Here is a 55,813-nt window from a genome sequence, read left to right as displayed (position 1 = left end):
TCTATCCGCCGAGCAAGGATTACCCGACCGGCTACGCGCTCAACATCACCGACGGGATCATCCGCTGCCGCTACCGCAACTCCTTCGAAAAGCCGGAGCCGATCGTCAAGGGCGAGGTGTTCAAGGTAACGATCGAGCCGTTTGCGACCGCCAACTTGTTTGCCAGGAGTCATCGCATTCGGGTGGACATTTCCTCGTCCAACTTCCCGAAGTACGACATCAATCCAAATAGCTATGCGCCGGAAGGCCGCGGACGCACAAGCCAAGTGGCCCGCAACACCGTTTTCTGCGATGATATGCGTGCATCCGCCATCCGCCTGCCGATCGTCGGTAGAGTGGCAATGGCGGCGCTGAAGCCCATCGCGAAATGAACGAGGCCATGCTGACCGTCGCCGTTACCGGCCAAATCCTGATCCACGGCCCCCTCGACCTCCATGGCGAGGGACAGGCCGAGGTCCAGGATTTCCTCGAGGCGGATGTGGTCTTCGGCAATCTCGAGGCGACGGTGGAGACTGCCGGTGCATGGCCGACCAAGACGAAGACGCTGCATCTGGCTTCCCCGGATGCGCTGGTTTCCATCCGGGAACTCGGTTTTCACGCGGTAACGCATGCCAACAACCACGCCTTCGACCTCGGCCCGCCGGGCATCGCCTCGACCCGCGCCGCGGTGGAAGCGGCCGGGTTGAAGCTTGCCGGCAGCGGGCGGGATATCGAGCAGGCTGCCGCGCCGGTCATCGTGCCGGGACCTGAGCAATCGCTTGCCATCTTCTCCGTCGATCTCGGGCCGCAGCCGGACATCAACTATGCCTCGACGGAGCGCGGCGGCATTGCCCCGTTGCGGATGAAGCGGACGGTGAGCGTGCCGGCAGAAGAATTCGAGACGCTGAAGAGGATCGTCGGGACCCTTGGCGACGACAAACGGGGCGCGGCACGTGCTGCCGTGGGTTATGATGCGGGCGAGCGCCCGGAACTGGAGGTCTTTGGCACACCCGTCGCTGCCGGCGACGCCATCGGCGCACGCTGGGCGGCGGACGAGACGGACATGCAGCGGCTCGTCGACGGCATCGATGCCGCAAAGGCGATAGGGGATCTGGTGGCGGTGGCGCTCCACGGCCACCACTGGGATTCGAACTGGAAAACGACGCCCGACTGGCTGCTCGATCTCTGTCGCGGCCTGATCGATTGCGGCGCCGACCTGGTGCTTGGTACCGGCGCGCCGGTCATGCAGCCGCTCATCCTTTATCGCGGGCGGGTGATCATCGCCGGCCTCGGCAACTTTGTCTTCCACACCGGGCGGCCGGCGACCTATGACGAAAAGCACGTCGATGTCTGGCGCAGCGCCGCGATCCGGTTGACGCTTGCCGATGATGGTACGTGCAAAAGACTTGAATTGCTGCCGATTTCGGTCGGCAGGCCCGTGGACCACGACCTGCCTTTGGGGCCGGTTCCGCTGCAGGGCTCCGATGCGGACGATATCAGGGAAAGAGCTTTTGCCGGGCTTTCCGCAGCGGACAGGCAGGTCGTTTTTTGATCAGCCGAGCTTGCCGGTGAAAATGTAACCGACGCCGCGAACGGCCTTGATGAGCTGGGGATGTTTGGCATCCGCCTCGATCTTGCGGCGCAGCCGGACGATCTGGGCATCGATCGTGCGGTCGAAGGCATCGAGCTGCCGCCCCCTCGTCGCGTCCATCAGGAAATCGCGTGTCAGCACCCGGCCCGCATGCTGCACGAAGGCCGCCAGCATGTCGAATTCGCCCGTCGTCAGCTCAACTTCGCCATCTTCGTTGGACAGCAGCTGGCGCCTGGAAAGGTTGAGCGTCCATCCTTCGAAACGGACGATCTTCTCCTCGTTTTCCTCCTGCTTCGGCTGAGCCGGCTGGCGCCGCCTGAGGATCGATTTCAGCCGCGCATGCACTTCGCGCAGGTGAAACGGCTTGGCTATATAGTCATCTGCACCGATCTCGATCCCGATAATCCGGTCGACCACGTCGTCGCGGCCGGTCAGCATCATGATCGGAACGTCCGATTGCATCCGGATTTCCCGGGCAAGGTCAAAACCGTCCTGGCCGCCGGGCAACGACAGGTCGAGGAGGATGATGTCGACCTCCTGCCGTTTCAGCTGAGCGCGCATTTCCTGCCCGTCGGATACCGCGCTGACGGCATATCCCTCGCCCTCGAAATACCGCGTCAGCATCTGACGAATTCGAGGATCATCGTCGACGACGAGAATGTTGGCTGAGCTTGCGGGGGATGACATCAACAGGGAACCGGCGTGTTACAGATTGTTACCAATTAGAACCGTCTTTCACACGACTAGCATTCGCGCGTTACCGGGATTCGGTCAACTGCCTTAACCAAACGGATAGGGGCAGTTTCATGTTTGTCACGGATTATGCGAAGACCTTCAACACGGCAGCAGCAAGACCGCTCGACGAACCGGATTGTCTCCATTCGCTGTTCGCCAAGCAGCCTGTGGAATATCTGTCGGCCGGCCAGGCCCTGTTTTTCGAGGGCGACGAGGCCAGGCATATCTTCGAGGTCATGGAGGGGACGCTGCGCGTTTTCCGGATCATTTCGGACGGACGCCGGGTCATTACAGGGTTTCTGCATGCCGGCGATATGATCGGCGTGTCGTTCCGAGATAATTATATCTACACTGCGGAAGCCATCACCACGGCGAAGGTCCGTCGGCTGGCGCGTCGGCAATTCGAGGCAGCCGTCATCAATTCCGAGAGCCTGAGGCCGAAGGTCTTTGCCCGCGTCTGCGACGAAATGGCCGCAGCCCAGGACCAGATGGTGCTCCTGTCGAGCAAAAGCGCGGAAGAGCGGCTCTGCACCTTCCTTCTGAGATACCTGAAACGCGCGATGGCCGAACGCAATGCGCAGCCGGTCGTCGATCTCTCCATGAGCCGGCAGGACATGGCCGACTATCTCGGACTGACGATCGAGACCGTTTCGCGTACTATCACCAGGCTTATCGGCAAAGGCGTGTTGAATGTTCTGGACCCGGCTGCCCGTCATTCCATAAGAATCGAGCGACCGGGGATGCTTGCGCAACTCGCCGGAGACGACGATGACTGTGGAGACATGCGGCGCGACCTGATTGCTCTCGGTGAGCGACGGCGCCATTAGACGGGAAAGATATGAACGGCAATACAGGATCCGAAGCCACGACGGAAAGCCAACTCGATGCCGTCACCTTTCTTCTCGACCATGCCAACCTTATCGTCCATGGCGTTGACGGCGTCATCCGCCGCTGGACGACAGGTTGCGAGCAGCTTTACGGCTGGCGGCGGGAGGAGGCTCTCGGCAAGGTCGTTCACGATCTTCTGGCGACACAGTTTCCCGAAACGCTCGACGAGATTCGTCGCCATGTCCAGACCTATCATGCCTGGCAAGGCGAGGTCGTCCATCATCACAAGCATGGGCACCCGGTCTTCGTGGCGACCCGCTGGGTGGCCGTCAATCCATCGAGCGACGGTCCTTCGGTCATCATTCAAACGAACAACGATATCACCGAGATGAAAAGGGTGCAGAACGATCTTGCCGAACGCGAAGCGCATCTGCGCTCCATTCTGGACACGGTTCCGGAATCGATGATCGTCATCGACGAGGTCGGCTGCATTTCCTCGTTCAGCGCCGCCGCCGAGCAGCTGTTCGGCTACTCGTCCGACGAAGTCTGCGGGCAGAATGTGAAGATGCTGATGCCGTCGCCCGATCGCGATGCCCATGACGGATATATCTCGCGCTACCTCACCACCGGCGAACGCCGGATCATCGGCTACGGCCGCGTCGTGACCGGGCAGCGCAAGGACAAGAGCACATTTCCGATGGAGCTTTCGGTCGGCGAGGCTGTCACCAACGGAAAACGCATTTTCACCGGCTTCGTCCGCGACCTCACCAGCCGTCACAAGATCGAAGAAGAACTTCGCCAGGCCCAGAAAATGGAAGCGATCGGCCAGCTGACCGGCGGCCTGGCGCACGATTTCAACAATCTTCTCACCGTCATCAGCGGCAATCTGGAGATGATCGAGAACAAGGTCGCAGATGCAGGCCTGCTGGAACTGCTGCATGAAGCCCAGGGTGCTGCGGAAGACGGCGCCAAACTGACAGGCCAGCTTCTGGCCTTCGGACGGCGCCAGCCGCTCAACCCGAAGCTCGCAGATGTCGGCAATCTCGTCTCCGGCTTCTCGGAGCTTCTGCGGCGAACACTCGGCGAAACGATCGAGCTTCGCACCACCGTGACCGGCGTTTCCAACGAAGCGCTGGTCGATGCATCGCAGCTCCAGAACGCGCTTCTCAACCTGACGCTCAATGCCCGGGACGCGATGCCGCGTGGCGGCAAGCTGACGATCGAGATCTCCCGCGTCAGGCTGGACGTCGACTATGCGCAGATGTATCCCGATGTCCGCACCGGCGATTTCGTGCTGATCTCCGTCACCGATACGGGTGTCGGCATGCCTTCCGACGTCAAGGACAAGGCTTTCGAGCCATTCTTCACCACCAAGGGCCTGGGCGCGGGAACAGGTCTCGGCCTCAGCATGGTCTACGGTTTCGCCAAACAGTCCGGCGGGCATATCCAGCTCTATAGCGAGCCCGGACAGGGCACGAGCGTCAGAATTTTCCTGCCGGTGGCGCGCAAGACGGAGGCGGCGGGTCCGCTTGCCGTCGAGGCCGGCTCGAAGCAGGCCACCATTCCGGGCGGCACCGAAAAGATCCTCGTCGTCGAGGACGATCCTCGCGTCAGGCGCATCGCCGTGTCCCGGCTGACGCAGCTCGGTTACGGTGTCATCGAAGCCTCGAACGGCCAGGAGGCGCTGGACCAGCTCGGCCAGCACGACGGCATCCATCTTCTTTTCACCGATATCGTGATGCCAGGCGGAATGACGGGCGACGAACTGGCGGCCGAAGTGCGCGCCAGACGCCCCGGCATGAAGGTATTGTTCACCTCCGGCTATGCGGAACCTGCCATTGCCGGACGCGAGCTCGCCCAATCCGGTAGCTGGCTAAAGAAGCCGTATACCGCAAGGGAGCTCGCGGTGCGGCTTCGCGAACTGCTGGACTGAGCAGGGTTTCGAAGGGGCTGCATCTGCGGCCCTTTTTTTGACAATCGCCCAAGAAATGCCTGAGCGGCTGGCGGCACCCCCATCGGGGCCTGCGCTTGTCCAAGATTCCTGGTTCATTCCGGCGGGTCGTCCCGAAGCACGCGCCAGGAGGCGCCTTCGAGATCGTCGTACTGGCCGCTCTTCAGCGACCACAGAAAGGCGAAGAGGCCGAGACCGCCGAGGAAAAGTGCGATCGGGATGAGATAGATCAGCATGTTCATGCGACGCGGGCCTCACCGGGAGGGGTTTTTGCTCGGCCGTGGCTCTCCGCCGCCGCTTCGGCCTCGGCGGCGCTTCGCGATCCGCTGAGCCGCAGCGCGTTGGCGACGACGATGATCGACGACGTGGACATGGCAACGGCGGCAATCAGCGGCGTCGCATAACCGGCAAGCGCGATCGGCACGGCGATGACATTGTAGCCGATGGCGAGCGCAAAATTCTCGCGGATCAACCGGCCGGCGCGCCGCGAGATATCGATCGCCAGCGGCACCGCTTCGAGGCTGTCGCGCATGAATACGAAGTCGGCGGCCTGACGGCCGACGTCCGCCGCTGTCGCCGGCGCGATCGAAACATGCGCTGCGGCGAGCGCCGGGGCATCGTTGATGCCGTCACCGACCATCAGCACCTTGCGGCCACTTGCTTCGAGCGAGGTGCAGAACTCCGCCTTCTGTCTCGGCGAAAGCTCCGCCTGCCAATGTTCGAGGCCGAGGCGGATGGCGAGATCGGCAACCACCCGGCGCCGGTCACCCGATAGTATGCCCGTCTCGAAACCGCTGGCTGCGAGGGATGCCGTGGCGGTCAGGGCGCCGGGGCGGAGCGAATCATCGAACCGGAAGGTGGCGATCTCCCTGGCGTCGAGCGAGAGAACCGTTTCCGTCACGCTATTGCCCGGGCTTCCGTCGTCCGGCACTGACAGAGCGAAGCGGCGGTTGCCGAGACGGTAGACGCCGGCGGGTGTCACCGCTTCGAGGCCTAGGCCCGGGATTTCGGTGACGGTCTCGAAGACCGCGACCGGGCCGGATACCACCATCGCCAGCGCCTGGGAGAGAGGGTGGCGCGAATGGGCGGCGAGGCCGGCGGCCAAGGCGAGCTGCTTCCTGTCGAACCGCTCGACATCCAGCAGCCGCGGCCGGCCGAGGGTCAGCGTGCCGGTCTTGTCAAACAGCACCGTGTCGATTTCGGCAAGCCGTTCCATGGCCGAACCGTCCTTGACCATGATGCCGTTCCGGAACAGCCGGCCGGCCGCGACCACCTGCACCACGGGCACGGCGAGGCCGAGCGCACAGGGGCAGGTGATGATCAGCACGGCGATTGCCACCAGCATCGCGTGTTTCCAGTCGCCGCCGATGAAACCCCAGGCAAGAAAGGCGGCGAGCGCCAGAAAATGGACGGCCGGAGAATAATATTGCGCTGCACGATCGGCGATCCGGCGATAGCGCGCCCGTCCACCTTCGGCCGCCTCCATTAGCGAAATGACTTCGGACAGGAAGGAATCCCTCGCCGCGGCCGTCGCTCTCAGCACCAGCGAGCCGGTGAGGTTGAGCGTTCCTGCCTGTATCATATCTCCGGCACGGACCGGCCTCGGCGCGCTTTCGCCGTTGACGATCGAGAGGTCGATATCGCTTGCGCCGCTCTCGACGAGCCCATCGACCGGCACCCGCTCACCGGCCGCAATCGCCACCCGGTCGCCCGGCCGTATTTCGTCCACCGGGCGATAGTCGCGCGAGCCGTCCGCACCGATAATCGTGGCGCCGCGGGGCGACAGGCGTGCAAGGCCGCTGATCGCAGCCCGCGCCCGGTCGCGCATGACATGGTCGAGCGTGCGGCCGATCAGCAGGAAGAACAACAGCGACACCGTCGCATCGAACCAGGCATGTTGGCCGTGATGCATGGTTTCCCAGAGCGACACCGCATAGGAAAGCGTTATGGCGAGCGCGATCGGCACGTCCATGTTGGTGCGGCGGCGACGCAGCGCGGTCCAGGCCGACTGATAGAAGAAACGGCCGCCATAGATCAGCGCCGGCGCGGCGATCAGAGCCGATATCCAATGGAACATGTCGCGTGTCGAGGCGTCGGCGCCCGACCATACCGAAACCGACAGCAGCATGATGTTTGCCGCCGCAAAACCGCAGAGCGCGACGGCGCGGATAAGGTCGCGCTGCAGCTTTTCGCCGACCTCCTCGGCATTCGAGAAAAGATGCGCATCGTAGCCGGTGGCGCCGACGATCGCCTTGACCAGCTCGACCGGATCCGTGTCGACATCATCTCCGGCCTTTTCCCGCCAGACGATCGAGACGCGTTTGGTGGAGAGATTGACCCGTGCCCGCTCTACCGACGGCAGCGCGTTGAGTGCCTTTTCGATCGTCGCGATGCAGGTGCCGCAATGGACCTGCGGAACGCTGAGATCGGTCTGGCGCAGGCCAGGAGAAATCGACCGGCTGGACAGCGTCAGCTCCTCGGAGGACGGAAGCGGATGGTCCGAATAGCCTTCGGCTCCGGGCGCGCAGCAGCTCATTCCGCCCCCCTCAAAACCGAGATGCGTTCGGCCTGATGCAGGATGCGCTTGCCGTTCCGGATGGCGCTCGCATCAACGATCCATTGGCCGGGCAGGATTTCATGGGTGGCCACGAATATCCCCTGGCCGACGGGAACGAGGTCGAGTTTGAAATCCTGATGTTCGCCGACCGGACGCTTGAACTTCAGCGTCAGCGCATCAGCCGCGATCGGCCCGTTCTTCGGGTGGAAGACCTCATAACGGATATTGGAGCCGTTGACGGTGATGCGGCCGGTGACGCCGGTCGCCGTCAACGTCCTCGCCTCGGCCGCCTTGCCGTTGAACTGCTGGCTGGCGACATAGGTGTTTTCCGCCACCAGCCCGCTCCAGCTGGTGACCGCGTTATAGGCCATGTAGAAATTGACCGAGATGATGGTGCCGAAAAAGAGCACCAGCACGCCGACCATGTGCCAGCCGGTGAAGACGAAGGGTTTTGCAGGGATCGCGTTCATTTTCGTCGGGCTCATTTCCTGGCTCCCGGTGTGTTGAAGACGGCTGAATAGCTGTCCTTTTCGTGGCTCGACCGGTCCTCGGCGATGAAGTGGAAATCGACGGCCTCGGAGGAAACGGCATCCTTGGGCAGGGTCACGAAAACCTTCAAGGCAAGCGTCTTGTCGGGCTCCACCTGCACCGCGAAGAGGCGGCCCGGTACGTCCGTGACGCCGGATATCTTCATCGTCGCTTCGGGCAGGCCCTCCATCGAGACCATGATCGTGCGCGGCTCCGGGATCATGTTGAGCAGCCGGATCGTGTAGCCGTTGCGGATGGAACCGTCCGATTCCAGCACGAATTGCGGGTTGCGATCATGGAGCACGTTGACCTCCAGCCGGTCGCGCGCGAGAAGCGCGAAGACGAGGCCGAGACCGACGGCCGACCAGACGCCGAAATAGATCAGCGTGCGGAGCCTGAAGATCACCCTCCAGTCGAAGTGGCGGACCTTGTCGATGAAGGAACCGTCCGGATTGCGCACCCGTGCCGGTTCGATCGCGGTCGTGCTGCCGTTTGTCGCAAGCGCCATGTTCGTCTCGTATTCGTCGAGTGTCGCATAAGCGATCAGGCCGCGCGGCTTGCCGATCTTGTCCATCACGCCGTCGCAGGCATCGATACAGAGGGCGCAGGTGATGCAAGCCATCTGCTGGCCTTCGCGGATGTCGATGCCCATTGGACAGACCGCCACGCAGGCGTTGCAATCGACGCAATCGCCGACCGGCTGGCCGGCTGCTGCCGCCTTCTTGGCATGGCGGCTGCGCGGCTCGCCGCGCCAGTCGTTATAAGTGACGACCAGCGAGCTCTCGTCCAGCATGGCGGCCTGGATGCGCGGCCAGGGGCACATGTAGATGCAGACCTGTTCGCGCAGCAGTCCGCCGAGCACGTAGGTCGTGGCCGTCAGGGTGGCGACGGTCGAATAGGCGATGAGTGCCGCCTGGCCGGTGACGAAATCGAAGGCGAGCGAGGGCGCGTCGGCGAAATAGAAGATCCAGGCGCCGCCGGTCGCGACCGCGATCGTCAGCCAGGTGGCGTGTTTGGCCACGCGCTTCCAGAGCTTGTCGAGGCTCCAGGGCGCGGCGTCGAGCTTGATGCGGGCATTGCGGTCGCCTTCGATGAAGCGCTCGACGACCAGAAAAAGATCAACCCAGACCGTCTGCGGACAGGCATAACCGCACCAGGCGCGACCGACGGCCGAGGTCACCAGGAAAAGGCCGAAACCGGCCATGACCAGAAGCCCGGCGACGTAGAAGAATTCCTGCGGCCAGATCTCGATGAAGAAGAAATAAAAACGGCGGCTGGCAAGATCGACGAGCACCGCCTGATCGGGCGCGAAGGGACCGCGGTCCCAGCGGATCCAGGGAGTGAGGTAATAGATGCCGAGGGTTATCAGCATCACCAGCCATTTGAAGCGACGGAAGCGCCCTTCGGCCCTTTTGGGAAATATCTTCTTGCGCTTCTCGTAAAGCGGCTTGCCCGGCGAATGCACGGGCTGGACATCGATGCGCTCAACGGAAGAACCGTTCTGCTGCAGATGGGAGGCGGTGTAGAGATTCATTGGCCGATCCTTTGTGGCCGTAGTCTCGCACCGGGGCGAGCAATCTCCCTTGACTAAAGTCAACGGGCGAAGGCAGCAGACCGCGACATTCTGGCGGGGACGTGCAAAATGCACTATTCTTCACCGCAACCGGGAGAAGACCATGGGCCTGCATAAGCTGGAAATCGAGGTGGATGACGAGATGCTGTCGCGGATTGATGCCGCCGCCGCTCGTATCAATCGTTCACGTGCAGAGGTCGTCGTCGATAAGCTGAAGGATCTTCCCCCAGCCGTCGTCGACGCGCCGGATCGGCCGGAGATAGAGAGACGGCGGGCTTTCCTCCGTGAAATGTCTGCGCGGATCGATGCGCTGGGACGTCCTGGCCGATCCGCGGAAGAGATCGATCGCCAAATCCGCGAATTCCGCGAAGATCGTCAATATGACCGGTAAGGTCTATGTCGACAGCAATGTCCTGATCTACTACGTCGATGGTTTGCCCGCGTTCAAATCCCTGGCTGAAAACGCCGTGATGGCCTTCATCGGAAGTGAATGGAGGTTATTTTCCAGCGAGATCACGTTCGGTGAATGCCTACGCGGGGTACCTCGCGATGCTCCGGATGTTTCGGCTGTTTTCCTCGCCATTTTGAGCAACGCTGAGTTTATCTCACTCGAACCCGTCAGTCTTGCTCTCATCAAACGCGCCGCCGCCCTCGGCGCCGAACTCAACATGAAGCTCATTGATGCCATCCACGTCGCCACCGCCGAAGCTCTCGGATGCGACGTCTTCCTGACGAACGACCGGGGCATTCGCGCCCCGGCCGGTATCGAGCTGCGGTATCTGTCGGCGGAAGCCTGATCATTCCCCGCCGCCGAGCGAGTGAATGTAGACGGCGAGCTGCTTGACGGCGACGTCTCCGAGGCGGGCTCCCCAGGCCGGCATCACGCCGTGTTTCGGGGCCTGGATCTGCCTGGCAATCTCCGCCTCGCCGCGGGCCTTCAGCCAGATCGCGTCGGCAAGGCTCGGCCCGCCAAGGTCGCGGTTGCCCTCGGCCTTCTCACCATGACACGAGACACAGTTGTCGATGAAGAGCTGTTTTCCGGGCTCGACCATCGCTGAATCGCGCGGGGTTCCGGTGAGGCTCACCACGTAGGCGGCGACCTGGCGCACCTCGTCCGGCTTCAGCATATCCGTAAAGGCCGGCATTTCCGAAATGCGGGTCTCGCCGTCGGCGGGATCGCGGATGCCATGGGCGATCGTCTGATAAAGAGCGTTGACATCGCCGCCCCACAGCCAATCGTTGTCGTTGAGATTGGGGTAGCCCTGCCCGCCGGCGGCACCCGTGCCGTGGCACGGGGTGCAGTTGACGCGGAAGGCGGCCGCGCCGCCTGCGGTTGCGAACTGGCTAAGCTGGGGGTCGGCGACAATCTCTTCCAGCGACGAACTGGAGATTTTCTCCAGGATCCCGCCTTGGGCGATCTTGGCACCATCGAGATCTGCCGCAAGCTCGGCACGGCTCGAATATCCGAGCAGGCCTTTCGTCGCGTCGGTCAGGAGCGGAATGGAAGGGTAGGCGATCGCATAACCGACCGACCACAGGATGCAGGCATAGAAGGTCCAGAGCCACCAGCGCGGCAGCGGATTGTTGAGCTCGCGAATGCCGTCCCACTCGTGGCCGGTGGTCTCAACACCGCTCAATTGGTCGATATGTTTTTCCGCCATATGTTTTTCTGGCATGTTCAATCCTCCTTCAGAGGGATCCGGGCGGCCTCGTCTGCAGAGGCTTTCGCGCCGGGGCGCAAGGTGAAGACGAGAACGCCGAGGAAGAACAGGGTCATGGCAAGCAGACCCCAGCTATCGGCGAAGTGGCGCATGGCCGTGTAGAATTCCATGAGCTTGCTCCTTCAGCGGTAGCCGGCAGCGTCGTCATAAGTCGAGAAATCGACCAGCGTGCCGAGCATCTGCAGATAGGCGACCAGCGCATCCATCTCCGTGAGGCTCTGGGCATTGCCGTCGAAATCGCCGACCTTGGCCTTGGGATAGCGGGCGAGCAGGCCGGACGTGTCGGCGTTCGGATCGGCCTGGGCCGAAAGATCCGCCTTGGCGCTCGCTATCATTTCGTCCGAATAGGGGACGCCGACCGCGCGGTTCGCCTTCAGCTCCATGGAGACGTCGGTGATCTTGAGCGGTGTCTCCTTGAGGAAGGCGTAGCTCGGCATCACCGATTCCGGCACGACGTCGCGCGGTTCGATCAGGTGCTGGACGTGCCATTCGTTCGAATAGCGGTCGCCGACGCGGGCGAGATCGGGGCCTGTGCGCTTCGATCCCCACTGGAACGGATGGTCGTACATGGATTCAGCCGCCAGGCTGTAGTGACCGTAGCGCTCCACCTCGTCGCGGAAGGGGCGGATCATCTGGCTATGGCAGACATAACAGCCTTCGCGAAGGTAGATGTCGCGCCCGGCCAACTCGAGCGGCGAATAGGGCCGCATGCCTTCCACCTTCTCGATGGTGTTTTCGAGATAGAAGAGCGGTGCGATTTCCACGATGCCGCCGATCGAGACGACGAGCAGCGAGCCGACCAGGAGCAGGGTCGCGTTGCGTTCGATGTAGTGATGTTTGTCGAGAATGGACATGAATGGTTCCCTCCTTATTCGGCCGGCTGGAGAGCGGCGGGGGAAGCACCACCCCGAACCCGCTCCTGCCGTTGGTAACCGAGGATGGTCATGGTGACGTTGAAGGCCATGATGAGCCCGCCTGCGAGGTACATGGCACCGCCCACCGCACGCAGCAGGTAGTAGGGGAACATGGCCGCGACCGTTTCGGCGAAGGAATAGACCAGGAAGCCCTGGCTGTCGTATTCGCGCCACATCAGGCCCTGCTGGACGCCGGCGACCCACATGACGGCTGCGTAGACGACGATGCCGAGGGTGGCGAGCCAGAAGTGCCAGTTGACGAGGTCGAGACTGTAGAGGCGCTCGCGGTTCCAGAGCTTGGGCGTCATGTAATAGACTGCGCCGAAGGTGATCATGCCGACCCAGCCGAGTGCACCGGAATGCACATGGCCGATCGTCCAGTCCGTATAGTGACTGAGCGAGTTGACCGCCTTGATCGACATCATCGGACCTTCGAAGGTCGACATGCCGTAGAAGGCAATGGCGATGATCATCATGCGGACGATCGGATCGGTGCGGATCTTGTCCCAGGCGCCCGAGAGCGTCATCAGGCCGTTGATCATGCCGCCCCAGGAAGGCATCCAGAGCATGATCGAGAAGACCATGCCAAGCGTCTGGGCCCAATCGGGCAGCGCCGTATAGTGCAGGTGATGCGGGCCGGCCCAGATATAGAGGAAGATCAGCGCCCAGAAGTGGATGATCGACAGCCGGTAGGAATAGACCGGGCGATTGACCTGCTTCGGCACGAAATAATACATCATGCCGAGGAAGCCGGCGGTCAGGAAGAAACCGACCGCGTTATGTCCGTACCACCACTGGGTCAGCGCATCCTGGACGCCCGAAAAGGCCGAGTAGCTCTTCACGCCGAGGAAGGAGACCGGGACCGCCAGGTTGTTCACCACGTGCAGCATGGCGATGGTTACGATGAAGGCGAGATAGAACCAGTTCGCCACATAGATATGCGGCTCCTTGCGCTTCAGGATCGTACCGAGGAACACGGCGAGATAGGCGACCCAGACGACCGTCAGGAAGAGGTCCACATACCATTCCGGCTCGGCATATTCGCGCGACTGCGTGATGCCGAGCAGATAGCCAGTCGCTGCCATGACGATGAAAAGCTGATAACCCCAGAACACGTACCAAGCGAGATTGCCGCCGAAAAGGCGGGCGCGACAGGTGCGCTGAACCACATAAAACGACGTGGTGATCAGTGCATTGCCGCCGAAGGCAAAGACGACGCCCGATGTGTGCAGCGGTCGCAGGCGGCCGAAATTGAACCAGGGTTCGATGTTCAGGTCCGGAAAGGCAAGCTGGAGTGCGATGACGACACCGACCAGGAAACCGACGACACCCCAGAAAACCGTGGCGATGGTGCCGTATTTCACCACCTCGTCGAAATATTCGGATTTTGACGACAGGCTTATCGCGGGCGGCTGCGGCGCGAAGGAGATCCTGCGCATCAAGACGGTCGTGCTGATCAGCAGCACGAAGAACAGGACCCACATATGGGCCGCAAACAGGCTGTCATGGGTGTAGGCGGCCGCGAGCAACGCCAGGAAGGTGCCGATCGACAGCCAGAGTGTTTCTGAGACGTAATTCATGGTCTTTGGCCTCACAGCGCAAATACGCTGCCGGTTGAAGGATTGTGACCATGATGTGCTGACATACGGGCCGCTTCGGGGGTTTGACCTGCGTCAACGCCCCCGGCAAACGGCCCGTTCGTGTTCTATTTCGGGTTCAGTTTTCCGGATCGAGGATGCAGCACTGCTCCGGCAGCGGCGTGAGCACCGCCGGGGCACCGGCATCCAACGGGTCGGAAAGCGGGCCGTTGGCGGTGATTTCGCCCGCGGCCGTTTCGCATTTGTATTGATAGGCGCGACCGAGATAGGTGCGCGTCCCGAGGACTGCCGGGATGCCTTCGCCCTCGCGGCGGACCGCAAGCCCGTCGGCGCGGCAGGCCAGAATGAAATCGTCCTTGATCGGGCCAAACAGATCCTGGGAAAGGTGAAGCCGCGTGCCGCCGGTCGCCTCGGCGGTGATGATTGCCGCTTGGCGATCGACGACCTTCATGCGGATCAGGTTCTCGAAGCCGACGAAGCGGGCGACGAAGGCGTTGGCCGGCTTCTGGTAGAGCACTTCCGGCGTATCGAGCTGCAGGATACGGCCGGCATTCATGATAGCGACGCGGTCGGAGATCGAAAACGCCTCTTCCTGATCGTGGGTGACGTAGAGCGAGGTCGTGCCGTTGGCGCGCTGCAGCTGGCGGATTTCGACGCGCATGTCGATCCTGAGCTTGGCATCGAGGTTGGAGAGCGGCTCGTCGAACATCAGGAGCGGCGGCTCGATGACGAGAGCTCGGGCAAGCGCGACGCGCTGTTTCTGGCCGCCGGACAGCGCTGCCGGCAGGCGGTCGGCGAGCGGGGCAAGGCCGACGCGTTCCAGCATCGCCATCGCCCGCCTGGTCCGGTCCGGCTTGGCGAGGCCACGCTGCTTCAGGCCGAAGGCGACATTGTCGAGCACGGTCAGGTGCGGGAAAAGCGCATAGTTCTGGAAGACGAGACCGATATTGCGGGTATGGGCCGGCAGCGTCGTCAGATCGCGGTCGCCAAGCCTGATCCGGCCGCTGGTCGGCTGCAGGAAGCCCGCCACCAGGCGCAGCGTCGTCGTCTTGCCGCAGCCGCTGGAGCCGAGCAGCGACACCAGTTCGCCGGCCGCAACGGAGATCGACAGGTCTTTCAGAACCTGCGTGGTTCCGTAGTGGGCGGAGAGGTTTTCGATGGTCAGGGATACGGTCACGGTAACCTACTTGGTGAGGAATGTGAGGCCGAGCGTCGCTTCGACGATCGCCATGACGCCGACGGTCACCAGCATCAGGAGCACGGAAACGGAAGCGATCGTCGGGTCGAAGAACTGCTCCATATGCGCGAGAATCTGGATCGGCAGCGTCGAGATGCCCGGGCCGGTCAGGAAGACCGACACCGACACGTCGTTGATGGAGGTGATGAAGGCGAGGATAAAGGCGGCAATGACGCCGGCGCGGATGTTCGGCAGCACCACAGTCATGAAGGTTTTGAGCGGCGGGCAGCCGAGGCTTCTCGCGGCCTCCTCGATCGAGAAATCGAAGGAGGCGAGGCTGGCGCCGACGACGCGCACCGAATAGGGCAGGATCAGCAGAGCATGGCCGACGACGAGGCTGATGAAAACCGGCAGGCCGAGGCCTATCGTGATCGACTTCAGGAGCGCGAAGCCGAAGACGATTTCCGGCACCAGGATCGGCAACACGAACAGTGTCGAGAGCCAGCGTGGCAGCTCGACCCGATAGCGATTGAGTGCGTAAGCGGCCGGAATGCCGATCAGCAGCGACAGGCCGGTGCCGAGAAGCGCCACCTGCAGGCTGGTGATCGCCGTGCGGCGGAAGGCCTCCATCTGGAAGATGTTGGCGAACCAGCGCAGCGTCAGCCCCTGCGGCGGGAAGGTGAGGAATGTCGTGTCGCTGAGGGCCGAGCCGACGATGATTACCAGAGGCGCGAGCAGGAAGAAGAAGACGAGAATGGCGAAAGCGCCGAGAAGGGGGTGAATACGCGTCGCCATCAGACCGCCATCGGGTTGAGCCGGCGTGCCATGCGGCTCATGATGAGCACGACGCCGATGGTTATGACCACCATGATGGCGGCGATCGTCGAAGCGCCGACCCAGTCGAAGGTCACCATGGCGCGCTGGTAGAGGAAGGTGCCCATCATCATCTGCTTTTCGCCCCCGAGGAGCTGGGGGGTCGCATAGGAGGTGAAGCTGCCGGTAAAGACCAGCACCGCGCCGACGATGAGGCCGGGGGCTGCAAGCGGCAGGATGACCTGAAGGAAGGTCGGGACCGGCCTTGCGCCGAGCGAGGCGGCGGCCTCGATCAGGTCACGCGGGATCCCCTCCAGCACCCCGACCAGCGTCAGGATCATCAGCGGCACGAACAGATAGACCATCGCGACGATGACGGAGCCTTGGGTGTAAAGCATCGACAGGGGCTCGCCGATCAGCCCGACCGACATCAGGGCATTGTTGATGATGCCGTTCTTGCCGAGGATGATCAGCCAGGCGAAGGAGCGGACGACGACGCCGGTCAGCAACGGAAAGACCGCGGCGACGATCATGATGCTCTTCAGACGTCCCGGCATCTGGGCGATGACATATGCGGTGATGAAGCCGACCACGAGCGCGATGCCCGTGGTGATCAGGGCGACCTGAAGGGTTCGGTAGAGGACGGCCATGCGAAAGCCGCTCTTGAAGAAGGCCATATAGGTGGAAAACGGACCGGCCGCCTCGCCGAATGTGGTGGCGATCGTCAGCACGACGGGGATGACCAGAAGCAGGACGACGGCGATCGTCGCCGGCATCGTCAAACCCCATCTGGCAAGCTTGTTCATCGACAGTCTTTCTCAAAGGCAGGAGCGCCGCGTTGGTGGCGGCGCTCCGTTCTCAATGCAAACATATCACCAGTCAGGCGACGTCCGGGACTACTTGCCGAAAACCTCGTTCCAGCGGTCGATCCAGTCGGTCTTGGCGGCGTTCATCTTGGCGTAGTCGATGCGGGTCAGGCTGGAAACCTGATCGGCGCCATAGGTCCAGATCTTCGCCTGGTCCGGGGTGAGCTGGACCTTGGTGGAGATCGGCGCATCGACGCCCTGCTCGGCTTCCTTCTGCTGCACGTCCTTCGACAGGATGAAGTTGATGAACTGGTGGGCCAGTTCGGCGTTTGTCGAACCCTTCGGGATGTTGACCGTGTTCAGCGTGGCGATATCGCCGTCCTTGAGCTTTGCCCAGGTCATGGTCTTCACCGCGGCCTGCATCGAGGCGAGCGTGAAGTCCTGGCCGATTGCGACGCGCACTTCGCCGGTCGAGATCAGGTTCACCAGTTCGGAACCGGTATTGTAGTTCTTGACCACGTTCGGCTTCAGGGCTTCGACGGCTTCGAACGCCTTGTCGGTGCCGGTATAGGGATCTACGCCGGCATGTTTGCCGGCCTGCACCACGACCATCGGGCCGGCCGTGGTGGTGATGCCCGGAAGCGAAACCGAGCCCTTCAGGTCTGGACGCCACAGATCGCTCCAGGAGGTGATCGGAGGGTTGACCTTGGCCGAGTCGTAAACGAGGCCGATGCGGCCGATCGTATAGGCCGGGCCGTATTTGCCCTGCGGCGCGCGGCCGAGTTCGTAGATCTCGGAGAGGTTCGGGATCTTCGCCGGGTCGACCGGCTGGAACAGGCCCTGCTCGATGCCGAGCTGCGAAAAGCTGTCGGTCAGGTAGATGACATCGACGCCCTTGCCGTCACGCAGCTTCAGCTTGTTGAGGCGGTCGGCATTGTTGCCGGTTTCGAAAACGATGTCGCAGCCGCAGATCTTCTTGAACGGATCGATGATGTTGGCGGTCATCTTCTCGCCGTTGTAGCCCCACCACGAGATGGTGAGCGTCTTCGACTGGGCGCTTGCCGTTGCTGTGCCGCCGAGCGTCGCCAGGAGAGCAAGAGTTGCCAATTGGGTGAAACGAATGGCCTTCATGAGGCGTGTCCTTTGCGAAAGCGGCGTTGATGCTCCCCTGGGGCACCCCCGGGAATTGGGGGTGATACTATTTTTTGAACGGTCCCGCCGCAAGCCCAATTATTAGGCATAGGCCCCTGGAGAGACAAATTTCTTTAGGCTTGAACCATCCTATACCGGAGGTTGATTTCCAGCCTCAGGCGATAGCCGATGCACGGTTTGCGATGGTTTACACGTCCGGACATCGTCTTTAGGGTCCGGCGATCAGAACCGACAGGCATTCCTCCGATGACAGTTTCCGCGCGCCTCCCCGACGACCTGCTGATCAACGCGGCCGACGAAGTCCGCATCCGCCAGGACCTGGTGCTGACGGCGCTCGGCAAACGGCCTGCGGACCGGCTGCTGAGGGTTGGCAGACTGCTCGACGTCCACAGCAGGACTTGGCTCGAGGACCAGGAGATCGTCATCAAGGGACGGCGGATCGCCTATGTGGGACCGGCGGGCAGTTTTGCAGGCGAGGTGACGGAACGTAGCCACGAACCCGATCTCTCGGCTGTTCCGGGTTTCGGCGAGGCGCACAAGCATATCGAGAGCTCGCACCTGACGCCGGAATGGGAAGCGGCTCTCGTCATGCCGCACGGGGTCACCTGGACCTGCGAGGCGAGCCACGAATTCTCGAACGTCAACGGCGCGCGCAACCTGGAATTCTGGCTTGAAGCCCGCCGCCGCGGATCACCGATGAAGATCTTTCCGCTGCCGGGCTCGGCCGTGCCACCGACGGCCTATGAGTGGGGCGGCGGCTATTTCGGTTATGACGAGCAGAAGCAGTTCATGGCCGAAAGCCTGATGGTCGCCGGCCTCGACGAGGTCATGGACTGGCCGTCGATCTCCGATCCCTCAAACCCCTCCTACGACCGGCTCTGGGGCATGATCGGCGCGACTTTCGAACAGCGCGGCGTGATCGAAGGTCACGGTGCGGGCCTGCGCGACCTGGCCTCGATCAACGCGTTTGCCGCCGCGGGCCTTGCCTCCGATCACGAAGGCTGGTTCCTGGAGGAGATCTGGCAGAAGCTGCAGCACGGGCTGTTCATCGAGCTTCGGCCGCATTCGCTGCCGGAAGTGATCAAGGGGGTCATCGAAAAGAATCTCGCCGACTGGTCCCAGGTGGCTTTCGTCACCGACGACCGCAGCGCCTCCGACACGCTGAAGATGGGCGCGACGGACTACAATGTCCGCCTTGCGATCGAGAACGGCCTTTCGCCGGAAATCGCCATCCAGTGCGTGACGCTCAACCCGGCGCGGCACATGCGGCTGACGCCTTGGGTCGGGTCGATCGCACCCGGCCGTTTTGCGGATATCGTGCTCTTGGACGACGTCGAAAAGCTGTCGATCGCCAAGGTCTGGGCGGATGGCGGGCCGGTGTCAGAAGGCAAGACATTCACCGGTGCACGCCCGGTTATCGATTGGCCGGAATGGGCGACGAGAACGGTGAAGATCGACCGCCAGGTGACCGCCGCCGATTTCCGCATCGAGGCGCCGGCGGATCGCGCCACGGCGAATGCCGCCCTGCTGCGCCCTTTCCACTGGTCGGACGAATTCATCACCATGGAACTGCCGGTGAGGGACGGCGCGGTGCAACGCGACCACGACCGCAACGTCACGAAATTCTCGATCGTCGACCGGTTTTCGGGCGAGGCGAAAGTGTCAAAAATGTTCTGGCTCGGCACCGGGCCGCGCACGCCGGATACGGCGCTCGGTTCGACGCTCGGGCATGACAAGCACAATATCTGGGTGGTCGGCTCCTCGGACGAGGCGATGGCGATGGTCGCCAATGCGCTCGCCGAACAGCAGGGCGGCTGGGTTCTCGTCTCCGGCGGCAAGGTGATCGCCCGTGTCCATTACGAGGTCGGCGGGCTGATGACGGCGCGCTCGGCGGAAGAGCTCGATGCGGAAATGCAGGCGCTCTACAAGGCCGGCGAGACGATCGACTGGATGTATGAGCCGACCTTCTCACCGCGCTGGTGGCCGGGCTTCCCCGAGCGGCTGTCGTTTGCGACGCTGACCTGCTCGCCCTGGCGCTGGGTGCTGGTGGCGCCGTCGGAACGGGCGCCGGACGGGTTCGTCAACGTGCTGACCGGCGAGACGCATCCGGTCGTCTGGTAGGCCGCTCTCTTCAGCGTGACTTGAAGAGATCCGGTTGATTTGCCACAACGCGGTGATCGATTTCCGGCGCAAGTCCATCCTCCCACCTCGGCGCCGACGATCGCGCAAAGGAACCCGTCATGGCCCAGCCCGCTCTCTTCACTCCGCTCCGTGTCCGCAACCTGGATCTCTCGAACCGCATCGTCATCGCGCCCATGTGCCAGTATTCGGCCGAGGACGGCTGCATGACCGATTGGCACCTCATCCATCTCGGCCAGCTCGCGCTCTCCGGTGCAGCGCTTCTGACGATCGAGGCAACCGGGGTCACGCCCGAAGGCCGCATCACCTATGCCGATGTCGGGCTTTACGACGATGCCACCGAGAAGGCGATGGCGCGCACGATCGACAGCATCCGCAAATGGTCGGACATGCCGATCTCGGTGCAGCTCGCCCATGCCGGCCGAAAGGCCTCGACCGACAAGCCCTGGTTTGGCGGCAGCCAGATCGCGCCGGACCACCCGAACGGCTGGCAGACCCAATCGGCTTCGGCGATCCCCTTCAATCCGAAATACGTGGCCCCCGTCGCGCTCGACAGGCAAGGCCTGAACAAGGTGCGCGACGCGTTTGCGGCTTCCGCCGTACGGGCGGCAAGGGTCGGGCTCGATGCGATCCAGATCCATGCGGCGCATGGCTACCTGCTGCATCAGTTCCTGTCGCCGCTCTCCAACCAGCGCACGGACGAATATGGCGGGTCGCTGGAAAACCGCATGCGCTTTCCGCTGGAAGTTTTCGACGCGGTGCGCCAGGCCTTTCCGTCGGACAAGGCGGTCACGGTGCGCGTCTCGGCGACCGACTGGGTCGATGGCGGCCTCGACATCGACCAGACCATCGCGTTTGCCCAGATGCTGGACGAGAGAGGCTGCGACGCGATCCACGTCTCGAGCGGCGGCCTGCATATCGAACAGAAGATTCCGCTCGGCCCGAGCTATCAGGTGCCGCTGGCGCGCGCCGTCAAGGCTGCGGTGAAGATGCCGGTCGTGGCCGTCGGGCTGATCACCGAACCGACCCAGGCGGAGGCGATCGTTTCGACCGGCGATGCGGATATCGTCGCGATCGCGCGCGCAGTGCTTTACGATCCGCGCTGGCCCTGGCATGCCGCAGCGGAACTCGGCGCCCAGGTGAAGCCGGCACCGCAATATCTCCGCTGCCAGCCGTCGCAGTTCAGGAACCTGTTCACGGCTTGAGAAGCTCAGGCCTCTTCGTAAACCGCGTCGGCCGGCAGCGCCAGCAGCCGGTCAGCCATCTCCTGCTTCAGCCAGACCAGGCGTTCCTCTTCGCCCGGCGTCCGGTCCGGTTTGCGGCTGACGATAATGAATTCCTCGCGGACATGGCCTTCCTTGAGCTGCAACGTCACCGTCTTGCCGCGATAGCTGAGCTCGAAGACATAGCGTTCGAGAATATTGCCGCGCTCGGGCTTTTCGAACCCGTGGTCGACCGTATAACGGCCTTCCGTCAGGCCGCGCGTCACCATTTCGAAGGCATCGCGGGCGCCCGGACCGCGAAACGCGGTGCGGATGACGATCTCGCGGCGCTCCGGCGGGCCGTCGGGGCTCAAGAGCGGCATGGCCCGCTGCATCACCTTGAAGGCATGGGCGACACCGCCCGGATAGCCGAAGCCGTGGAAATGCATCATGTCCGCATAGGTGTAGGAAAGCGGCTTGCCGTCTTCGAGAACGTTGATTTTGTCTGTCATTTTGTCCTTGCTCCGTCCAGCTCTTCGCGCATCCAGGGCAGGAAACCGTCCAGGAAACGAGTCGTCGCCGGCATGAAATGTGACCCGTGATGGAAACACGGGTCGAGGCTGGTGATGATCATGCGGCCGGGCGTCGTCACCTCGTCCACATAGAGAACGGGTTTTCCCTCGCCGTTGACGGCGAGCACGTCGACACCATCAGGCGGGTCGAACCAGCCATGCAGATGCCATGTGAGATCGTCTTGTCCAAGTCGATTGAACAGCGTGTGGCCGGGCGCGGCAATGCGGACGCCGAGATCGGCACCGGGCGTCAGCCACCACCACCAGTTCGTGGGCTGCGGCGTGAAGGCGATGCCGGGCAGGAAGACGTCCCAGTTCGTTTCGCCCGTCGCGACGATCGTGCCGCCCTGGCCGAGATAGGCGCGAAGCTGCGCGGCATGCGGCGCCAGGCGATCGGCCGGCGTGCGGCAGGGAATGAAGACGACAGCGTGTTCGGCAAGATCCACGGAAGCCAGGTCTTCCGGCCGCACGAGCACGTCGAAATGGTGGGCGTAACGCGGCGCTTCGAGGGTCTCGATATGGTAATAGGCGCCGGGATGGATCGCGAGAATGCTCATCAGTTCAGCTCTCCGGCAAGCCAGGCAACGGCGCGGCTCGCCAACTGCTTCTTGATTTCGGGGTCGTCGCCGCAGCCCCAGAATTCGTTGCCGGCGTGGGAGAGGAATTCCCCACCCTGCGGCCTCGCCCATACCCAATCGACCGGGGCTTTTGCGGGGCCGAGCGCATTGATGACGACAGCGCCTTCCGGCGGCGGATTGTAGCCGCGGCCATAGAAGCCGGCGACCCCATGGTTGGTTTCCAGCATCTTCTGGTCGATGCCGGCGAAGATCGGGTGCTCGTAAAGCCGGGACTGGACGAGATCCACCCGTTTTGGATCGGGGATCGGCCGGTAGGTGCCGAGTTCGGCCAGGATCGGGCGGAGGATATGCCCGTGATAGATCCACCGCCCGCCGCGATCGAGAAAAGCGGTAACGTCGGCCGCGAAACGTGTAAAACCGACCTGATCGAGATGGGTGGTGGTGATCAGCCCGCGCGCCGCCGCGAAATCGCCGCAGGTCAGCTCCATCTCGCGCACGACCCTCATGAGGCCGGAGGCGATGGCATCCGCAAACGCCGGCGGGGTCATCGAGTACGGCTCCTGGTAATGCGACTGGATCATCAGGATGGTCATGCGGCACGAATTCCTGCAAAGGCGGGCAGAACAGCCCGATGGGTTTCGCCGGAGGGGCCAGCCAGCTCGACGACGCGCATCGGCACGCCGTAAAGGTTTTCCAGGTGCTCCGGCGTGATCGTCTCGGCGACCGGGCCGAACAACGGCGGCTGGCCGCCCGGCATCATCAACAGCGCATCGTCGGCGGACGAAAGCGCGTGGTTCGGATCGTGGGTGGTGAAGACGATCGCCTTGTCGCGCGGCTGACGCAGCGTGTTGAGCAGCGCCAGCAGCCGTTCCTGATTATGCAGATCAAGGGCTGCCGCCGGTTCGTCGAGAACCAGCACCTGCGACCCCGTGGCGATCGCACGCGCAAGCAGCACGAGCTGGCGCTCGCCGCCGGAAAGGCGGTCGAAATAGTGATCGGCGAAACGCGCGGCGCCGGCCCGGTCCAGCGCCGAACGGGCGATCCCGAAATCCTCCGGTCCCGGCTGACCGAAAATGCCGAGATGAGCGGCACGGCCCATGACCACGACGTCAAGCGCGCGGTAACGCTGGTTGCTGGTGCCGGTCTGTGGCACATAACCGACAATATCGGGCGCGACCCTGCGGCCGGTATCGAGCTGCTGGAAACCGAGCATCGCCTTCAGCGTCGTGGTCTTGCCGCGTCCGTTCGGGCCAAGGACGGCGAGCGTGCGGCCGACCGGAACCGAGAAGCTCAAGCCCTCGATGATGGTGCGCAAACCGAAGCGGACGGTGGCGTCTTCGAGGCCGATCATGAGCCGTTCCTTTCGCGGTAGTGATTGCGCAGGAGCATCGCGAAAATCGGCGCGCCGACCAGGGCGGTAATGACCCCGAGCGGGATTTCGGCGGCGGTCGCGGTGCGGGCGAGCGTATCGATAATCACCATGAAGCCGGCACCGAGCACGACCGAGGCGGGCAACAGCGCACGATGGTCGTGACCGACCAGCAGGCGGGAGGCATGCGGAATGACGATGCCGATCCAGCCGATGGTGCCGGAGACAGCCACCTGGCTGCCGACGATGACGGCGATCAGCCCGAAGACCAGCCAGCGCTCGCGGTTCGTCCTGGCGCCAAGGCTCTGAGCTTCCGCTTCGTCCAGCGACAGGATGTTGAGGCGGAAACGCAGCATCCAGAGGAGCACGCCGCCGATGATGAGGCCGGGTGCTGCGATCAGGGTGCGCTCCCAGGTCGCGGTCGCGAAGGATCCCATCAGCCAGTAGACGATGGCGGGAAGCGAGGTGTTCGGGTCGGCGATAAATTGCAGCAGCGAGACGACGGCCGAGAACATCGAGCTGACCACGAGGCCGGAAAGGATCACCGTGATCGTTTCGCTGCGGCCGTTGACGCGCGCAATCAGGCCGACGAGGATGACGGCCGCCATGCCGGAAATGAAGACCATGGCGATCAGCGGGAAACCCCAGATGCCGAGCATGATGCCGAGCGCGCCGCCGAAGGCCGCTCCTTGCGAGATCCCAAGGATATCCGGCGAGACCAGCGGGTTGCGGAAAACGCCCTGCAGCGCCGCACCCGATAGCGCGAGCCCGGCGCCGGCGAGTGCCGCCAGCACGACGCGCGGCGCCCGGACCAGAAGTACGATGCGCTCCTCGATGGTGGTCAGTTCCCGCCATGGATCGGTCGCGCCGAGCCAGATCAGTTCCAGCGCCCGGCTGGCCGGAACCGAGAAACGGCCGACGCAGAGACTGACCACGAAGGCGACCGCAAACAGCGCCAGCAACGCTGCGAAAACCAGCGTCTGCCGGGCCAGATGCGAACGGACGATCGGAGCCGCCTCGTCTTCAGTCAGCGCAGCCATGACCTACTTCGCCTTGAACTGAGCGTAGTTGGCCGAGCCGCCCTGTTCCTTGATCCACAGTATGCCGTCGATATCGGCATCGGTGATGTCGTAGTTGTAGAGCGTCTTATAGGCGGTCTTCATCTCGGCACGGAGATCGTATTTGAAGACGTCCGGCTGGGTCAGGTTGGCCGTCCACATCCAGGCCAGCGGCGATTCCTGGTTCGGCGGATCCCAGCGATAGCCGCCGAGCGGCATCTTGTAGACGCGCTTGTTCCTGGCGGCCTTGGTCAGCGACAGGATCGGGTCACTATAGACCCAATCGACGTTGAGCCTGGCTTCGAAGGCGTTGAGGAAGATGACTTCCGGATCCCATTGGGCAATCTGCTCCTTGTTGATGCTCACCGTGCCGTTGAGTTCGGCCGAGGCGTTCCGGCCGCCGACGAGCTCCATGTACCAGGCGTTGTAGCTGCCCTTGGTTCCGGTCGTTGCAATCTCCGTCAGAGCGCGGGCGATATAAAGCGTGGTCGGCTTCTTGTCCTCCGGGATCGCCTTGGCTTTCGCCTCGATGTCCTTCTGGACCCGGTCGCGCCACTCGACCAGTTCCTTGATGCGCTCCGGCTTGCCGATCGCCCGGGAGGTCATGGTCATGTAGTCGCGGGTCAACTGCTCGGTGCCGTAGAGGATCAGCATGGCGTTGAGGCCGGCATTGGTGATCGGCGCGACGATATCGTTGCCGCGGCCGCCCCACTGGATGACGAGATCGGGGTTGGTCGCCGTCAGCGCCTCGATATTCGGCACGAAATTCGGAGCGGTCACGTCGGACGGAATGTCCTTGGTTTCCGGAAAGATCTTGCTCAGGATGCCTTCAAGCACAGCGCTTTTGGCGGTCGGGTTCATGCCGACGAGCCTCTTCGTCCCGCCATCGAGTGCGATCACCGTGGAAGCCATCGGGATGACAATCGAAACGATGCGCTCAGCCGCCTTGGCGAGTTTTATCTCGCGGTTTTCCTGGTCCTTGAAGATGATCTCCTGCGCCGCGGCGCCATGCGCCAGCAGGCCGGAAAGTGCGGCGGCCAGAAGGCCGCGCGAAGCGAAACGAGTGAGCGAAACCATGATCTATCCCCTGCCGGTAACGTCGTCGGGGAGCATTCCTAATGCGCGCGATTAAACTTGTCTACAAATCTCCACTTTTAAAACGCGCTTTCGCCCAACCTGGCGCAAAGAGATGAAATGAACAGTCTCCCGGCGGCTCAAGCCGGTCGCCCGGCGCATTCATGCTCGCAATGCATCGGACAGGACGCTATGGAACATTGGTACCAACCGATTCAAAGGATTTCCATGCCGACCATCTATCTTGCCGGCCCCGAAGTGTTTTTGCCCGACGCCCAGATCGTCATGGGCGAGAAACGCCGGCTCGCCCGCAGCTTCGGCTTTGAGCCGACCGGCCCGGGCAGCGACGAGAACCAGGCGCCCGTAGGCCAGCTGACGGCAACCGCAATCTACCAGCGCAACGACGACGCGATGCGGCGCGCGGATGTATGCCTCGCCAACATCACGCCGTTTCGCGGCATCAGCGCCGATCCCGGCACCGTCTATGAAATCGGCTTCATGGTCGCGCTCGGCAAACGGGTGTGGGCCTATACCAACCATCCCGACGACTATGGCACGCGGGTGCGGTCGATCTGGTATTCCGGGCTCGAAATCGACGAGAGCGGCGGGAGGCCTCGCGGCCCGGACGGTTTGTCGATCGAGAACCACGGCAAGGCCGACAACCTGATGATCGACATCGGCATCGAGGAAGGTGGCGGCCGGGTCATTCGCGCCGCCGCACTGCCGGCCGACCCGGAACGGGACCTGGCCGCCTATACCGAAGCCTTGCGACACTTGCGCGGTTAGGCGAGCGACAGGGCGTCCTTGAGACCCGAGCCCTGCTTCAACTGAAGATCGAGATCGGCTTCGATGTGGTCGATGTGGTGGATCATAAGCCTAGCGGCGCGCTCGCCCTCGCCTTTTTCCAGGGCATCTAGAACGGCGGTATGTTCCGAATGCCCACAGCTCGATACGCCGGAACGGCCATAGAGCGCGATCACCAGCGATGAACGCGCAACCAGCTCGTCCATGAAGCGCTGCAGGATGACATTGCCGGCAACGGAGGCCAGCATGAGGTGGAAATCGCCGGACGCCTTGATCTCGGCGCGGCGGGCGGCCGGACCGCGCTCGTTCAGAAAACGCTGCTCCTCGTCGAGCTGACGGCGGAACCTTGAAATGTCCCCAGGCGTGATGCGCTCGACCGCGGACGCGACGATGCCGGGCTCGATCAGCCGGCGGGACGCAAAAATCTGCCGCGCCTCCTCCGGCGACGGATTGGAGACGAAGGCGCCGCGATTACGCTCGGTCTTCACCAGGCCTTCGAAGGCGAGCATCTGCAAGGCGGCCCGGGCGACCGTGCGGCTGACGTCGAACAGGGAGCCGACTTCGCTTTCGGAAAGTTTCGTGCCGGGCGCCAGACGTCGGTCGATGATCGCATTCCGCAAGGATTCCCGAATCGCCATGGAACGATCTTCCTGGGAGCGATCCTCTGGCGCGGTATCCGTAAAATTGATTTTTTCGCTGATGTTCATTGCTGCGGTCCAATGTACGGCCTTTGTAACCTGAGTGTCTACAGGATGCCAAGCAACTTGTTTTTGATCCAATGCCAAGATTGCATACGATTTGCCCAATGGATCGAAAACGATCGCCTGATTTTTGCGCACCGGCAAAACCCGAACATTGACCCTTTCAGGTAAATTCAAGTCTTTCTAGACGTTTAATCGAGTTGGCATGGCTGATGCATAGACATATCAGACGCAAGGGAGCGCCTGATGAGCAAAGCCGCCGAAATCGACATCGCTTCAGTCTCAAAGATCTACGGAACAACCACGGCCGTTCATGCGATCAGCCTGAAGATTCCGGCCGGAACCTATTGCTGCCTGCTCGGTCCGTCCGGCTGCGGCAAGACCTCGACGCTCCGGATGATCGCCGGGCACGAGAGCATTTCCTCGGGCGACGTCCGCCTCGGCAATACCGTCGTCACCGACCTGCCGCCGGCGAAACGCGGCACGGCGATGATGTTCCAGTCCTACGCCCTATTCCCGCATCTCGACCTCGTCGACAACATCGCCTTCAGCCTCAAGATGAAGGGCGTCGACAAGGACGAGCGGCGCGCCAAGGCGATGGACATGCTGCGCCTGATGCAGCTCGAAGCCTATGCGACCCGCCGCCCGGCCCAGCTTTCCGGCGGCCAGCAGCAGCGCGTGGCACTTGCCCGCGCACTGATCACCGATCCGGAAGCGCTGCTTCTCGACGAACCGCTTTCGGCGCTCGATCCGTTCCTGAAGATCCGCATGCGCGCGGAATTGAAGAAGCTGCAGACCTCGCTCGGCATCACCTTCGTGCATGTGACGCACAGCCAGGAAGAGGCGATGGCGCTCGCCGACCTGATCGTCGTGATGAACGACGGCCGCATCGAGCAGGCCGCCCATCCGCGCGTGGTATTCGAAAAACCGGCGACCGCCTTCGTCGCCAAGTTCATGGGTGATCACAACGTCATCTCCGGCCGGGTGACGCAGAGTTCCGGCGACAAGCTGATGTTGTCGGTGCTCGCGGGCGGAGATTTCCTCGCCACCGACGACGGCGCGGCCGGGCTGACCGACACGGCCGACATCGCCATCCGCACCGACCATGTCCGCATCGGCCAGCCTTCCGAAAAAGGCCTCGGCTTCACCGGTTCCGTCTCGAACGTCGAATATCGCGGTTCTTCGGTAAAACTCTCGGTCAACGGCGCGGGCATCGAGGATTTCACCGCGATCCTGACCGACGCCGAATTTTTCGCCAATCCGGTCAAGGTCGGAGAAGCGATCCCCCTTTCCTGGGGCCGCGAGGACGCCATCGTCCTCGGCCGCCTCAAGAACTGATGCCAAACACAAAAACTCAACAGAGGAGAACATGGCAATGACTGAGACCAAGAAACCAACCAAGGGCATTTCGCGCCGCACGCTTCTGAAGACGGCGTCCGCGGCAGCCGGTCTTGCCGCCGGCTCCGGCGCCATCACCGGCTTCCCGACCATCTGGGCCCAGAACCCGATCACGCTGCGCCAGTTCGGCACCGGTGTTTCGAACCTCAACGCGATCGCCGAGAAGTGCAAGGCCGACCTCGGCATCACGCTCGAAATGACCGCGACGGACTCTGACGCGGCCGCCCAGCGCGCCGTCACCCAGCCGAACTCTTACGACATCGCCGATATCGAGTACTGGATCTTGAAGAAGGTCTATCCGGCCGGCGTCATCCAGCCGATGGATACGACCAAGCTCAAGTATTACGACAAGATCGTGCCGCTGTTCAAAAACGGCAAGCTGAAGCCGGACAGCGTGATCGCGCAAGGGACCGCGCCGCACACGGTCGGTTATGTCGCAAAGCCCGGCGACAAGACGTTCGCCAAGGAAGAAACCAAGTGGTTCACGATGGTTCCGACCATCTACAACGCCGACACGCTCGGCATCCGCCCGGACCTCGTCGGCCGCGAGATTTCGACCTGGGCCGATATCATGGACCCGAAGTTCAAGGGCAAGGCCTCGATCCTCAACATCCCGTCGATCGGCATCATGGATGCCGCGATGATCATGGAAGCCATGGGCAACATCAAGTATGCCGACAAGGGCAACATGACCAAGGCGGAAATCGACAAGACGATCGACTTCCTGATCAAGGCCAAACAGGCAGGCCAGTTCCGCGCCTTCTGGAAGTCGTTCGACGAGAGCGTCAACCTGATGGCCTCAGGCGAGGTCGTCATCCAGTCCATGTGGTCGCCGGCCGTCGCCGCCGTCCGCTCCAAGGGCATCGCCTGCAAATACCAGCCACTCAAGGAAGGTTACCGCTCGTGGGGCGGCGGTCTGGGACTTGCCGCGCACCTCTCCGGTGCCAAGCTCGACGCTGCCTATGAGTATATCAACTGGTACACGTCCGGCTGGGTCGGCGCCTATCTCAATCGCCAGGGCTACTATTCGGCTGCGATGGAAACCGCCAAGGCACACATGTCTGCCGACGAATGGGGCTACTGGATCGAAGGCAAGGCTGCCAAGGGCGATATCGTCGCTCCGGACGGCAAGGTCATGGAAAAGGCCGGCGCAATCCGCGACGGCGGCTCCTTCGAGGAACGCATGGGCCACGTGGCCTGCTGGAACTCGGTGATGGACGAGGACCGCTACATGGTCCGCCGCTGGAACGAATTCATCGCAGCGTAAGGCGTTCTCCGACCTGTCCCCTCCCCCTTGTGGGGAGGGTTAGGGAGGGGCGTTCTCCTGAAACCCCTCCCGGCCTGCCGGCCACCCTCCCCACAAGGGGGAGGGAAACCCGCTGCACCGCTGAAGCCTCCAGAGGGAGACAAGACATGGCGACGATTGCATCATCCGAGCCGGAAACGGCCGAAGAGAACACGAAGCCCAGAAGCTTTCGTCTGTCGCCGGCGCTGGTCTCCTATCTTCAAGCGACGCCGCTGGCACTGATCCTCGGGGCCTTCCTGCTGCTGCCGATCCTGATGATTACAGTCGTCAGCTTCTGGGACTACGACTTCGCCCAGATGTATCCGGATTTCCTGTCGATGAACTATGCCGAGACGCTCGGCTCGTGGGTGACCTGGAAGACCTACTTGAACACGCTGAAATTTGCCTTCCTGGTCTGGGCGATCACGCTGTTCGTCGGGTTCTGGGTCGCCTATTTTCTGGCCTTTCACATCCGCACTACCGCCATGCAGATGGTGCTCTTCCTCGTCTGCACCGTGCCGTTCCTGACGTCGAACATCATCCGCATGATCTCGTGGATCCCGGTGCTCGGGCGCAACGGTCTCGTCAACACGACGCTGATCAATGCGGGTATCGTCCCAGAACCGGTCGAATGGCTGCTCTATTCGGATTTCGCGGTGGTGCTCGCGATGGTGCATCTCTACACGCTGTTCATGGTGACGCCGATCTTCAACACGCTGATGCGCATCGACAAGTCGCTGGTCGAAGCCGCGCGCGACGCCGGCGCCACGAGCACCCAGATCCTCACCAACGTCATCATTCCGCTTGCCAAGCCCGGCATGGCGATCGGCACCATCTTCGTCGTGACGCTTGTCATGGCCGACTTTTCGACGGTTCAGGTGATGTCCGGGGGTCAGAGCGCCTCGGTGGCGCTGATGATGAAGAACCAGATGTCGCTGCTTCAATACCCGGCAGCGGCGGCCAACGCGGTCGTGCTGCTCGTCCTCGTTCTCCTGATGGTCGCGGGCATTCTCCGCATCGTCGACATCCGCAAAGAACTTTAGGAAAAAGGGGAGCTCTGAGATGCACAGCGACAAGCGCGGCCGCGAATTCTACCTTCTCGCCATCTTCTTCATCGTCTTCGTGCTGTTCCTTTACGGCCCGCTTTCGGCGATCCTGATCCTCTCCTTCCAGGGGCCGAACGGCGGTCTCACCTTCCCGCTGAACGGCGTGTCGCTGCGCTGGTTCGCCAACCTGTTCGAGACCCAGGCGGTCGGGGATTTCGGCGGTTCGTTCCGGCGCTCCGCGATACTCGGCATCATGGTGATGATCGTCACCGTCGTCGTTTCGCTGCTCGCAGGCCTGGCCTTCCGCCGCCGCTTCATCGGCTCCACCGCGCTGTTCTATCTGGCGGTCGCCAGCCTCGTGGTGCCGTCGATCATCATCTCGCTCGGCATCGGCGTCGTATTCCAACAGCTCGGTTTCCAGCCGTCCTGGTATACGTCCGCCTTCGGTGCACACCTCACCTGGACGCTGCCCTTCGGCGTCTTGATCATGTTCGCCGTCTTCAACCGCTTTTCGCCCGCCTACGAGGAAGCCGCGCGCGATCTCGGCGCTTCGTCCTGGCAGACCTTCCGCCATGTCGTGCTGCCGATGATCGCGCCCAGCCTCATCGGCGTCGGCCTGTTCGGCTTCACGCTGTCCTATGACGAATTCGCCCGTACGCTGATGACGGCAGGTTCGTTCAACACGTTGCCGCTCGAAATCTACGGCATGACGACCAATGTCACGACGCCGGTGCTCTACGCGCTCGGCACGGTGACGACGGTGTTCTCCTTCCTCGTCATCGCCGGCACGCTCGGCCTGATCGTCCACCTCAATCGCCGCCGCTTGCGGTCGTGAACAGAATGCGCATTCTTGTCGTAAACCCGAATACCACCGCCAGCATGACGGCGACGATCGCCGATTCCGCAACCCGCGTCGCCAATGCCGGCACCGAAATCCTTGCCGTCACCTCCTCCATGGGGCCGGTCTCGATCGAGGGCTATTATGACGAGGTCTTCGCGGTACCAGGCCTGTTGATCGAGATCGCCAAGGGCGAGAAGGCCGGCGCCGACGCGGCGATCATCGCCTGTTTCGACGACACGGGTCTCGACGCCGCACGGGCACTGGCCAACATTCCTGTGGTCGGCATCTGCGAAGCGGCACTCGCCACCACCGCCTTCATCGCCCAGCGCTTTACCATCGTCACCACCATGGAACGCTCGCGCCTGCCGCTCGAACACCTAGTTCATCGTTACGGCATGGCCGGACGATGCAAGGTGCGGGCTGCCGATATTCCGGTCCTGTCATTGGAAGACCCGAATTCCAACGCCCGCGACCGGCTGCGCAAAGAAATCTCGGCTGCGCTCAGCGAGGATAGGGCGGAGGCGATCGTGCTCGGCTGCGCCGGCATGGCCGATCTCACGGCCGAACTGCGCCGCGAATTCGGTGTGCCTGTGATAGACGGCGTCGCGGCGGCGGTGAAACAGGCCGAGGCGCTGGTGACATTGGGCTTGTCGACCGCCAAACGTGGAGCCTATGCTTCGCCGGTCCGCAAACCCTATAAAGGCCTGCTCGAAGATTTCGAGCCCGGGAAACTCGCCGCCAAATGAAGACTCACTCGACCATTCGCGCGCTCACCACCTCCGAGGTCGAACAGCTCGTCGACTGGGCGCGGATCGAGGGCTGGAACCCGGGCCTTGCCGATGCGCCGGCTCTTCATGCCGCCGATCCTCAAGGTTTCATCGGTTGCTTTGTGGACGGGCAGATGGTGGCCGGCATATCCGCAGTCCGCTACGGTTCCGATTTCGGTTTTATCGGCCTGTACATCACCCAGCCCGATTTTCGCGGCAAAGGTTTTGGCAGAAAGGTCTGGGATGCCGGCATGGCGCATCTCGACGGCCGGACGATCGGCCTCGACGGCGTGCCGGAACAGCAGGCGAACTATCGCAGCATGGGCTTCGAGCTGGCCTACGAGACGTTTCGCTGGAGCGGCAGCCTTGCCGGAAGCCGCGATGCCGATGTAACCGCGATCACTGACGATCTTGTGCCCGCCATTCTTGGTTATGACCAAGCTTTCTTCCCTGCGGAGCGCGGCGCTTTCCTGACCGCCTGGCTGAAGCCGCCGCGGGCTGCCAAGGTCATCATCCGTGACGGCAATGTCTGCGGCTATGCGGTCTGCCGCAAATGCCATGACGGCTACAAGATCGGCCCGCTGTTTGCCCAGACCGCCGCCGACGCGCAAAAACTGCTGAGCGCCTGCGCCGGGGAGATCGGCAACGAAACCATGCATGTCGACGTCCCGGCCCTGCAGACGGAGTTTTCAGCCTATCTCAAGGCCCATCGTTTCGTGAAAGGCTTCACGACCGCGCGGATGTATCGCGGCCCAGTGCCGGCGGTGCGTATGACGGGCGTGTTCGGGATTACCACTCTCGAGCTCGGCTGACAGCGGCGTCCCGATGACAGGACGCCACTCGCGCTCGTCAAGCAGCGACTACCACAGTTCCGTGTGGCGGTTGACGTCCTTGTAGAGCAGGTAACGGAAGCGGCCGGGGCCGCCGGCATAACAGGCCTGCGGGCAGAAGGCGCGCAGCCACATGTAGTCGCCGGCTTCGACCTCGACCCAATCCTGATTGAGCCTGTAGACTGCCTTGCCTTCGAGAACGTAGAGGCCATGCTCCATCACATGGGTCTCCATGAAGGGGATGGTCGCGCCCGGCTCCAGGGTGACGATGTTGAGATGCATGTCGTAGCGGACGTCGGAGGTATCGACGAAACGGGTTGTCCCCCAACGGTCTCCGGTGTCCGGCATCCATGAAATCGGGTGTTCGTCTTCATGGGTGAAGACCGCCGGCGGAGCTTCCAGGCCCTCGACCGCCTGAAAGGCCTTGCGGACCCAGTGGAACTTGACTGGCGCCGTGCCGCGATTGCGCAGCGTCCACGGCGATCCGGCCGGGATATAGGCAAAGGAGCCTGCCCTCAGCGCATGATCGCTTCCGGCGAACTCGATGGACATCTCGCCCTCGACGACGAAGATTGCCGCCTCGGCGCGCGCGTTGGGTTCCGGCCGGTCACTTCCGCCTCCGGGCTGAACTTCCACGATGTATTGCGAGAACGTCTCCGAAAATCCCGTCATCGGACGGGAGATGATCCATGCCCGGGTTCCCTGCCAATGGGGAAGCAGGCTGGCCACGATGTCCGACATGACGGTTCGTGGGATGACCGCATAGGATGTCGTGAAAACAGCCTTGCTGGAAAGAAGATCGGTCTGCGGCGGCAAACCGCCGAGGTTCGAATAATAATCTCTGTTGGTCATGGGTCTGTTTTGCGGTCCAATTTCGCGGCGTCTGATACGCATATGCTTTAAGCGCCGCGTGCCTCTAAGCAACCAATAAATTCGAGCCGACAAGCCGTGGCTCCAAGATTCCGCCACACATCGGCCCGCTGCGGCTACCGGCGCGGCATTTTTCGGCAGACGCCTCGCATTCTCGCCATAGAATTCGGCACGAGCCGTCCGTATCTCGAAATCAAGCTCATCTATCTGCGCTATTCCTTTTGGAGATAAGTGAAATCCTGGTTTCACAGAAATTGGCATGAAATCTGCTTCTCCTTTGATGACTGGCTCAAAGTCCAGCGACTTCAATAAAGAGGGAACAGCATGACCAACACATCATCGAGTAGCCGGCACGGCCTCGGCATTTTCCGGAACCTGCGGATGACGACGGTATTTGGCGCGACCGCGGCAGCACTCCTTGCAGCCGCCGCGACCCCCGCACTGGCGGCTGGAACGCTACGCATCGGCATGACCGCTTCCGATATCCCGCTCACCACCGGCCAGACCGACCAGGGCGGCGAAGGCCAGCGCTTCATGGGTTATACGGTCTACAATTCTCTGATCGAATGGGACCTTTCGAAAGCCGACAAGCCATCCGCCCTCATTCCGAGCCTTGCGGCATCCTGGCAGGTCGATCCGGCCGACAAGACAAAATGGGCCTTCAAGCTCCGCGACGGCGTCAAATTCCATGACGGCAGCGCCTTCGACGCGAATGCAGTCGTCTGGAACCTCGACAAGCTTCTGAAGGCGGACGCACCGCAGTTCGACAAGCGCCAGGCGGCCCAGGGCAAGTCGCGCATCCCGGCGGTCGTTTCCTACAAGGTCGTGGATCCCCTGACGGTCGAAATCACCACCAACACGCCGGATGCGACGCTTCCCTACCAGCTGAGCTGGATCCTGATTTCCTCACCGGCAAACTGGGAAAAGCAGGGCAAGAACTGGGATACGGTTGCCCAGAAACCTTCCGGCACCGGCCCATGGAAGATGGAAAGCGGCTTTACGCCGCGCGAACGGGCCGAACTGACGCCCAACAAGGACTACTGGGACAAGGCGCGCGTTCCCAAGCTCGACAAGCTCGTCCTGATCCCGCTGCCGGAACCCAATACCCGTGTCGCGGCACTTCGCTCCGGCCAGGTCGACTGGATCGAGGCTCCCGCCCCGGATTCGGTAAAATCACTGAAGGAGGCCGGTCTCAAGATCATCACCAATTCCTATCCGCATAACTGGACCTGGCACCTGTCGCGCATCGACGGTTCCCCGTGGAACGATATCCGCGTCCGGAAGGCCGCAAACCTTGCCGTTGACCGCGCTGGCCTCAACGAGCTTCTCGGCGGCCTTTCCGTTCCCGCGCAAGGCTACATGCCGCCCGGGCACCAGTGGTTCGGCAAGCCGACCTTCAAGGTGGAATACAATGTCGAGGAAGCCAAGAAGCTGATGAAGGAAGCGGGTTACGGCCCCGACAAGCCGCTCAAGACCAAGGTCATCATTTCCTCGTCCGGCTCTGGCCAGATGCTGCCGTTGCAGATGAACGAATATATCCAGCAGACGCTTGCCGAAGTCGGCATCAATATCGAATACGAGGTCGCCGACTGGAACACCGTCATCAACATCTGGCGGGCGGGTGCCAAGGATCCGAGCGCCAAAGGCGCCACCGCGGTCAACTACAGCTACTTCATCCAGGACCCCTTCACCGCAATGATCCGCCAGTCGCAGTGCAAGCTCGCCCCGCCGACCGGCACCAACTGGGGTTATTATTGCGACAAGGACATGGATGCGCTGTTCGACAAGGTGCGCAACACCTTCGATCCCGTGGAGCAGGACAAGGTGATGCAGCAGGTGCACGAGAAATACGTGAACGATGCGCTGTTCCTGATGGTGACGCATGACGTCAACCCCCGCGCCATGACCGCCAAGGTCAAGGGCTTCGTCCAGGCACAGAACTGGTTCCAGGATTTTTCGACGATTACCGTGGAGTAATCCCGAGCAGGCGGCGCGCCGGGCGATCGGCGCGCCGCCTTTCATGATGCCCGATCAACCTCCCCGGTGAGGACACCATGCTGCTCTATGCCCTGAAACGGCTTCTGCACGTCATTCCCGTCACGATCGGCGTGAGCATCGTATGCTTCATGCTGATCCATATCGCGCCGGGCGATCCGCTCGCAGCGATCCTGCCTTCGGATGCCTCCGCCGAGCTGCAGACACAGATGCGCAGCTTCTACGGCCTCGACCGGCCGCTTCCGGTCCAATATGCCCTTTGGGCATGGCATGCGCTGCAAGGCGATCTCGGCACCTCGATCGCCAGCGGTCGGCCGGTGCTGAACGAGATCCTCGATGCATCTGTCAATTCCATCATCCTTGCCCTGGCTGCCGCCGTTATCGGCTTCGTGGCAGGTTCTTCCCTGGGCTTCCTTGCCGGCGTCTTCCGCGGAGGCTGGGTGGATCGCCTGGCATCGGCGGTTTCGATGCTCGGCGTCAGCGTGCCTCATTATTGGCTCGGCATGGTGCTGGTCATCGCTTTTTCCGTCACCCTCGGCTGGCTGCCGGCCATGGGCGGCGGGCCGGAGGGATCGTCGGGCCGAGCCTTAAGCTGGGCATATCTGCAGTTCCTCATCCTGCCTGCGGTCACCATGTCGGTCATCCCGATGGGCATCATCGCCCGCACCATCCGCTCGCTGGTCGCCGATATCCTCTCCCAGGATTTTACCCAGGCACTCGCCGCCAAGGGGCTGATGACACCGCAGATCCTGCGCCACGTGGTGCGCAACGCCGCGCCGACCGCGCTCTCGGTCATGGGGCTGCAGCTCGGTTATCTGCTCGGCGGCTCGATCCTGATCGAGACGGTTTTCTCCTGGCCCGGAACCGGCTTCCTGCTGAACGGCGCGATCTTCACCCGCGACCTGCCCATCCTGCAGGGTACGATCCTGGTGCTCGCCATGTTCTTCGTTTTCCTCAACCTCGTCGTCGACGTGCTGCAGAGCGCAATCGATCCCCGCATCCAGAGGAGCTGACACATGGCTGTCGTCACCGCAGACATCGCGGCCCCTTCCCCTGCCGCCATCGCCAAGTCCCCCGGCTTCTGGAGCGGCGTGCTGCGCCGCATCTGCCGCGACCCGGTCGCCATGACGGCCCTCGCTATTCTTCTGATCCTGGTGCTGATCGCTATTTTCGCCCCCTATATCGCGCCTTACGATCCCTCCAAGGGCAGCGTCATCCGCCGCCTCAAGCCGATCGGCACGCCAGGCTATATCTTCGGCACGGACGAACTCGGCCGCGACATGCTCTCCCGGCTGATCTATGGCGCGCGGCTCTCGCTGATCATGGGCGTCATTCCGGTACCGATTGCCTTCATCATCGGCTCGACGATCGGGATCGTCGCCGGTTATGCCGGCGGCATCGTCAACACGCTGATCATGCGCACGGTCGACGTTTTCTACGCCTTTCCGTCGGTCCTTCTGGCCGTGGCGCTGTCGGGCGCACTCGGCTCGGGGCTCACCAACGCGCTCGTTTCGCTGACAGTCGTCTTCATCCCGCAGATCGCCCGCGTCGCCGAAAGCGTCACCACCCAGGTCCGCAAGCTCGACTACGTGGACGCGGCGCGTGCCTCCGGCGCCCCGCCGATGACGATCATCCGCGTCCATATCCTCGGCAATGTGCTCGGCCCGATCTTCGTCTTTGCCACGAGCCTGATATCCGTCTCGATGATCCTCGCCTCGGGCCTCTCTTTCCTCGGCCTCGGCGTGCGGCCGCCGGACGCCGAATGGGGGCTGATGCTGAACACGCTTCGCACGGCGATCTACAACAACCCGTTCGTCGCGGCCCTGCCCGGCCTGATGATCTTCATCACCTCGATTTGCTTCAACCTTTTCTCAGACGGGCTGCGCGCAGCCATGGATGTGAAGTCATGATTAGCATCGTCGAAGAACCTGCCTACGATCTTCCCGTCGGCGAAAGGGGCGGGCCCGCGCAGCCGCTCATCTCCGCGCGCGGCCTCATCAAGCATTTCCCGGTCAAGGGTAGCGGTTTCATGAAGCCGAAGAAGGTCGTCCGCGCCGTCGACGGCGTGGATTTCGATATATTCAAGGGCGAGACGCTCGGGGTCGTCGGAGAAAGCGGCTGCGGCAAGTCCACCACGGCGCGGTTGCTGATGCAGCTCATCTTGCCTGACCGAGGCGAGATCCTGTTCGACGGTGAGACGGTTGGCGGCGCGCTGCCGCTTTCCGATTATCGCCGCCAGGTCCAGATGGTCTTTCAGGACAGCTACGCCTCGCTCAACCCCCGGCTGACGATTGAAGAATCCATCGCCTTTGCGCCGCGCGTGCATGGCATTGCCGCGAGCAGGGCGATTGCCAGGGCCCACGACCTGCTGCACCGGGTCGGGCTGGAGCCGTCGCGCTTTGCCGGCCGTTACCCGCACGAACTGTCGGGCGGACAGCGGCAGCGCGTCAACATCGCCCGCGCGCTTGCGCTCGAACCGCGGCTCATCATCCTCGACGAAGCCGTGTCGGCGCTCGACAAGTCGGTAGAGGCCCAGGTCCTGAACCTGCTCCTCGACCTGAAGCGGGATTTCGGCCTGACTTACCTGTTCATCTCCCACGACCTCAACGTCGTGCGCTTCATGTGCGACCGGGTGATGGTCATGTATCTCGGCAAGGTGGCCGAGATCGGCAGCCGCGATGCGATCTTCGAGAACACCCGCCATCCCTATTCCGCGGCGCTGCTGGCCTCGATGCCAAAGATGGACCCCGCCGAAAGAACCTCCGAGCCGCCGCTCTCGGGCGACCCGCCGAACCCGATCGATCCGCCGCCGGGCTGTCGGTTCCATACCCGCTGTTCGTTCGCCGAGAGCATCTGCAGCGAGAATTTGCCGCCGCTTGCCAGCGTCTCCGAAAGCCAGTCCGCAGCCTGCCTGATGTCGGTACCTGGCTCACGCCACAGCCGTGCGCCGGCATTGATGGAGGCATGACCATGCAAACCGACGCGATGATCGACATTCGCAATCTTTCGGTGACGTTCAACCGCGGCCGAAAGCCCGTCAAAGCCGTCAACGGCGTCAGTCTTTCGGTACAGCCAGGCGAGGTTGTTGCGCTGCTCGGCGAATCCGGGTCCGGCAAGAGCGTCACCATGCGCTCGCTGCTGCGCCTGCACCCCAAAGGCACGACGATCGAAGGCTCGATGACGGTCGCCGGTCGCGATGTGACGGGATTGACGGCCAAGGATCTCGGTGCCTTTCGCGGCGCCGTTGCCTCGATGGTCTTCCAGGAGCCGCGGTTGGCACTCGACCCCGTCTACACGCTTGGCCGCCAGATAGAAGAAACCATCATGCGGCATGAGGGCATCTCGCGCTCGCAGGCGGCGGCGCGCGCGCTTGCCCTCTTCCAGAAGGTCAAGATCCCCTCCCCGGAGCGCCGGCTGCAAAACTATCCGCATGAAATGTCGGGCGGCATGCTGCAGCGGTCGATGATCGCCATGGCGCTCGCCTGCAATCCGAAGGTCCTGCTCGCCGACGAACCGACCACGGCCCTCGATGCGACGGTCCAGATCCAGATCCTCCTGCTGATCCGCGATTTGCAGAAGGAATATGGGCTCTCCGTCATCTTCGTCACGCATGATATCGGCGTTGCGGCGGAAGTCGCGGACCGGATCGCGGTGATGTATGCCGGGCGGATCGTCGAGGAAGGCAGGGTCGCCGACATCATCCGCGAACCGAGGCACCCCTATACCAAGGGTCTGCTCGGCGCCCGCGTCGAACTTGCCCATGGACGCGACCGGCTGATCACCATCCCTGGGGCACCGCCGGACCTGGCCGCCATGCCGCCCGGTTGCGCCTTCGCGCCGCGCTGCGCCCAGGTTTCCGATCTCTGCCGCACGGAAGTACCGGCCTTGATGCCGGTCGGCGGGGCCGGCAGCGTCGCCTGCGTGCAATGTGCCTGAACGCCAAAGATGATGAGAGACGATAACAAGGCAGGAGGGCGTTCGTGCAATTGCGCACGGAACGAGACATGACGCGTATCACATTGATCAATCCGAACACCTCCCGTGCGACGACGGTCATGATGACCGAGATCGCCCGGAAATACCTGCCGGAAAATTTCTCCGTGGAGGGGGTCACCGCCACGAGAGGAGTATCGATGATCCTGAATGGCGAGGAGCTTGCTGCATCGGCCGGCGGTGTCGTCGAGATGGGATTGGCCGCGGAGGAATTTAGCGATGGGCTGATCGTCAGCGCATTCGGCGATCCAGGCCTCGAGCGCCTGAAAGCCCTGTCCGGGCTGCCGGTCATCGGCATCTGCGAGGCGAGCATGTACGAAGCCTCTGCCGGAGGCCGGCGGTTCGGCATCGCGACTGTCACCCCCGACCTCGTGGCGAGCTTCGCCGCCAAGGCTGAAACGCTTGGCCTTGCCCACCTCTTTACCGGGACACGGCTGACCAGCGGCGATCCGCTGGTCCTTGCCTCCGACCCCGCGCGTCTGCACGCGGCCCTTGAAATCGCGGTTCGCGAATGTCTCGAACGGGATGGCGCTGAAGCGGTCATCATCGGTGGTGGCCCACTGGGCCAGGCGGCGGACGATCTTCAGCGGGCCCTCTCGTCGCCGGTGATTGCGCCTATCCGCTCCGCTGTCGAACTGTTGCTTTCCCGGATCGCCCATCCTCTCGAAGCCGGATCGAGGGCGAACTGATGGGGGCATCTCCCAGGCAATGCGACGGAGGGATCGTTTTTTCTGTTGCAAGTCGCGGCATCCCACCGGAAAGTCCGCGCGCTGATGTCTTGGCGGAGCTTCCCGTGCCGAAGGATAAATCGTTCCTGTATCGCGTAAGGCAGGCAATTCCCCAGCTGCACCCTGCCGAGAAGCGCCTGGGGGAATTCGTCTGCGACTTTCCCGGCGAGCTTGCCAGCTATTCGGCACAGGAGCTTGCCGCGCTTGCGCATGTCTCCAAGGCCACGGTGACGCGCTTCATCCAGCGCCTCGGCTACGAAAACTACGAGGAAGCCCGTCGCCATGCCCGGGCCGAAAAGCAGACCGGCTCCCGGCTCTTCCTGACGGCCGCTGCCGACGCCGCGGCCGCCCAGTCGATGCAGGCGCATGTCGCCCAGGGGGTCGCCAATCTTGAAGCAACGTTCCTTTCCATTTCCGAGGGCCAGATCGAGGCCGTGACGGAAGCGATGATTGCGGCACGGAAGGTCTGGGTGCTCGGTTTCCGGAGCAGCCATCCCTTTGCCTCCTACCTGCAATGGCAGCTGACCCAGGTCATCGAGGATATCGTCGCAATCCCCGGCGCGGGGCAGACGCTTGGAGAACATCTTGTCAGCCTGCGGGAAGACGACGTGGTCGTATTCTTCGCCATGCGCCGGAGGATCGCTCAGGTGGACGCCATCCTTGCCCAGCTCCGGAAGTCAAAAGCGAAACTCCTCTACATCACCGACGAGGGTGCCGCGTTCGAGACGTCGGCAACCTGGCATTTCCAATGCCAGACCCTGGCGCCTGGCCCGCTCTTCAACCACACGGCGGTCATGGCCCTCTGCCATCTGCTGATCACCCGATGCCTGGAGAAGGCAGGCGTCGAGGGGAGAAAGCGGCTGCGCAACATCGAGACGCTGAATGAGGGGCTCGACGAACTCTGATGCGGTCAGCGCCGATGGCGAGAAGACACCCGGCACTCAATCTGGCTGCCAGTCAATGCTGACCGATATCGCCCCGGGCTTCAAACGGATCGGAATGAAATCCGACGTCCACGATCACAGCAGCAAGGTAACAACCTCGCATAGCGAGCAAGAAAAAGAAGGCCACTGACGTACACAGCACGATATAGTGCCTGCGTTGCGACCTCCTTGGCAGTCTTGATGCAAACAGGGTCGCGGCATGCCGCACAAGCCGGCCCACTGCCACAATCAGAAACAGAACGACTATGATGTACCCGCTCAACGAGGCGGCGCTTATCAGCCAGTGAACCAAAAGACATATCCCGAAAAAGGCCTGCTCCTGCCTTGGAGCTGCAATCCGCCAGAGCTCCATCGTCCAAGGCTCCTGTCCGGCTGCGGTTATTCTTTTTCTGTTGGTGCTTCTCTCTATCGCCGGATTGAAGCCGGGCGCGACCGCTGTAAGCCTCTCAGGATCGAACATCCTTCAATCCTTCTCGCCGACGCAGCAAACCAAAGACGGACTTCAACGCCACCCGCCATCGGGGCGCCATCGGTTCTCGCATCCCTTCATTCTTTGTTTGCTCGATGCCAGCGTGTTCAACTCTCGTTGCCAGAGGCTGAACAAGGAACTCGATCCGTTTCATGAATGCGCTGCTGTCGAACCGTTTCGACGTTATCAACGGACCATCGCCGGAAGGCTCCGTGTGGAAGAAAACCTCGAGATTGACCACCGGGATGGAGCGGATATTGCGCACGAGATCGATCTCGGGTCGGGTCGTTATGGCGAAGGAATAATTGTCCGAACGGAGTGCCGTAAAAGCCTCCGGAAACGTCGACACCGCAACGGACTCATGTCCATGGGCGGCCAGCATCGCGACGATCGCATTGGCCGCCGCCACTGGCAGAAACACAAGAATTCTCTTGGGGTGAATGGTTTCGATAGACATAGCGAGTTCCTCATACGGAGATGAGAAAATCTAGCTTTTGCCGGTGCAACAGTATGTTTGGTTTTGTTTGATTTTGTTGCGGCCGCCGTCCGCGGGTTAGCGGCATCGACCGGGACAACATTTCTTAACATCACAAAACCCAAGTTAACGGCAGCGTCTGGGACAGTGCGCTCCGCAAGAGGCCGGCGCTTCGGGCTTCACACCTGCACGCCGAAAACTCTCTACCGGATCCCAGGAGCCAATTCGAATGTCATTGACCAAGTCCTTCTTAAGCCATCCGCGGCGTGTCGCCATCGCGGCGGGGCTCGCGGTTGTCGCTTGCCCCCTTACCCAGGCGAGCGCGGCCGACCCTTACGAAGGTGAAGAGGCTGCTATCCCCGCGACAGAGAATTTCGACAAGGGACGGTTTGGCGGGATACGCCAGAAGCTTTCCGACTGGAACGTCATGGTTGGCGCCGGAGCCATGTATGCACCTAAATTCGAAGGATCGGACGAGTTCGAACTGGTCCCCATTCCCATGATTTCCGCCACCTTCGGCGATCGCGTCACGGTCGATCCGGGCGGGCTGGAAATCGATGTGCTGAAGTCCAACGGCGTTAAGCTCACGGTGAAAGGCGGTTACGACATGGGGGGCGGGCGCGATGAAGACGATTCCGATCACCTGAAGGGACTGGGTGACATCGACGCTGGGGCTGTCGTCGGAGCGCAGCTTTCGTATGAAATGGGTCCGCTGGAATTTTATGCGTCTGTCGACAAGACAATCGGGGGCAGCGACGGCTTGATCGGTCAGGTCGGTGCGAATGTCTCGCATCACTATGATCGCTTTATTCTTTCCGCGGGCGCTTCCGCGACGTTCGCCGACGACAATCACATGGAAAGCTATTTTGGGGTAACCGCCGCCCAGTCTGCGAGATCGGGATTACGGCAATACGAGGCAGGCGCTGGCCTGAAGCGCTTCGATATCGAGGCGTCCGTCACATATATGGCGACCGAACACTGGGTTATTCGTGGCCAGGCAGCGGTCGGTTTCCTGACCGGCGATGCGAAGGATAGTCCGATCGTTCAGAACGACGTTCAGCCATCTGCGATGCTGATGGTCGGGTACAAGTTCTAGGAACCCAATAGGCGCAGAGAAGCCGCAGACATCCTCTCCGTTCGCCGGCCTCTTATCCTCGGCTTCTCGCAGTCAACTCCACATCGCGGTCATTCCCTCCCGGCGAGCAGGCCTTCCAGCTGCCGGGTCTGGAGCCGCGGGCCGGCCCAATTGGCTCGGACATGAAATCGCGGCTGACGAATGTGGGCAGTAAGCGCGATGCCAGAAAAGCAGATTCAACCGATGCGACCAACTCTTCTTCTCGCCCTCTTCGTGAGCGCAAACCTTGCTTCCGCAGCGGAGCCTGTGCTTGCGCAACAGAACAAGGCGGCAGCGCTTACCGTCGCCGTGGCAAGTCCCGCAGAACGCCGATGGCCTGAAACGGTGCCGGCCAGCGGCTGGCTCAAGCCCTGGCATGAAGCGGTGATCGCCGCGGAAATCGATGGCCTGCGCGTGACCGCCGTCCTTGTCGATGTCGGATCGGTCGTCGCGAAAGGTCAGCCCCTCGTCCGGCTAGCCGACGAAGCCGTGCGTGCAGAATTGCGTAACCAGGAGGCCGCCTTGGCAAGCGCCAGGGCGGACCTCGCCAAGGCGACGGCGAATGCCGATCGGGCACGCAAGGTGCGGGATAGCGGCGTGCTGTCGGATGAAAAGATCAACGAATACCTGATCGCCGAACAGACGGCGATGGCAGGGGTGGAATCCGCCGAAGCCTTGCTGGAAAGCCAGAAGATCAAGCTCGCCAAGACGACTATCCTGGCCGTGGATGATGGACTGATCACATCCCGCTCGGCCCAGCTCGGCGCCGTCGTCTCCTCCGGCACGGAACTGTTCCGCATGATCCGCCAGCAACGCGTCGAATGGCAGGCGGAAGTATCCGCACGCTATCTGCCTCGCATCAGGCAAGGCCTCACAGCCACGATCGTCGGTCCTGGTGATCGACGGGTCAAGGGAACCGTGCGGCTTGTCGCACCGACGGTCAGCACCGATACGGGGCGGGCGCTCGCCTATGTGGCGCTGCCGGCGGCGGCGCGTCCGCCCATCGGTCTGTACGTCACCGGCCAGATCGAGCTTGAGACCACGACGGCGCTCACCGTGCCCGAGACGGCGCTCGTCCTGCGTGACGGCATCGCTTACGTCTTCACCGTGGATGCAGACAGGCGCGCGTCACGCGTTCGCGTGGAAACCGGCCGCCGCAATGGCAGTGAAGTGGAAATCCTCTCTGGCCTCGACCGCTCGACCGACGTCGTGACGGCGGGTGGCGCTTTCCTTTCGGACAAGGCCTTCGTCCGGGTGGGTGGAGAGGCGCTCGTCAAGCTCGAAAAGGGAGAATCGCGATGAACTTCTCCGCCTGGTCGATCCGAAATCCGGTTCCCGCCATCCTGTTGTTCATCCTGCTGACCGTCGGCGGCCTGATCGCGTTCGACCGGCTCGCGGTACAGAACTTTCCCGACATGGACCTGCCGACGATCAAGATCAGCGCTTCGCTTGAAGGCGCCGCGCCGGCGCAGCTCGAAACGGAAGTCGCGCGCAAGATCGAAGACAGGCTCGCTTCGCTGAGCCTCCTCGACCACATCACGACGACGGTCACGGACGGATCGGTCACCATCAATATCTCGTTCCAGTTGGGAAAGGACAGCGAGGAAGCGCTGAACGAGGTGCGCAATGCCGTCGATAGTGCGAGCGGCGACCTCCCTTCCGAGATGCAGGCGCCGGGCGTGACCAAGGTGACGGTGCAGGGCTCCACCCTCCTCACCTACGCGGTGCGTTCCGCCCGCCTCAACGAGACGGAACTCTCCTGGTTCGTCGACAACGACATGACGAAGGCCCTGCTTTCAGTACCCGGCGTGGGCGAGGTCAGCCGGATCGGTGGCATCGAGCGCGAAGTGCACATCGACCTCAACCCCCAGATCATGAGCGCGCTCGGCCTCAGCGCCGCGACCGTTTCCTCGCAGCTCAAGTCCGTCCAGGCCGACACATCGGGCGGCCGGGCTGAGATCGGCGGCGGAAAGCAGGGGATCCGCACGCTTGGGGCGGTTTCCTCGGTCGAGGAGCTGAAAGCGCTCGCAATCCCGCTTCCGAGCGGAGAGCTGGTGCAACTGGCCGAGATTGGCGCGGTGACGGACAGCTTTGCCGACCGCTCGTCGATCGCCTATCTCGATGGCGAACCCGTGATCGCTGTCGAGGTGAAACGATCCAACGGCTTTTCGGATACGGGCGTCGCGACCGCCATCGAAGCGGCCATGCAGGACTTTGCCGCAGCCAACCCCGATGTCGAGATCGTCCAGGCTTACAGCACGGTCGGGCCGATCATCGAAAACTACGACGGCTCCATGAACATGCTCTATGAAGGTGCAATCCTGGCGGTCGTGGTTGTTTGGCTCTTCCTGCGCGACTGGCGTGCGACCCTGCTTTCGGCGGTGGCGCTGCCGCTCTCGGTCGTCCCGACTTTTCTCGTAATGTATCTGGCGGATTTCAGCCTCAATACGGTGACGCTGCTCGCCCTCTCGCTCGTGGTCGGCATCCTCATCGACGATGCGATCGTTGAGATCGAGAACATTGCGCGCCACCTGCAAATGGGAAAAACTCCGAAGGGGGCTGCGCTCGAGGCCGCCGATGAAATCGGTCTTGCCGTCGTCGCAACGACCTTGACGCTCGTCGCGGTCTTCCTGCCGACCGCTTTCATGAGCGGTATTCCCGGCCTGATCTTCCGCCAGTTCGGTATAACGGCGGCGGTGGCGGTTCTCGCCTCACTGGTCGTCGCACGCCTGCTGACGCCGATGATGGCCGCTTATCTGATGAAGGCGCGTCCGATCGAGCAGAGGGACGGCGCGATCATGCGCGCCTACATGGCCGTCGTCAAAACCTGCCTGCACCATCGCAAGCTGACGGTCCTCGGCGTCTGCATATTCCTCGGGCTCTCGCTCTCGACGATTACCATGCTCAGCGCCGGCTTCCTGCCCGCATCCGACGATTCGCAGACGAAGGTCACTCTGACGCTTCAGCCCGGCAGCCCGATTGAACAAACGGACGCCATGACGCGGCGGGCGGCGGATATCGTTTCCGGCCTGCCGGACGTCACGCGGGTGTTTTCCGCCGTCGGAAGCGCCTCGTCGGATGACATGATCGATTCATCGACGACCGTCGATACGGCGACCGCCTCGCTTGTCGCCGATTTGAAGAAGATCGGCGAACGCAGCCGCAAGCAGGCCGAGATCGAAAACGAGATCCGACGGGCGCTCGCGGTTCTCCCAGGCGTCAGGATCGAAGTGGGTACGGGCGGCAGCGGTACGACGCTGGAAATAACGCTCGCCAGCGACGATTCCGGAGCACTCGACCGGGCGGCGGGAGCACTCGAAGAACAACTGCGAGGCCTTCAAGGCATCGGCGCAGTGACGTCCAGCGCCTCCCGGCAGGCCCCGGAAGTCCAGATCGTCCCGGACCTCAATCGCGCCGCCGCCCTCGGCGTCACGGCAGAAGCGATTTCCGAAGCGGTTCGCGTGGCCACGAGCGGGGATTATTCCTCCTCGCTTGCCAAGCTCAACCTGCCCCAGCGCCAGCTTCCCATCCGCGTCCGGTTCGATCCCGGTAACCGGACGACGCTTGACGACATTGCAAATCTTCGCGTTGCCGGTGCCAGGGGCAGCGTCGATCTCGGTTCGGTCGCCGACATCCGCATCGGGGGCAGTCCGTCCGAGATCAGCCGCATCGACCGCTCGCGAAACGTTACGCTGTCGGTCGAACTCAACGGTCGTATCCTCGGCGACGTCTATCGTGAAGCGCAGGCGTTGCCCGCCCTCCACAACCTCCCGGACGACGTCAGGCTCGTCGAACAGGGCGAACTGGAGCGCAGCTCGGAACTCTTCGACAACTTCGCCATCGCCATGGGGATAGGCGTGTTCTGCATCTATGCGGTTCTGGTATTGCTCTTCCATGACTTCCTCCAGCCGCTGACGATCCTCATGGCGCTGCCGCTATCGCTTGGCGGCGCGCTGCTGCCGCTCGTGCTGACTGGAACCAGCTTCTCCATGCCCGTGTTGATCGGCCTGCTCATGCTGATGGGCGTGGTCACGAAGAATTCGATCCTGCTGGTCGAATATGCGATCGTGTCGCGACGCGCAGGTCTTTCGCGCTTCGACGCCCTGGTCGACGCCTGCCACAAACGCGCCCGCCCGATCGTCATGACGACGATCGCCATGGGCTGCGGCATGCTTCCCGTGGCCCTGAGCCTCAGCGGCGGCGATGCAAGCTTCCGTCAACCGATGGCGATCGTCGTGATCGGCGGCCTAATGACTTCCACCGTCCTCAGCCTCGTCGTCATTCCCGTGATCTTCACCTTTGTCGACGATTTCCTGCTGCTTCTAAAGCGAAGCTTCGGGAAGGGCGACAGCCGCGAGGCCGTGCTCCATGAGCTGAAGATTGAGGCTGACCGCCAGTGTTGACGAACCCATCGACTCAGAGTTCGTGGCGAAGCCGCGAAACAAAATTAAACATAATTGTTGCTGACAACCATGCTGCGAAACGGGCTAACTGATAATCCGGATTCCGCCACAAATGGCCAAGCCTATGAATAACGTCGCATCCAATGTTCTTGTACAGGCATCAGCCCGAATCCTGGTCGTCGAGGATGATCGGGATATCGCCAGCATGCTGATCGATCTGATCAAGGAGGCGGGTTATGCCGCAGAGGCGGTCGGATCTGCGGTTGAAATGGACGGTGTCCTGAAGAAGAAGGAATTCGACCTTATAGTACTGGATGGAATGCTGCCGGGTGAGGACGGTTTCAGCATATGCAGGAGAATCAGGTCGTCTGATACAATACCCATCCTCATGCTGACGGCGCGTACGAAAGAGATAGACAGGGTTGTCGGACTGGAGCTGGGCGCCGATGACTACGTCACGAAACCGTTCAAATCCAGGGAACTTCTGGCGAGGATAAAGGCGCTTCTGCGGCGGTCGTCGTATTCAGCGCAGGTCAAACCACAGCAGGCACCGATGACGTTTGCGGGCTGGCGGATCGACCCGGTCACCCGAGAATTGACCGACCGCGACGGTTTCCATGTGTCGCTCACGACGGCGGAATTTGATGTGCTGCTGGTATTTTGCCAGAACCCCCGGCAGGTAATGAACCGCCAGGAAATACTGGCCCGTACCCACGCAGGCTCTGCAGGACCTGTCGAACGCAGCATTGATGTCCATGTCAGTCGTGTCCGGCAGAAAATCGAACCTAATTACAAGGAGCCGACATTCATTAAAACCGTGCGCCTGGGCGGATATGTGTTCACTCCGGAGGTTGCGATAGCACCATGATTGGCCGCTTGCGCAGGGCATCCATACGAACCCAATTCATGGTGTTCGCATCTATTGTTCCGCTGCTCGTTATCTTTCTTATCGCTGTTCTCCCTGAGCCATTCATTTTCCAGAATGAAAAAAAGCTTATGGGCAAAGGCGCTCAAATCGAGCTGCTTGTGCATCAGGTCAGAAGCGCCAGAAATGACGACGAAATCGAGCATCTGGTGAGGGCAAGCGCCTCCGGCAATTTCGAATTGAAGGTTCTGCCATGGAGCGACGTCCGTAGCGAATTGGCGCGTCAAACGGGTGATCCCCTCATCTCGGACGCGCTTCAGGATGTCTTGCCTGCCGATTTTGAGGTGGTGGTTCTTAAAGACAGTTCGGACGGCGGGGGACACAGTACGGTTGCGGTGCGCCTTGACGCGCACCGTGCCCTCGTTATCGGGTTCGCCGGTGCCGATGTTTCCCCCTCGTCTTTCAGCGCAGTCGCGGAGTTCATCGCCAAGGCCAACATCCTGATGCTGCCGATGCTCCTCCTGGTGCTCTATATAAGCCGGATGATCACGTCGCCTCTCGTCCGCTTTGCCGACGCGGCAAAGAGACTGCGCCTCGACGGTAACGAAGAAGAGCAATTCACCGCCGAAGGCGCCAGGGAACTTCGCACACTTGCGACGGCACTCAACAACATGCGCCACCGCATCCGAAAAATGGTCGATGACCGCACGCGGATGCTGACGGCTGTGAGCCACGATCTCAGGACGCCGCTGACACGACTGCGTATGCGCGTGGAGCGTTCGAAGGACCCCGCGTCCAGGGAAGCGATGCTGGCGGATATTGACAACCTTACCACCATGATTGAGGAAAGCCTTCAGTATTTAAGCAGCACCGTTACAGCCGAACCGCCTCGAAAAGTTGATATTTCCAGCCTTCTGCGGACTATCGCGTCGGAATTTTGTGACCTCGGCCATGACGTAATTTACTGCGGACCCGAGCGGTTTGGATACGTGTGCCAACAAAAGGCTCTCATACGCGCTATCACCAATATCGTGGAGAACGCGGTAAGGTTCGGCACGAAGGTAGCTGTCGAGTTGCGCAATAGCCCGCAGGGTGGAGCGGTAATAATTGTGAGCGACAACGGCCCAGGCCTTGAAGAAGGGCTTGAGGACAAGGTCCTGGAGCCCTTCTTCAAGGTTGACGAGGCCCGGTCACTCAATTCCAGCAGCGGTTTTGGGCTGGGGCTTTCGATTGCGGATGAAATTGCAAAGGGCCACGGTGGCTCGCTGCTACTTGAAAACGTATTGCCGCATGGTCTGCGGGTGACGCTACAGTTGCCGCCGGTGGAGACCGCACCGCATCGAAGCAGCCAGGCTTCATCTGCGAAAGAACAGGCGCCAGCTCAAGAGGCTCTCGTCAAGTAGAGGTAGTCGACCCACATGCTGGCGAGATCCCCGATGATGGTTGCGCGCGCTACCGATCAGCTGGTGCCGCTGACGATATCGACGGCAACTTCGGCATCAAGGATTGCCAGCCGGACGAGGTAACACATGTCGCTCCGGCGGTCTCCGGAGAGGGCCAGGTTTCCTTCGGAATCCCCAATGCCGCCTCGCGAAGCAGTTTTTTCATCTCTCTCAAAGACACCCGGTCTGCCCGCATCATTTGCCGGATCAGAGGATCCTTCAGGACCTCGGCAATCGTCATCTCATCATCGGTCATAACGACCTCCCGTTTTGCTGTCGCGATCGATAACCGCGGCAAGCAACCGCGCGATGTCAAAACAGGGACGAAACCAAGGCGATCGATGAAGTTTTGTTGCGGGATATCAATCGGGAATGCATGGCCGTTGTTCGTCAGCCGGCCGCGACATGGACAACTGCCAGGCGTCGGCAATCCATGAAGCCCGCCGCCGAGCCGGTGGTGAACACCCGATCGCAGCGGCCAATCATTCTTAACATTACAAAACCCAAGGCAACGACGAACTCTGCATTGATACCGCCAGATTCGATTCCGAAGGAAGTTACCGTGAATTTCAAAGGTTATCTGGTGAGCCCGCCGCGTTGGGCGATCGGTCCATCATGGAGTCCGCAGGCAACATCCGCGGATAACATCGGCTGTACGGTCGGTGGAAATTTCAACGTCCCCTCCAGATATTCGCCCGGCGCAAGGCTATAGCCGTGTATCACGTGATAGCTATCTTCCTGCTGGCTTTTCTCGCCGGCTGCATGGCGCCGGACCGTATTGCCTATGGGCCGAAAGCCGCCGCGACCGCCGGTATCGAGGGGTTCGGCGATGTCCGTATCTACGCGGATGCAAGCCGGAGCCTGCCTGAAGCACGTGCATGGCTGCCCATCCCGAGACACAAGGAAGTCAACTACCTCGTGTTGTCGGGCGGTGGCGCCGGAGGCGCGTTCAGCGTCGGGGCGCTGAAGGCCTGGTCGGATAGCGGACAGCGGCCCGAATTCGACATTGTCAGCGGCGTCAGCACCGGCGCATTGATCGCGCCTTACGCCTTCCTCGGTCCCGGCTATGACAATACCCTCGTCGACTTGTACACGAGCGGGGTCGCCAAGACATTGGTCGATGCCGATTTCCTGCCCCAGGGCCTTCTCGGCGCAAGCCTCCTGAAGCAGAAGCCTCTTCGAACGATGGTCGAGCGGTACCTGACGCAGGAGGTGCTGGCGAAAATCGCCGCAGAACACCGCAAGGGCCGGCGCCTGCTTGTCTTGACCTCGAACCTCGATTCCCAAAGAGCGGTGATCTGGAACATGGGCGCCATCGCCGACAGCGGTCGGCCCGACGCCCTAAAACTCTTCCGCGACGTTGTCATCGCCTCGGCAAGCATCCCCGGCCTTTATCCGGCGGTACTCATCAAGGCAAAGTCAGGCGATCAGTCCTTCGAGGAAATGCATTCCGACGGAGGCGCGGCGTCCCAAATCCTGACGATTCCGGAGGGATGGATGGCCAATTCGGACAAGGTCGAGTGGCCCAAGGGCGTGAAGCTGAACATGTACATCATCATCAACAACGCGCTGATGTCTGAATTTTCAACCACCACGAACAACACGTTTACGGTCATGGCCAGGGCGAATTCCTCCCTCATCAAGGCGCAGACACGTAGCGCGCTGGTGGCCACCTACATCTATGCTCAAAGGAGCGGCATTCGGTTCCGCGTGGCCTCGATCGATACGCAGCTCGCCTACAATATGACCGATCCGTTCAACACCAACTACATGCGTGCGGTCTTCAACCTCGGATACGCAAAAATGGCGAGCGGCAGCCTGTGGAAAGACAGGCCTTCGTTCGCCGACACGCTCACAGCCGCACAGACGGCACAGTGGCGATAGCCGCGCCGACCTCCCCCTAAATCCAATAGGAGAACCAAATGTTACATCCCCGCCTTGGCTTGGCAGGCATCCAGCCGTGCCATCGGCTGATTGCGCCCGCTCTCCTTGCTCTGTCGCTCGGCGGCTGCGCCGCCGTGCCGCTCGAACGGGCAAGTTCACTTACATCCTACGACAGTTTGACATCGAACAACGGGCGAATGACCAAGGCAAATTATCGAGTCGCGCCAACCGACCTTGTATCCGCCAGAACGATCTACATCGAGCCAACGAAGGTTTCGGGCGGTGCTGCACTATCGATCAGCAAATCTTCCGATCGCGCCCTGGTCGCGAATGTGATCAGCCGCGCCCTCTGCGCCGGCGTCAGCGATCGTTTCATGGTTGTGGAGCGGAAAGAAGATGCGGACCTCGTCGTTCACGCCACCATCACCCGCATCGTGCCGACCAATACCGTGGTGGCCGGCCTGTCGACGGCAACGTCGCTCGGAGCCAACTTCGTCGCTCCGGTGCCCGTCCCGAGGCTACCCCTCGGGCTTGGAGGTCTTGCCGTGGAGGCCGAAGCAACCACCAGGGACGGCAAGCAAGTCGGTGCGATGGTATGGGCGAAGGGAGCGAACTTCGTGACCACCAGTGCGCGCGTTTCGCAAATCGGTGACGCCTACTCGCTTGCCGCGAGCTTCGGCAGTGATTTTTCCAGGATGCTCGTCAGCGGCAAGACGCCGTTCAAGGGTCTGCCCAAGATCCCTTCTGGGCAGAGGATCAAGTCGGGACTTGGTGGAAAGCCGAAATACCCTGCCTGCGAGAAATTTGGCCGGTCGCCCGGTCTAGTGGACTTTGCAGCCTCCCAGGTCGGGATGCCGCCCACCTGGACCGACAAGCAGCCTCAGGCGCAGAACCAATAGCCCGGCGGCAGAGAAGGAAAACGACGCGCGAGTGGTTCATCTCGTCAGGATCGTACTGGGGCGCCGACTATGGCCTGCTTCCGGGCCGTCCTCGTGGAGGACAAGGTCAATTGGAAGCGGTACCATATCCCTCGACAACAAAAAACTCCCGGAGCGATTGCTGCGGGAGTTTTTGGAATTTGGTTGCGGGGGCAGGATTTGAACCTGCGGCCTTCAGGTTATGAGCCTGACGAGCTACCGGGCTGCTCCACCCCGCGTAAAGCGTAAATCCCTGCGGGATTTATCGCGGTGCGTAAACTGCTTGGCAGTTTACACTTCTGCCGGAGCAAATTGCCGAAGGCGATTTGTCTCCTGTAAGGGACGCACTGCAAGTTTCCCTTGAACGACGAAAGGCCGCTTGTGGGCGGCCCTTTGGTCGGCTTAAGGGCCGTTAGTTTTCGTGAATGAGAAGATATGTTGCGTTTAGCAGACCTGGCAGCGACCTACTCTCCCGCGTCTTGAGACGGAGTACCATTGGCGCAGGGGCGTTTCACGGCCGTGTTCGGAATGGGAACGGGTGCGGCCGCCCCGCAATGACCACCAGGTCAGCGAAGCGCAACATTTTTGAGAAGCTGGTTGAGGCGATGAGGCCTCATTTTTTAGTCTTATGAACACGTCTTTGAACCTTTCCAGATCTGACGAGTGCTTTTGGCACCCATACAGGCCAGCGGCCGTCGCCAATCGTTTGGCGGGCCGTCCGCAGCGTAGCATCCGAAGGATGCGACAGCGTCAGGACAAAGGTCTTTGGCATCATCAAGCAAAGCTTGATGAGCATGGTCAATGAGAACGATCAAGCCAATCGGGCGATTAGTACCGGTAAGCTTCATGCATTGCTGCACGTCCACACCCGGCCTATCAACGTGGTCGTCTTCCACGGCCCTGATAGGGAATACTCGTTTTCAGGTTGGTTTCCCGCTTAGATGCCTTCAGCGGTTATCCATTCCATATATAGCTACCCTGCTATGCCCTTGGCAGGACAACAGGTCCACCAGAGATATGTCCATCCCGGTCCTCTCGTACTAGGGACAGATCCTGTCAATATTCCTACACCCACGGCAGATAGGGACCGAACTGTCTCACGACGTTCTGAACCCAGCTCACGTACCGCTTTAATTGGCGAACAGCCAAACCCTTGGGACCTGCTCCAGCCCCAGGATGCGATGAGCCGACATCGAGGTGCCAAACAACCCCGTCGATATGGACTCTTGGGGGTCATCAGCCTGTTATCCCCGGCGTACCTTTTATCCGTTGAGCGATGGCCCTTCCACGCGGGACCACCGGATCACTATGACCGACTTTCGTCTCTGCTCGACTTGTCAGTCTCGCAGTCAGGCGGGCTTATGCCATTGCACTCGACGACCGATTTCCGACCGGTCTGAGCCCACCATCGCGCGCCTCCGTTACTCTTTCGGAGGCGACCGCCCCAGTCAAACTACCCACCATACACTGTCCCGGATCCGGATAACGGACCGCGGTTAGACATCCATGACGATAAGGGTGGTATTTCAAGGATGGCTCCACGAAGACTGGCGTCCCCGCTTCAAAGCCTACCACCTATCCTACACATGCCGACACGAATGCCAGTGTAAAGCTATAGTAAAGGTGCACGGGGTCTTTCCGTCTGACCGCAGGAACCCCGCATCTTCACGGGGAATTCAATTTCACTGAGTCTATGTTGGAGACAGCGGGGAAGTCGTTACGCCATTCGTGCAGGTCGGAACTTACCCGACAAGGAATTTCGCTACCTTAGGACCGTTATAGTTACGGCCGCCGTTTACTGGGGCTTCGATTCAAAGCTTGCACCTCTCCTCTTAACCTTCCAGCACCGGGCAGGCGTCAGACCCTATACGTCGTCTTTAGACTTCGCAGAGCCCTGTGTTTTTGATAAACAGTCGCTACCCCCTGGTCTGTGCCACCCCATTATGGTTGCCCAAAATGGGGTCACGCTTCTTCCGAAGTTACGCGTGCAATTTGCCGAGTTCCTTCAACATAGTTCTCTCAAGCGCCTTGGTATACTCTACCTGACCACCTGTGTCGGTTTCGGGTACGGTCTATACGGTGGAGCTATTTCCTGGAACCGCCCCACTGCCCAACCAATCCAATAAG

At 61.8% G+C, this 55,813-nt stretch carries 54 protein-coding genes, 1 tRNA gene and 2 rRNA genes (2 of these 57 only partly in view); 29 read left to right on the top strand and 28 right to left on the bottom strand.

Annotated elements, in window-relative coordinates; translation table 11 throughout:
- Positions 1–371, top strand: the final stretch of a protein-coding gene (locus ACSQ3G_RS20685; protein WP_436111364.1) for a CocE/NonD family hydrolase. 1,534 nt of this gene lie to the left of the window's left edge; the window shows 371 of its 1,905 coding nt (coding positions 1,535–1,905); its start codon lies off the left edge, out of view; its stop codon occupies positions 369–371.
- On the top strand, positions 368–1,531 hold the full coding sequence (locus tag ACSQ3G_RS20680; RefSeq protein WP_436111363.1) for a CapA family protein: 1,164 nt from the start codon (positions 368–370) through the stop codon (positions 1,529–1,531). Before ACSQ3G_RS20685 ends, ACSQ3G_RS20680 begins: the two co-directional genes overlap by 4 nt.
- Here ACSQ3G_RS20680 and ACSQ3G_RS20675 read toward each other — a convergent pair whose 3' ends face one another.
- Complete coding sequence (locus tag ACSQ3G_RS20675) at positions 1,532–2,257, bottom strand: response regulator (protein ID WP_105416823.1); 726 nt, start codon at positions 2,255–2,257, stop codon at positions 1,532–1,534. It lies immediately after the preceding gene.
- Between the two features lie 119 nt (positions 2,258–2,376).
- Between ACSQ3G_RS20675 and ACSQ3G_RS20670 the strand changes: the two genes are divergently transcribed.
- Together ACSQ3G_RS20670 and ACSQ3G_RS20665 are read left to right on the top strand one after the other, a co-directional pair.
- A complete protein-coding gene (locus tag ACSQ3G_RS20670; protein WP_436111362.1) occupies positions 2,377–3,132 on the top strand; it encodes a cyclic nucleotide-binding domain-containing protein in 756 nt (251 codons plus the stop codon).
- Between the two features lie 11 nt (positions 3,133–3,143).
- On the top strand, positions 3,144–5,066 hold the full coding sequence (locus ACSQ3G_RS20665; protein WP_436111361.1) for a hybrid sensor histidine kinase/response regulator: 1,923 nt from the start codon (positions 3,144–3,146) through the stop codon (positions 5,064–5,066).
- A gap of 113 nt (positions 5,067–5,179) precedes the next feature.
- Here the strand turns inward: ACSQ3G_RS20665 and ccoS are convergent, their stop codons facing one another.
- From ccoS to ccoG, 4 genes are read right to left on the bottom strand one after another with little or no spacing between them, the layout of a single operon-like run.
- Entirely contained in the window at positions 5,180–5,326 is a 147-nt protein-coding gene (gene ccoS, locus ACSQ3G_RS20660) for a cbb3-type cytochrome oxidase assembly protein CcoS (protein WP_046633456.1), read from the bottom strand.
- Positions 5,323–7,620: a cation-translocating P-type ATPase gene (locus ACSQ3G_RS20655; RefSeq protein ID WP_436111360.1), complete on the bottom strand. Its 2,298-nt coding sequence runs from the start codon at positions 7,618–7,620 to the stop codon at positions 5,323–5,325. Before ACSQ3G_RS20655 ends, ccoS begins: the two co-directional genes overlap by 4 nt.
- Positions 7,617–8,126, bottom strand: a complete 510-nt coding sequence (locus tag ACSQ3G_RS20650) for a FixH family protein (RefSeq protein ID WP_436111359.1) — start codon at positions 8,124–8,126, stop codon at positions 7,617–7,619. The genes ACSQ3G_RS20655 and ACSQ3G_RS20650 overlap by 4 nt, the downstream gene beginning before the upstream one ends.
- Positions 8,123–9,703: a cytochrome c oxidase accessory protein CcoG gene (gene ccoG, locus ACSQ3G_RS20645; RefSeq protein WP_436111358.1), complete on the bottom strand. Its 1,581-nt coding sequence runs from the start codon at positions 9,701–9,703 to the stop codon at positions 8,123–8,125. Before ccoG ends, ACSQ3G_RS20650 begins: the two co-directional genes overlap by 4 nt.
- 142 nt (positions 9,704–9,845) lie before the next feature.
- On the opposite strand from ccoG, the gene ACSQ3G_RS20640 reads away from it, so the two are divergent.
- On the top strand, positions 9,846–10,133 hold the full coding sequence (locus tag ACSQ3G_RS20640) for a hypothetical protein (protein ID WP_172723881.1): 288 nt from the start codon (positions 9,846–9,848) through the stop codon (positions 10,131–10,133).
- Positions 10,123–10,539 (top strand): type II toxin-antitoxin system VapC family toxin, encoded by a 417-nt coding sequence (locus tag ACSQ3G_RS20635; RefSeq protein ID WP_436111357.1) that lies wholly within the window; start codon positions 10,123–10,125, stop codon positions 10,537–10,539. The genes ACSQ3G_RS20640 and ACSQ3G_RS20635 overlap by 11 nt, the downstream gene beginning before the upstream one ends.
- On the opposite strand, the gene ccoP is transcribed toward ACSQ3G_RS20635, so the two are convergent.
- From ccoP to ACSQ3G_RS20595, 8 genes are all read right to left on the bottom strand, one after another.
- Positions 10,540–11,403, bottom strand: a complete 864-nt coding sequence (gene ccoP / locus ACSQ3G_RS20630; protein WP_436111755.1) for a cytochrome-c oxidase, cbb3-type subunit III — start codon at positions 11,401–11,403, stop codon at positions 10,540–10,542.
- Between the two features lie 17 nt (positions 11,404–11,420).
- Entirely contained in the window at positions 11,421–11,573 is a 153-nt protein-coding gene (locus ACSQ3G_RS20625; RefSeq protein ID WP_007762698.1) for a CcoQ/FixQ family Cbb3-type cytochrome c oxidase assembly chaperone, read from the bottom strand.
- Between the two features lie 12 nt (positions 11,574–11,585).
- Entirely contained in the window at positions 11,586–12,317 is a 732-nt protein-coding gene (ccoO, locus tag ACSQ3G_RS20620; protein ID WP_436111356.1) for a cytochrome-c oxidase, cbb3-type subunit II, read from the bottom strand.
- A gap of 14 nt (positions 12,318–12,331) precedes the next feature.
- On the bottom strand, positions 12,332–13,957 hold the full coding sequence (gene ccoN / locus ACSQ3G_RS20615) for a cytochrome-c oxidase, cbb3-type subunit I (RefSeq protein ID WP_436111355.1): 1,626 nt from the start codon (positions 13,955–13,957) through the stop codon (positions 12,332–12,334).
- Positions 13,958–14,093: 136 nt separating this feature from the next.
- Positions 14,094–15,152: an ABC transporter ATP-binding protein gene (locus ACSQ3G_RS20610; RefSeq protein WP_436111354.1), complete on the bottom strand. Its 1,059-nt coding sequence runs from the start codon at positions 15,150–15,152 to the stop codon at positions 14,094–14,096.
- Positions 15,153–15,158: 6 nt separating this feature from the next.
- On the bottom strand, positions 15,159–15,950 hold the full coding sequence (locus tag ACSQ3G_RS20605; protein ID WP_037086550.1) for an ABC transporter permease: 792 nt from the start codon (positions 15,948–15,950) through the stop codon (positions 15,159–15,161).
- Positions 15,947–16,771: an ABC transporter permease gene (locus tag ACSQ3G_RS20600; protein WP_105416787.1), complete on the bottom strand. Its 825-nt coding sequence runs from the start codon at positions 16,769–16,771 to the stop codon at positions 15,947–15,949. Before ACSQ3G_RS20600 ends, ACSQ3G_RS20605 begins: the two co-directional genes overlap by 4 nt.
- A gap of 90 nt (positions 16,772–16,861) precedes the next feature.
- Positions 16,862–17,902 (bottom strand): ABC transporter substrate-binding protein, encoded by a 1,041-nt coding sequence (locus ACSQ3G_RS20595; protein ID WP_105416785.1) that lies wholly within the window; start codon positions 17,900–17,902, stop codon positions 16,862–16,864.
- Between the two features lie 267 nt (positions 17,903–18,169).
- On the opposite strand from ACSQ3G_RS20595, the gene ACSQ3G_RS20590 reads away from it, so the two are divergent.
- Complete coding sequence (locus ACSQ3G_RS20590) at positions 18,170–20,044, top strand: adenine deaminase (protein ID WP_436111353.1); 1,875 nt, start codon at positions 18,170–18,172, stop codon at positions 20,042–20,044.
- Positions 20,045–20,163: 119 nt separating this feature from the next.
- Complete coding sequence (locus ACSQ3G_RS20585) at positions 20,164–21,267, top strand: NADH:flavin oxidoreductase/NADH oxidase (RefSeq protein ID WP_436111352.1); 1,104 nt, start codon at positions 20,164–20,166, stop codon at positions 21,265–21,267.
- A 5-nt stretch (positions 21,268–21,272) separates the two neighbouring features.
- Here ACSQ3G_RS20585 and ACSQ3G_RS20580 read toward each other — a convergent pair whose 3' ends face one another.
- The 6 genes from ACSQ3G_RS20580 to ACSQ3G_RS20555 are packed head-to-tail and all read right to left on the bottom strand — an operon-like array spanning position 21,273 to position 25,918.
- Positions 21,273–21,776 (bottom strand): hypothetical protein, encoded by a 504-nt coding sequence (locus tag ACSQ3G_RS20580; RefSeq protein ID WP_436111351.1) that lies wholly within the window; start codon positions 21,774–21,776, stop codon positions 21,273–21,275.
- Positions 21,773–22,393, bottom strand: coding sequence for a hypothetical protein (locus tag ACSQ3G_RS20575; RefSeq protein ID WP_436111350.1), 621 nt, complete (start codon positions 22,391–22,393; stop codon positions 21,773–21,775). Before ACSQ3G_RS20575 ends, ACSQ3G_RS20580 begins: the two co-directional genes overlap by 4 nt.
- Positions 22,393–23,007, bottom strand: a complete 615-nt coding sequence (locus ACSQ3G_RS20570) for a hypothetical protein (protein WP_436111349.1) — start codon at positions 23,005–23,007, stop codon at positions 22,393–22,395. The genes ACSQ3G_RS20575 and ACSQ3G_RS20570 overlap by 1 nt, the downstream gene beginning before the upstream one ends.
- Positions 23,004–23,765 carry an ABC transporter ATP-binding protein gene (locus ACSQ3G_RS20565; protein WP_436111348.1) on the bottom strand — a complete coding sequence of 254 codons (762 nt, stop codon included), beginning with the start codon at positions 23,763–23,765 and terminating at the stop codon, positions 23,004–23,006. The genes ACSQ3G_RS20570 and ACSQ3G_RS20565 overlap by 4 nt, the downstream gene beginning before the upstream one ends.
- Positions 23,762–24,823: a FecCD family ABC transporter permease gene (locus ACSQ3G_RS20560; RefSeq protein ID WP_436111347.1), complete on the bottom strand. Its 1,062-nt coding sequence runs from the start codon at positions 24,821–24,823 to the stop codon at positions 23,762–23,764. Before ACSQ3G_RS20560 ends, ACSQ3G_RS20565 begins: the two co-directional genes overlap by 4 nt.
- 3 nt (positions 24,824–24,826) lie before the next feature.
- A complete protein-coding gene (locus ACSQ3G_RS20555) occupies positions 24,827–25,918 on the bottom strand; it encodes an ABC transporter substrate-binding protein (RefSeq protein ID WP_436111346.1) in 1,092 nt (363 codons plus the stop codon).
- A 225-nt stretch (positions 25,919–26,143) separates the two neighbouring features.
- Between ACSQ3G_RS20555 and ACSQ3G_RS20550 the strand changes: the two genes are divergently transcribed.
- On the top strand, positions 26,144–26,701 hold the full coding sequence (locus ACSQ3G_RS20550) for a nucleoside 2-deoxyribosyltransferase (protein ID WP_436111345.1): 558 nt from the start codon (positions 26,144–26,146) through the stop codon (positions 26,699–26,701).
- On the opposite strand, the gene ACSQ3G_RS20545 is transcribed toward ACSQ3G_RS20550, so the two are convergent.
- Positions 26,698–27,426: a GntR family transcriptional regulator gene (locus ACSQ3G_RS20545; RefSeq protein WP_436111344.1), complete on the bottom strand. Its 729-nt coding sequence runs from the start codon at positions 27,424–27,426 to the stop codon at positions 26,698–26,700. The two genes, ACSQ3G_RS20550 and ACSQ3G_RS20545, sit on opposite strands and share 4 nt — an antisense overlap.
- Positions 27,427–27,666: 240 nt before the next feature.
- Here ACSQ3G_RS20545 and ACSQ3G_RS20540 point away from each other — a divergent pair, with 240 nt between their 5' ends.
- From ACSQ3G_RS20540 to ACSQ3G_RS20515, 6 genes are all read left to right on the top strand, one after another.
- Complete coding sequence (locus ACSQ3G_RS20540) at positions 27,667–28,758, top strand: ABC transporter ATP-binding protein (protein ID WP_436111343.1); 1,092 nt, start codon at positions 27,667–27,669, stop codon at positions 28,756–28,758.
- Between the two features lie 37 nt (positions 28,759–28,795).
- Positions 28,796–30,085: an ABC transporter substrate-binding protein gene (locus tag ACSQ3G_RS20535; RefSeq protein ID WP_046669401.1), complete on the top strand. Its 1,290-nt coding sequence runs from the start codon at positions 28,796–28,798 to the stop codon at positions 30,083–30,085.
- A 146-nt stretch (positions 30,086–30,231) separates the two neighbouring features.
- Entirely contained in the window at positions 30,232–31,146 is a 915-nt protein-coding gene (locus ACSQ3G_RS20530; RefSeq protein WP_436111342.1) for an ABC transporter permease, read from the top strand.
- 19 nt (positions 31,147–31,165) lie between these two features.
- Entirely contained in the window at positions 31,166–31,984 is an 819-nt protein-coding gene (locus ACSQ3G_RS20525; RefSeq protein ID WP_436111341.1) for an ABC transporter permease, read from the top strand.
- A gap of 5 nt (positions 31,985–31,989) precedes the next feature.
- On the top strand, positions 31,990–32,736 hold the full coding sequence (locus ACSQ3G_RS20520; RefSeq protein ID WP_436111340.1) for an aspartate/glutamate racemase family protein: 747 nt from the start codon (positions 31,990–31,992) through the stop codon (positions 32,734–32,736).
- Positions 32,733–33,569 (top strand): GNAT family N-acetyltransferase, encoded by an 837-nt coding sequence (locus ACSQ3G_RS20515; RefSeq protein ID WP_436111339.1) that lies wholly within the window; start codon positions 32,733–32,735, stop codon positions 33,567–33,569. Before ACSQ3G_RS20520 ends, ACSQ3G_RS20515 begins: the two co-directional genes overlap by 4 nt.
- A 48-nt stretch (positions 33,570–33,617) precedes the next feature.
- On the opposite strand, the gene ACSQ3G_RS20510 is transcribed toward ACSQ3G_RS20515, so the two are convergent.
- Positions 33,618–34,439 carry a bifunctional allantoicase/(S)-ureidoglycine aminohydrolase gene (locus ACSQ3G_RS20510; RefSeq protein ID WP_436111338.1) on the bottom strand — a complete coding sequence of 274 codons (822 nt, stop codon included), beginning with the start codon at positions 34,437–34,439 and terminating at the stop codon, positions 33,618–33,620.
- A 399-nt stretch (positions 34,440–34,838) separates the two neighbouring features.
- On the opposite strand from ACSQ3G_RS20510, the gene ACSQ3G_RS20505 reads away from it, so the two are divergent.
- The 7 genes from ACSQ3G_RS20505 (at position 34,839) to ACSQ3G_RS20475 (ending at position 42,078) form a co-directional block, all read left to right on the top strand.
- A complete protein-coding gene (locus ACSQ3G_RS20505; protein ID WP_436111754.1) occupies positions 34,839–36,434 on the top strand; it encodes an ABC transporter substrate-binding protein in 1,596 nt (531 codons plus the stop codon).
- A gap of 77 nt (positions 36,435–36,511) precedes the next feature.
- Complete coding sequence (locus ACSQ3G_RS20500) at positions 36,512–37,465, top strand: ABC transporter permease (protein ID WP_105416749.1); 954 nt, start codon at positions 36,512–36,514, stop codon at positions 37,463–37,465.
- 3 nt (positions 37,466–37,468) lie between these two features.
- Complete coding sequence (locus ACSQ3G_RS20495) at positions 37,469–38,362, top strand: ABC transporter permease (protein ID WP_250809006.1); 894 nt, start codon at positions 37,469–37,471, stop codon at positions 38,360–38,362.
- On the top strand, positions 38,359–39,420 hold the full coding sequence (locus ACSQ3G_RS20490) for an ABC transporter ATP-binding protein (protein WP_436111337.1): 1,062 nt from the start codon (positions 38,359–38,361) through the stop codon (positions 39,418–39,420). Before ACSQ3G_RS20495 ends, ACSQ3G_RS20490 begins: the two co-directional genes overlap by 4 nt.
- Positions 39,421–39,422: 2 nt before the next feature.
- Entirely contained in the window at positions 39,423–40,388 is a 966-nt protein-coding gene (locus ACSQ3G_RS20485; RefSeq protein ID WP_436111753.1) for an ABC transporter ATP-binding protein, read from the top strand.
- A gap of 68 nt (positions 40,389–40,456) precedes the next feature.
- Entirely contained in the window at positions 40,457–41,134 is a 678-nt protein-coding gene (locus ACSQ3G_RS20480) for an aspartate/glutamate racemase family protein (RefSeq protein ID WP_436111336.1), read from the top strand.
- Positions 41,135–41,238: 104 nt separating this feature from the next.
- Entirely contained in the window at positions 41,239–42,078 is an 840-nt protein-coding gene (locus ACSQ3G_RS20475) for a MurR/RpiR family transcriptional regulator (protein ID WP_436111335.1), read from the top strand.
- A gap of 52 nt (positions 42,079–42,130) precedes the next feature.
- Here the strand turns inward: ACSQ3G_RS20475 and ACSQ3G_RS20470 are convergent, their stop codons facing one another.
- Positions 42,131–42,577: a hypothetical protein gene (locus tag ACSQ3G_RS20470; protein WP_436111334.1), complete on the bottom strand. Its 447-nt coding sequence runs from the start codon at positions 42,575–42,577 to the stop codon at positions 42,131–42,133.
- A complete protein-coding gene (locus tag ACSQ3G_RS20465; protein ID WP_046669390.1) occupies positions 42,564–43,043 on the bottom strand; it encodes a hypothetical protein in 480 nt (159 codons plus the stop codon). Before ACSQ3G_RS20465 ends, ACSQ3G_RS20470 begins: the two co-directional genes overlap by 14 nt.
- A 247-nt stretch (positions 43,044–43,290) precedes the next feature.
- On the opposite strand from ACSQ3G_RS20465, the gene ACSQ3G_RS20460 reads away from it, so the two are divergent.
- The 5 genes from ACSQ3G_RS20460 (at position 43,291) to ACSQ3G_RS20440 (ending at position 50,846) form a co-directional block, all read left to right on the top strand.
- Positions 43,291–44,157, top strand: coding sequence for a MipA/OmpV family protein (locus ACSQ3G_RS20460; protein WP_245437305.1), 867 nt, complete (start codon positions 43,291–43,293; stop codon positions 44,155–44,157).
- A 222-nt stretch (positions 44,158–44,379) separates the two neighbouring features.
- Positions 44,380–45,477 (top strand): efflux RND transporter periplasmic adaptor subunit, encoded by a 1,098-nt coding sequence (locus ACSQ3G_RS20455; RefSeq protein ID WP_436111333.1) that lies wholly within the window; start codon positions 44,380–44,382, stop codon positions 45,475–45,477.
- Complete coding sequence (locus ACSQ3G_RS20450; RefSeq protein WP_436111332.1) at positions 45,474–48,578, top strand: efflux RND transporter permease subunit; 3,105 nt, start codon at positions 45,474–45,476, stop codon at positions 48,576–48,578. Before ACSQ3G_RS20455 ends, ACSQ3G_RS20450 begins: the two co-directional genes overlap by 4 nt.
- Before the next feature lie 112 nt (positions 48,579–48,690).
- Positions 48,691–49,446 carry a response regulator gene (locus ACSQ3G_RS20445; protein WP_436111331.1) on the top strand — a complete coding sequence of 252 codons (756 nt, stop codon included), beginning with the start codon at positions 48,691–48,693 and terminating at the stop codon, positions 49,444–49,446.
- On the top strand, positions 49,443–50,846 hold the full coding sequence (locus ACSQ3G_RS20440) for a sensor histidine kinase (protein ID WP_436111330.1): 1,404 nt from the start codon (positions 49,443–49,445) through the stop codon (positions 50,844–50,846). The genes ACSQ3G_RS20445 and ACSQ3G_RS20440 overlap by 4 nt, the downstream gene beginning before the upstream one ends.
- Positions 50,847–50,895: 49 nt before the next feature.
- Here ACSQ3G_RS20440 and ACSQ3G_RS20435 read toward each other — a convergent pair whose 3' ends face one another.
- Entirely contained in the window at positions 50,896–51,141 is a 246-nt protein-coding gene (locus ACSQ3G_RS20435) for a hypothetical protein (protein ID WP_436111329.1), read from the bottom strand.
- A gap of 134 nt (positions 51,142–51,275) precedes the next feature.
- A complete protein-coding gene (locus ACSQ3G_RS20430; protein WP_436111328.1) occupies positions 51,276–51,458 on the bottom strand; it encodes a hypothetical protein in 183 nt (60 codons plus the stop codon).
- A 141-nt stretch (positions 51,459–51,599) separates the two neighbouring features.
- Between ACSQ3G_RS20430 and ACSQ3G_RS20425 the strand changes: the two genes are divergently transcribed.
- Both ACSQ3G_RS20425 and ACSQ3G_RS20420 read left to right on the top strand, forming a co-directional pair.
- The gene (locus ACSQ3G_RS20425; RefSeq protein ID WP_436111327.1) at positions 51,600–52,769 is read left to right on the top strand and encodes a patatin-like phospholipase family protein; all 1,170 of its coding nucleotides are present in this window, start codon (positions 51,600–51,602) and stop codon (positions 52,767–52,769) included.
- Between the two features lie 38 nt (positions 52,770–52,807).
- Positions 52,808–53,668 (top strand): DUF3313 domain-containing protein, encoded by an 861-nt coding sequence (locus ACSQ3G_RS20420; RefSeq protein ID WP_436111326.1) that lies wholly within the window; start codon positions 52,808–52,810, stop codon positions 53,666–53,668.
- Positions 53,669–53,848: 180 nt separating this feature from the next.
- On the opposite strand, the gene ACSQ3G_RS20415 is transcribed toward ACSQ3G_RS20420, so the two are convergent.
- The 3 genes from ACSQ3G_RS20415 to ACSQ3G_RS20405 form a co-directional block, all read right to left on the bottom strand.
- Positions 53,849–53,925, bottom strand: a tRNA-Met gene (locus ACSQ3G_RS20415).
- A 212-nt stretch (positions 53,926–54,137) separates the two neighbouring features.
- Positions 54,138–54,252: ribosomal RNA gene (rrf, locus tag ACSQ3G_RS20410) — 5S ribosomal RNA — on the bottom strand.
- A gap of 241 nt (positions 54,253–54,493) precedes the next feature.
- Positions 54,494–55,813 (bottom strand): 23S ribosomal RNA (locus ACSQ3G_RS20405); it runs 1,481 nt beyond the window's last position.

The sequence above is a fragment of the Neorhizobium tomejilense genome, assembly GCF_964254135.1.
Classification (GTDB): domain Bacteria; phylum Pseudomonadota; class Alphaproteobacteria; order Rhizobiales; family Rhizobiaceae; genus Neorhizobium; species Neorhizobium tomejilense.
Note: the sequence above shows the minus strand (reverse complement) of the source record. Positions and strands in the feature narration are given on the sequence as shown.

Excerpts from the sequence above, each read along its gene's own strand:
- ACSQ3G_RS20680 (WP_436111363.1), top strand. The coding sequence starts at position 368 with ATGAACGAGGCCATGCTGACCGTCGCCGTTACCGGCCAAATCCTGATC.
- ACSQ3G_RS20675 (WP_105416823.1), bottom strand. The coding sequence starts at position 2,257 with ATGTCATCCCCCGCAAGCTCAGCCAACATTCTCGTCGTCGACGATGAT.
- ACSQ3G_RS20670 (WP_436111362.1), top strand. The coding sequence starts at position 2,377 with ATGTTTGTCACGGATTATGCGAAGACCTTCAACACGGCAGCAGCAAGA.
- ACSQ3G_RS20665 (WP_436111361.1), top strand. The coding sequence starts at position 3,144 with ATGAACGGCAATACAGGATCCGAAGCCACGACGGAAAGCCAACTCGAT.
- ccoS (WP_046633456.1), bottom strand. The coding sequence starts at position 5,326 with ATGAACATGCTGATCTATCTCATCCCGATCGCACTTTTCCTCGGCGGT.
- ACSQ3G_RS20655 (WP_436111360.1), bottom strand. The coding sequence starts at position 7,620 with ATGAGCTGCTGCGCGCCCGGAGCCGAAGGCTATTCGGACCATCCGCTT.
- ACSQ3G_RS20650 (WP_436111359.1), bottom strand. The coding sequence starts at position 8,126 with ATGAGCCCGACGAAAATGAACGCGATCCCTGCAAAACCCTTCGTCTTC.
- ccoG (WP_436111358.1), bottom strand. The coding sequence starts at position 9,703 with ATGAATCTCTACACCGCCTCCCATCTGCAGCAGAACGGTTCTTCCGTT.
- ACSQ3G_RS20640 (WP_172723881.1), top strand. The coding sequence starts at position 9,846 with ATGGGCCTGCATAAGCTGGAAATCGAGGTGGATGACGAGATGCTGTCG.
- ACSQ3G_RS20635 (WP_436111357.1), top strand. The coding sequence starts at position 10,123 with ATGACCGGTAAGGTCTATGTCGACAGCAATGTCCTGATCTACTACGTC.
- ccoP (WP_436111755.1), bottom strand. The coding sequence starts at position 11,403 with ATGGCGGAAAAACATATCGACCAATTGAGCGGTGTTGAGACCACCGGC.
- ACSQ3G_RS20625 (WP_007762698.1), bottom strand. The coding sequence starts at position 11,573 with ATGGAATTCTACACGGCCATGCGCCACTTCGCCGATAGCTGGGGTCTG.
- ccoO (WP_436111356.1), bottom strand. The coding sequence starts at position 12,317 with ATGTCCATTCTCGACAAACATCACTACATCGAACGCAACGCGACCCTG.
- ccoN (WP_436111355.1), bottom strand. The coding sequence starts at position 13,957 with ATGAATTACGTCTCAGAAACACTCTGGCTGTCGATCGGCACCTTCCTG.
- ACSQ3G_RS20600 (WP_105416787.1), bottom strand. The coding sequence starts at position 16,771 with ATGAACAAGCTTGCCAGATGGGGTTTGACGATGCCGGCGACGATCGCC.
- ACSQ3G_RS20595 (WP_105416785.1), bottom strand. The coding sequence starts at position 17,902 with ATGAAGGCCATTCGTTTCACCCAATTGGCAACTCTTGCTCTCCTGGCG.
- ACSQ3G_RS20590 (WP_436111353.1), top strand. The coding sequence starts at position 18,170 with ATGACAGTTTCCGCGCGCCTCCCCGACGACCTGCTGATCAACGCGGCC.
- ACSQ3G_RS20585 (WP_436111352.1), top strand. The coding sequence starts at position 20,164 with ATGGCCCAGCCCGCTCTCTTCACTCCGCTCCGTGTCCGCAACCTGGAT.
- ACSQ3G_RS20580 (WP_436111351.1), bottom strand. The coding sequence starts at position 21,776 with ATGACAGACAAAATCAACGTTCTCGAAGACGGCAAGCCGCTTTCCTAC.
- ACSQ3G_RS20575 (WP_436111350.1), bottom strand. The coding sequence starts at position 22,393 with ATGAGCATTCTCGCGATCCATCCCGGCGCCTATTACCATATCGAGACC.
- ACSQ3G_RS20570 (WP_436111349.1), bottom strand. The coding sequence starts at position 23,007 with ATGACCATCCTGATGATCCAGTCGCATTACCAGGAGCCGTACTCGATG.
- ACSQ3G_RS20565 (WP_436111348.1), bottom strand. The coding sequence starts at position 23,765 with ATGATCGGCCTCGAAGACGCCACCGTCCGCTTCGGTTTGCGCACCATC.
- ACSQ3G_RS20560 (WP_436111347.1), bottom strand. The coding sequence starts at position 24,823 with ATGGCTGCGCTGACTGAAGACGAGGCGGCTCCGATCGTCCGTTCGCAT.
- ACSQ3G_RS20555 (WP_436111346.1), bottom strand. The coding sequence starts at position 25,918 with ATGGTTTCGCTCACTCGTTTCGCTTCGCGCGGCCTTCTGGCCGCCGCA.
- ACSQ3G_RS20550 (WP_436111345.1), top strand. The coding sequence starts at position 26,144 with ATGCCGACCATCTATCTTGCCGGCCCCGAAGTGTTTTTGCCCGACGCC.
- ACSQ3G_RS20545 (WP_436111344.1), bottom strand. The coding sequence starts at position 27,426 with ATGAACATCAGCGAAAAAATCAATTTTACGGATACCGCGCCAGAGGAT.
- ACSQ3G_RS20540 (WP_436111343.1), top strand. The coding sequence starts at position 27,667 with ATGAGCAAAGCCGCCGAAATCGACATCGCTTCAGTCTCAAAGATCTAC.
- ACSQ3G_RS20535 (WP_046669401.1), top strand. The coding sequence starts at position 28,796 with ATGACTGAGACCAAGAAACCAACCAAGGGCATTTCGCGCCGCACGCTT.
- ACSQ3G_RS20530 (WP_436111342.1), top strand. The coding sequence starts at position 30,232 with ATGGCGACGATTGCATCATCCGAGCCGGAAACGGCCGAAGAGAACACG.
- ACSQ3G_RS20525 (WP_436111341.1), top strand. The coding sequence starts at position 31,166 with ATGCACAGCGACAAGCGCGGCCGCGAATTCTACCTTCTCGCCATCTTC.
- ACSQ3G_RS20520 (WP_436111340.1), top strand. The coding sequence starts at position 31,990 with ATGCGCATTCTTGTCGTAAACCCGAATACCACCGCCAGCATGACGGCG.
- ACSQ3G_RS20515 (WP_436111339.1), top strand. The coding sequence starts at position 32,733 with ATGAAGACTCACTCGACCATTCGCGCGCTCACCACCTCCGAGGTCGAA.
- ACSQ3G_RS20510 (WP_436111338.1), bottom strand. The coding sequence starts at position 34,439 with ATGACCAACAGAGATTATTATTCGAACCTCGGCGGTTTGCCGCCGCAG.
- ACSQ3G_RS20505 (WP_436111754.1), top strand. The coding sequence starts at position 34,839 with ATGACGACGGTATTTGGCGCGACCGCGGCAGCACTCCTTGCAGCCGCC.
- ACSQ3G_RS20500 (WP_105416749.1), top strand. The coding sequence starts at position 36,512 with ATGCTGCTCTATGCCCTGAAACGGCTTCTGCACGTCATTCCCGTCACG.
- ACSQ3G_RS20495 (WP_250809006.1), top strand. The coding sequence starts at position 37,469 with ATGGCTGTCGTCACCGCAGACATCGCGGCCCCTTCCCCTGCCGCCATC.
- ACSQ3G_RS20490 (WP_436111337.1), top strand. The coding sequence starts at position 38,359 with ATGATTAGCATCGTCGAAGAACCTGCCTACGATCTTCCCGTCGGCGAA.
- ACSQ3G_RS20485 (WP_436111753.1), top strand. The coding sequence starts at position 39,423 with ATGCAAACCGACGCGATGATCGACATTCGCAATCTTTCGGTGACGTTC.
- ACSQ3G_RS20480 (WP_436111336.1), top strand. The coding sequence starts at position 40,457 with ATGACGCGTATCACATTGATCAATCCGAACACCTCCCGTGCGACGACG.
- ACSQ3G_RS20470 (WP_436111334.1), bottom strand. The coding sequence starts at position 42,577 with ATGTTCGATCCTGAGAGGCTTACAGCGGTCGCGCCCGGCTTCAATCCG.
- ACSQ3G_RS20465 (WP_046669390.1), bottom strand. The coding sequence starts at position 43,043 with ATGTCTATCGAAACCATTCACCCCAAGAGAATTCTTGTGTTTCTGCCA.
- ACSQ3G_RS20460 (WP_245437305.1), top strand. The coding sequence starts at position 43,291 with ATGTCATTGACCAAGTCCTTCTTAAGCCATCCGCGGCGTGTCGCCATC.
- ACSQ3G_RS20455 (WP_436111333.1), top strand. The coding sequence starts at position 44,380 with ATGCGACCAACTCTTCTTCTCGCCCTCTTCGTGAGCGCAAACCTTGCT.
- ACSQ3G_RS20450 (WP_436111332.1), top strand. The coding sequence starts at position 45,474 with ATGAACTTCTCCGCCTGGTCGATCCGAAATCCGGTTCCCGCCATCCTG.
- ACSQ3G_RS20445 (WP_436111331.1), top strand. The coding sequence starts at position 48,691 with ATGGCCAAGCCTATGAATAACGTCGCATCCAATGTTCTTGTACAGGCA.
- ACSQ3G_RS20440 (WP_436111330.1), top strand. The coding sequence starts at position 49,443 with ATGATTGGCCGCTTGCGCAGGGCATCCATACGAACCCAATTCATGGTG.
- ACSQ3G_RS20435 (WP_436111329.1), bottom strand. The coding sequence starts at position 51,141 with ATGACCGATGATGAGATGACGATTGCCGAGGTCCTGAAGGATCCTCTG.
- ACSQ3G_RS20420 (WP_436111326.1), top strand. The coding sequence starts at position 52,808 with ATGTTACATCCCCGCCTTGGCTTGGCAGGCATCCAGCCGTGCCATCGG.